The organism is Arthrobacter wenxiniae (assembly GCF_013376105.1).
GTDB lineage: Bacteria > Actinomycetota > Actinomycetes > Actinomycetales > Micrococcaceae > Specibacter > Specibacter wenxiniae.
Genome location: NZ_JAAMFM010000010.1, coordinates 56,762 through 112,649, shown reverse-complemented (window position 1 = coordinate 112,649; position 55,888 = coordinate 56,762). Strand labels below are relative to the sequence as shown.

Genomic DNA, 55,888 nt, shown 5'->3' with positions numbered 1-55,888 from the left:
CCCCCCACCGCGCGGCGGGCCCCACGCCGGGGCCCGCCGCGCGGCACCAACCCATCAACGCCACGTGCACAGCTTTAGGCAGGTCACGCATGACGCAGCTCATCTGGAACGGCCTCTTCGTGGGGTCCTTTTACGCACTCATCGCCCTGGGCTATTCCATGGTCTACGGCATCATCAAACTGTTGAACTTCGCCCACGGCGACATCTACATGCTTGGCGCATTCGTGGGCTTCGCGATGCTGAGCTCCGTCGGCGTCATCCCGGCCTCCATGTCCATCACGGCCCTGCTGATCGTGCTCCTGCTGTGCATGCTCGTGACCGGCGGCATCGGCGTCGGCATCGAATACCTCGCATACCGGCCGCTGCGGAATTCGCCGCGCCTCGCGGTGCTCATCACCGCCGTCGGCGCCTCCTTCACGCTGGAATACGGGGTCAGCGCGGTGGCCGGCCCCAACCCCAAGGTCTTCCCGGTCCGGCTCGAGGGTGACAGCTTCACCGTGCTGGGCGCCCGCATCTCCGTGCCGCAGATCGTGCTCATGGCGATCGCCGTGCTGCTGATGCTCGGCCTGAACTCCTACGTCCAGCGCACCTCGATGGGCCGGGCCATGCGCGCCATTGCCCTGGACACGAAGGGCGCGCTGCTGATGGGCATCAACGTCAACAGGGTCATCACCTGGACGTTCTTCATCGGCTCCGCCCTCGCCGGCGCGGCCGGGGTCATGGCCGGGGCGTATTACGGCAAGATCGACTTCCTCATGGGCTTCATCATCGGGCTGAAGGCGTTCACCGCGGCCGTCATTGGCGGCATCGGCAACATCAAGGGCGCCATGCTCGGCGGCCTGCTGCTGGGCCTGCTGGAGGCGTTCGGCTCACAGTGGCTTGGCGGCCAGTGGCGCGACGTCTTCACCTTCGGCGTGCTCATCGCCTTCCTGACCCTCAAACCCACCGGCCTGCTGGGCGAGCGCGTCACGGAGAGGGTGTAGCGATGAGCGAAAACTCCGAAAATGTTGACGCCAGCCGCGCCCCGCGCCGGATCGGCAAGCCCGCCAGCCGCGTCTCCCGCCTGTTTGAGAGCAGGCAGCTGGGCTGGGCCGCATTCGCGATCGCGGTCCTGTTCCCCTTTGTGCTGGCCAGCAACTATGCGATGAGCATCGGCACCACCGCCGTCATCTTCATCCTGCTCGCCTCCGGCCTGAACATCGTGGTGGGCTACTGCGGCCTGCTGGACCTGGGCTACATCGCGTTCATGGCCGTGGGCGCCTACACGTCCGGGATCATTTCCAAGGCCTGGGAGCTGCCCATCCTCTTCACCATCCCGGCGGTGCTGCTCATGTGCATCCTGGCCGGGCTGGTCATCGGCGGCCCCACGCTGCGGCTGCGCAGCGACTACCTGGCCATCGTCACGCTCGGCTTTGGCGAGATCATCCGCCTGACGGCGAACAACCTGGCCATCACGGGCGGCCCGTCGGGCATCTACGGGATCCCCGGCGTCTCCCTGTTCGGCCTGGACCTCTCCGGCCCCGTCCCGTATTACTACTTCTGCGTGGTGGTCGTCGCCCTCATGGTGCTCGGCTCGGCACGCCTGGGCAAGTCGCGGCTGGGCCGCGCCTGGCGGTTCGTGCGCGAGGACGAGGACGCCGCCGAGGCCATGGGCATCCACACCTACAAGGTGAAGCTGGCCGCCTACATCTTCGGTGCCATCTGGGGCGGGATCGGCGGCGTGCTGTTCGCCTCGCACCTCTCCGCCATCTCCCCGCAAAGCTTCGTGTTCCTGCAGTCCGCCCTGGTGCTGATGGCCGTGGTTCTCGGGGGCATGGGGAACACGCGGGGGGTGGTGGTGGGCGCCGTCGTCATTTCCCTGCTGCCGGAATTCCTGCGGGACATGGGAAACCTGCGCTACGTGATCTTCGGCGTCGTGCTGGTGGCCGTCATGGTGCTGCGGCCCCAGGGTTTCTGGCCCTCGCGCGCCTATGAGCCGGACCTGCCCCCTGCCGTGAAGGACGACGCCGGCGGGGGCCCGGATGCCCCCGTCACCACCGCGAAGGGAGGGACCCCGTGAGCCCGCTGCTGGAAGTGAACGAACTGCAGATCGCCTTTGGCGGCGTGAAGGCCGTCAACGGGCTTTCCTTCTCGGCCGACGCCGGCGAGATCGTCTCGGTGATCGGGCCCAACGGGGCCGGGAAGACCAGCGCCTTCAACTGCATCACCGGCTTCTACAAGCCGGTGAGCGGGACGGTGACGTTGGACGGCGCGGACATCACCGGCAAGCGCCCGGCGGTCATTGCCGCCACCGGCGTGACCCGCACGTTCCAGAACCTGCGCCTGTTTCCGGACCTGACGGTGCTGGACAACGTCCGCGGCGGCATGCACCTGTACGGCGGCCAGAACTTCGTCGACGCGCTGTTCCACACGCCGCGGTACCGCAGGAGCGAGCGGGCCTACACCGACGAGGCGCACCGCTGGCTGGACTTCGTGGGCTACAAGGGCGGGCGCGGCATCCCGGTGCGCAACCTCGCCTACGGCCAGCAGCGGCAGGTGGAAATGGCCCGCGCCATGGCCCGCAAGGCCAAGCTGGTGCTCCTGGACGAGCCCGGTGCCGGCCTGAACCACTCGGAAAAACGGGACCTGCTGGAGCTGTGCCGCAAGATCCGGGACCTGGGCGCCGCCGTGGTGCTGATTGAGCACGACATGGGCGTGGTCATGGAGGTCAGCGAACGCGTCGTGGTGATGAACTTCGGCAGGGAGATCGCGGACGGGACCCCTGATGAAGTGAAGAGGAACCCCGCCGTCATCGAGGCCTACCTCGGCAAGGAAGACGAGCCGGGGCCCGATGAGGCGGGGCCCGGCGGGCCGGAACGGGGCGAATCCTGATGTCCATGCTCGAATTTGAGAACGTGGAAGTGTTTTACGGCAAGATCCAGGCGCTGCGCGGCATCAACGTCCGGGTCGAGGAGGGCGAGATCGTCGCGCTGCTGGGCAACAACGGCGCCGGGAAGACCACCACCTTGTCCGCAGCGTCGGCCCTGGTGAAGGCCCACGCCGGGCGGATCAGCTTTGCCGGCAGGGACATCACCCGGGCCAAGCCGTGGGAGGTGGTCGGTGCCGGACTGATCCACGTGCCGGAGGGCCGGCGGATCTTTTCCACCCTCTCCGTGCAGGAAAACCTGCAGCTGGGCGGGTACATGGTCAAGGACCGCGCGGCCGTGCACAAGCGGCTGGACGACGTCTTTGAGCTGCTGCCCCTGCTCGCGGAGCGGCGTTCGCAGCAGGGCGGGACGCTCTCCGGCGGCGAGCAGCAGATGCTCGCGATCGGCCGGGCGCTCATTGCCGGGCCCCGGATGCTGATGCTGGACGAGCCCTCGATGGGCCTGGCGCCGTTGATCGTGGCGCAGGTCATGGACGTGATCAGGGAAGTGAACGCCAACGGCACCACCGTGCTGCTGGTGGAGCAAAACGCGCGCGCCGCGCTGAAAATCACCAGCCGCGGCTATGTCATTGAAAACGGGGTCACGACCATGACGGGCACGGGCGCGGAACTCATGGCGGATTCACGCATTGTCGAGGCCTACCTGGGATCGTAGGGTTCCAGCACGTTCGGGAGGACGGCATGAAAGCGGACACGTGGGAAATCGAGACGGTGGACTACCACACGGCGGGCGAGCCGTTCCGGATAGTGCCGGCGCCGCCCTTCCTGATCCCGGGCGGGACGGTGCTGGAACGCCGTGAAAACGCGATGGCGGGCGATGCCGACAAGCTGCGCCGCCTGCTGGTCAACGAACCCCGCGGGCACGCGGACATGTACGGCGGCTTCATTGTCCCGCCCAATGACGACGGCGCCCACTTCGGCGTGCTGTTCTGGCACAAGGACGGCTTCTCCACCGCCTGCGGGCACGGGACCATCGCCCTCGGCGCCTGGGCCGTGCGCAGCGGCCTGGTGCGCACCGCGGACGACGGCGACACGGACGTGGTCATTGACGTCCCCTCCGGACGCGTCACGGCCCGGGTGGGCGTGGCGGGCGGGCGCGTGCAGGGGGTCACCTTCCACAATGTCCCCTCCTACGTGGTGGCCCGGGACATTGAGGTCAAGACCCCCGACTTTGGCCGCCTCCGCGTGGACGTCCTGTGGGGCGGGGCCCTGTACGCCGCGCTGCCGGCGCGGGAAGCGGGACTGGACGTCACCCCGGCGAACCTGCACCGGCTCATCACCGCAGGGCGCCAGGTGAAGGCCGCGCTCGCCGACCACCCGGCCGCCCACCACCCGAGCGACACCCGGCTGGACGGGATCTACGGCACCATCTTCCACGAGCCCGTGGGACCGGACAGCGGGCTGGAACTGCACGGGGCGCTGGCCCAGCGCAACGTGACGATCTTTGCCGACGGGCAGGTGGACCGCTCGCCCTGCGGCTCGGGGACGGCGGCGCGGGTCGCGGCGCTGACCGATTCCGGCGAGCTGGCGTACGGGGACGTGCTGGACCACTTTTCCATCATCGACTCGCACTTCACCGCCGAGGTGGCGGGCCACTCGAAGGCGGGCGTCGTGGTGGAGGTCCACGGGCGGGCCTTCCCGGTGGGCGAGGGCAAGTTCACCCTGGACGCCGACGACGGGCTGGGCCTGGGCTTTGTCCTGCGGTAGTCCCCCGGCGCCTGGCATTCCGATCCTAGTATTATGTGACATTGTACTGATAGTGTGAGGGCAATCACTCCCCGACCCGGGGAGCCCGTCACATGCCCCGCGGCGCAAAGGAGCCACTCATGACAACCCGCACCCAGCCCTGGCACGGCATCCACGTGGCCACCGCCCTGCCGTTCAATGAAGATGGGAGCGTTGACTACGCCTCGTTTGGCGAGCATGTCGCCTGGCTTGCCGCCAACGGCTGCGACGGCGCCTGCCCCAACGGCTCCCTTGGGGAGTACCAGACATTGACGGCCGAGGAGCGGGCCAAGGTGGTGGAAACCGCCGTCGCCGCCTCCCCGGAGGGTTTCACGGTCATGCCCGGCGTGGCCGCGTACGGCGCCGACGAAGCGCGCCGCTGGGCGGAGCAGGCCCGCGACGCCGGAGCCGCCTCGGTGCTGGCGCTCCCGCCGAACACCTTCAAGGCCGACGACGACGCCGTGCTGGCGCACTACCGGGAAGTGGCAAAGGCCGGCCTGCCGGTGGTTGCCTACAACAATCCCTACGACACCAAGGTCGACCTGGTGCCGTCCCTGCTGGCGCGCCTGCACGGGGAGGGGCTCATTGTGGCCGTGAAGGAATTCACCGGGGACGTCCGGCGCGCATATGAGATCGCGGAGCTGGCGCCGGAGCTGGACCTGCTCGTTGGCTCGGACGACGTGCTGCTGGAGCTGGGCCTGGCCGGTGCCGTGGGCTGGATTGCCGGGTACCCCAACGCCCTCCCGCAAAGCACCGTGGAGCTCTACAACCTGGTCACCAGCGGCACCATGGATGACATTGCCACGGCCCTGCCCATCTACCGCGACCTGCACCCGCTGCTGCGCTGGGACTCCAAGCCCGAGTTTGTGCAGTCCATCAAGCTCTCGATGGACCTCGCCGGGCGCAAGGGCGGCGCCTGCCGGCAGCCGCGCCTGCCGCTGCCGGCGGCCCTGGCCGCCCGGATCGCCGCCGACACCGAGGCCGTGCTGGCCAAGGGCTACAAATAGGAGGTCGGCCGTGCGCTCCAAGCGGGTCTTTCATTCCGTGGAATCCCACACCGAGGGGATGCCCACGCGCGTCATCACCGGCGGCGTGGGCACCATCCCCGGGGCGACCATGGCGCAGCGGCGCCAGTGGTTCATGGACAACAGCGACGACGTGCGCACCCTGCTGATGTACGAGCCCCGCGGCCACGCGTCCATGAGCGGGGCCATCCTGCAGCCGCCCACCCGGCCCGACGCGGACTACGGGGTGCTGTTCATCGAGGTCTCCGGCCTGCTGCCGATGTGCGGCCACGGCACCATCGGCGTGGCCACGGTGCTGGTGGAAACCGGCATGGTCCCCGTCGTGGAGCCCGTGACCACCATCCGCCTGGACACTCCGGCCGGCCTGGTGGTGGCCGAGGTGGCCGTGGTGGACGGGGCGGCAAAATCCGTGACCATCCGCAACGTGCCGTCGTTCTCGCTGGCCTTGGACCAAAAGGTGGGCGTGGACGGCCTTGGCGAAGTCCGCTACGACATGGCCTTTGGCGGCAATTTTTACGCGATCGTGGAACTGGCCGATCTGGGACTGCCGTTCGACCGTGCGGAGAAGGGCCGGGTGCTGGAGGCCGGGCTGAAGATCATGGACGCCATCAACGCACACAACCCGCCGGTGCACCCGGAACGGTCGGACATCAGCGGCTGCCACCACGTCTACCTGACGGCGCCCGGTTCGACGGCGCAGCACTCGCGGCACGCCATGGCCATCCATCCCGGCTGGTTTGACCGCTCGCCCTGCGGGACCGGCACCAGCGCCCGCATGGCCCAGCTGCACGCGCGCGGGGAACTGGCGCTCAACACGGACTTCCTCAACGAATCCTTCATCGGCACGCGGTTCACCGGCAGGCTGGTGGAGGAAACCACGGTGGGCGGGCTTCCCGGCGTCGTCCCGACCATCACGGGGCGGGCCTGGGTGACGGGCACCGCCCAGTACCACCTTGACCCCGAGGACCCCTTCCCGGCGGGATTTTTGCTGTGACGGACCTGGCGCTGACCGGTGAGGAAAGGGCCATGCTCGACGGCGGCCGCGGCCCCGGGACGGCCATGGCCATGCGGATGGTGGTGGCCCTGGCCGGCGTGCTGGGCGCCGAACGGCTGATCCCCATCACCGGCGCGCACATCGACAGCTGCCTCTACCACGGGCAGGCCGGGCTCGACTTCGCACAACGGCTGGCCGGGCTGGGTGCCGCGGTGGCCGTGCCCACCACCCTCAACGTCAGTTCACTGGATTTGATGCACCCGGGCCTGGTGCGGCTGCCGCCCGCGGACGCAGTCCCGGCCCGGGCGCTCATGGACGCCTACCGGGCCCTCGGCGCCCGCGCCACCTGGACGTGCGCGCCATACCAGTTGGCGCAACGGCCCGCGTTGGGCGAGGACATCGCCTGGGCGGAATCCAACGCGATCGTGTTTGCCAACTCCGTGCTGGGCGCGCGCACCGAGCGGTACGGCGACTTCATTGACATCTGCGCGGCCATCACCGGCCGCGTCCCGCACGCGGGCCTTCACCTGCCCGAACACCGCGTGCCCACGCTGGAGCTTGACTGTTCGGCGCTCCCGGCCGCGCTGCTGGCCGAGGAGGCGGTCTGGGCGGCCCTCGGCGACGTGGTGGGGCGCCGCTCCGGCACCGGCATCCCCCTGCTGACCGGGATCGACCCGGCCGTGGCGGACGAGGACAGGCTCAAGGCCCTTGGCGCCACCGCGGCCTCCTCCGGCGGCGTGGCCCTGTTCCACGTGGCCGGTGTGACGCCCGAGGCCGCCGCCGCCGCGGGCGATCCCGTATGGTCGGCGCTGCCGGCCGCGGCCGTGACCACCGGCATGCTCCGGGCGGCCCGGGACGAGCTGAGCACTGCCGGCCCCTCCGCGCCGCTCGACGCCGTGGCCCTGGGCACGCCGCACTTTTCCGTGCGCGAGTTTGGGAAGCTGGCGGCCGCGCTGGAGGGCCGGCCCGCCTTCCACCCGGGCTGCACGGTGTGGATCAACACCTCCCGGGAGGTCCTGGCCCAGGCCCGGGAGGCCGGGCTGGTGCAGCCCGCCGAGGAGCGGGGCGCCCGCATTGTGGTGGACACCTGCACGTACATCACGCCCATCCTGGGCCCGGAGGAGCGCACCGTCATGACGCCGTCGGGCAAGTGGGCCTGGTATGCGCCGATGAACCTTGGCGTCGATGTCGTGTTTGGCACGCTTTCCGAATGCCTGGACTCGGCCTGCGCCGGAAAGGTGGTGCGCGATGACGGACAGTGGAACTGAGGGCGGCCCCGCCGACTTTGCGGGGCGGACCCTGTGCCCGGGCGGGGGCAGCGGCGCCCTCCTGGTGCTGTCCGAGCCGCTGTCGTTTTGGGGCGGCACGGACAGGAAGACCGGCCTGATCATTGACGCCCACCACCCGCAGCACGGCGGCTCCCTGGCCGGGCGGGTGCTGGTGATGGATGCTTCCCGCGGTTCCAGCTCCTCGTCGTCCGTGCTGGCCGAGCAGATCCGGGCCGGGGTGGGCCCGGCAGCCGTCCTCCTCACGGCGCGTGACGCCATCGTGGCGCTGGGGGCCCTGGCTGCCGCCGAACTATATGGCACACATGTGCCGGTCGTGCTGCTCGACGCCGGGGCATCCAGCCGGCTGGGGCGCCGCAACGGAGTCACCGCCACGGTGCGGGCCGGCGCGGACGGACGTGCCGGCGTCGTGCTTGACCAGGCCCCGGCGGCAGGGCTGCCGCCCCGCTCAAGGGAGCCGGCATGACACTGCCCTACATTGACGCGGCCACGCTCAGGGCGCTGGTTCCGCCGGCTGCCGCCGTCGCCGCGCTGGAGGGCGCCCTGCGCGGCGGGCAGGATCCGGAGCTGGATTCGCCGCGCCTGTTTGCCCCGCTGGACGCGGGTGAGTTCCTGCTCATGCCGGCGCAGTCCGCGCGCTATGCCGGGGTCAAGGTGGCCACGGTGGCGCCCGGCAATCCCGCGCGGGGGCACCCCAAGATCCAGGGCACCTACCTGCTGCTCGACGGAACATTTTTAACACCACTGTGCGCCATGGACGGGGCCGAGCTGACCCTGGTCCGCACGCCGGGGGTCACTGCCATGGCCGTCAAGCACCTGCTGGCGCTGCGCGGGGCGGAATCCGCAGGCTCCGTGGTGGTGTTCGGCGCCTCGCTGCAGGCTGACCGGCACATCGAGGCGCTGCACGCCGTCAGCGGGATTGCCTCGCTGGTGGTGGTGGGCCGCCGGCCGGCGGCGGCGGAGGAGCTGGCCGGCAAGTGGGCGGCGCGGGGTCTTTCCGCGCGGGCGGGGTCCGTGGCTGACGTGGCGGGGGCCGACGTCGTGGTGTGCGCCACGTCCTCGTCGGAGCCGCTGTTTGACGGCTCCCTGGTGCAGGATTCCGCCGTAGTGGCAGCGATCGGCTCGCATGGGCTTGCGGCCCGCGAAATTGACCCGGCGCTGGCCCGGCGGGCCGAGGTGGTGGTGGAGGGCCGGGCCTCGGCCCTGCGCGAGGCCGGGGACCTGATCCCGGCACGGTCCGCCGGGGAATGGGCCGAGCGGGGCCTGGCCACGCTGGCGGAGCTGGTCGACGGCCGCTGGGCGCCGGAGGCCGGCAGGCCGCTGCTGTACACGGGGGTGGGCATGTCCTGGGAAGACATTGTGGTGGCCGGGCGCGTCCACGAACTGTTCACCGGCGATGTCGGGGTCGACTAAAATGTCATATTGCGCCGGGACGCCCGTCCCACCTTCGTTGCGTGGCTGGGAAATGGAGGGGCCATGAGCTCCACGGGAATGACGCATCACCTCTCTGCCGTCAAAAAGAACGTCAGCCTGCGCGAAACGGTGGCCCAGGCGCTGCGTGCGGCCGTTATTTCCGGGGAGATGAAGCCCGGCGAGGTGTATTCCGCGCCCATGCTGGGAAAGCGTTTCGGCGTCTCGCCCACGCCCGTCCGCGAGGCGATGCTCGACCTGGTCAAGGAGGGCCTGGTGGTCTCGCTGCCCAACAAAGGCTTCCGCGTCACGGAGGTCTCCGACATCGACCTGGATGAAATCACCGCCCTGCGCCTGCTCATCGAACCGCCCACAGTGGCGGCCGTGACGCCGCTGATCGACGCGCACGGACTGGAACGGCTGCGGGGGATGGCCGCCGCCATCGTGGATTTTGCCGGTGCCGGGGACCTGATTGCCTACACGGAGGCCGACCGCGCCTTCCACATCGCCATCCTTGAATACAGCGGCAACAGGCGCCTGGTGTCTCTGATCTCCGAACTTCGCGCACATACGCGGCTGCTGGGACTGGCGCCGCTGGCCGCCACCGGCAAGCTCCGTGAGATGTCGGTGGAGCACCTGGACCTGGTGGAACTGATGGCCGCGGGCAAGGCCGCCGAGGCGCAGGCCCTGATGACCCGCCACATCGGGCACGTCCGCGGCGAATGGGCCCGGCCGTAGCGCCTCCGTTGGAGACGTGCACCTCCGTTTGCGCGGGGGATGTGGTGATCTCCACCTTCGAGGGGGAGGGGGCTGTTCGGCGACTGTGACATGTGACATACTACTGACATGTTGCTGCCCCGTTCGGCTGACGTTGTGGTCATCGGCGCCGGTGCCGTGGGCGCCGCATGCGCGTACTTCGCCGCGCGCGCGGGGCTCAGCGTGGCCGTGGTGGACCGCGGCGCCATTGCCGGCGGCACGTCCAGCGCCTGCGAGGGAAACATCCTGGTCTCGGACAAGGAAGCCGGCCCGGAACTTGAACTGGCCCAATACTCGCAGTCGCTGTGGCGCGGCGAGCTGGCCGACTACGGGCACCTGTGGGAATTTGAATCCAAGGGCGGGCTGGTCGTCTCTGCCACACCTTCCACCCAGGCAAACCTCGAGCGGCTGGCGGGACGGCAGCGCGAGGCGGGGATCGACGTCGAACTGGTGGGCGGGGCGGAGCTGGCCGGACACGAACCCCACCTCGCGCCGGGCCTGGCCGGCGGCGCCCACTACCCGCAGGACGCGCAGGTCCAGCCCATGCTGGCCGCGGCCCACCTGCTCCGGCTGGCCCGCGGGCTCGGCGCCACCGTCCACCCCGACACGCGCGTGGCCGGGCTGGGCCGGCGCGGCGACGCCGTCACAGGCGTCACGACCAGCCGCGGGGCCATCAGCGCCGGCTCCGTGGTCAACGCCGCCGGCACCTGGGGCGGGGCGGTCGCCGGACTGGCCGGCGTCAACGTCCCCGTGCTGCCGCGCAAGGGGTACGTCATGGTGACCGAGCCGCTCCCGGACATGGTCCGGCACAAGGTCTACGCGGCCGAATACGTGGACAACGTTGCCAGCTCCGACGCCGGGCTGCAGACCTCCCCGGTGGTCGAGGGGACCCGCGGCGGCACCATCCTGATCGGCTCCAGCCGCGAACGCGTGGGCTTCGACAAGTCCATCAACCCGCGCGTCCTGGCCGACATGGCGGGCAAGGCGATCGCCCTGTTCCCGTTCCTCGCCGGCGCCAAGGCACTGCGCAGCTACTCCGGGTTCCGCCCCTATTGCCCCGACCACCTGCCCGTCATCGGCCCCGATCCGCGCGCGCCCGGACTCTGGCATGCCTGCGGGCACGAGGGCGCGGGGATCGGCCTGTCGGTGGGGACCGGCGCCCTGATCGCCGCCTCCCTGGCCTCCGCGACACCCGCGATGGACATGGCGCCCTTTGCGCCCGAACGCTTTGACCAACTGTCGCTTGACTCCGGGACGGAGGCCGCCCGTGCCTGACCTGCAGCTGTTCCTCGACGGCGTCCCGCTGGCCGCCCGCCCCGGCCAGACGCTCGGTGCGGCGCTCACCGACGCCGGAATCGTGTCCTGGCGCACCACCCGGAACGCGAGGCGGCCGCGCGGCCTGTTCTGCGGCATCGGCGTGTGCTTCGACTGCCTGTTAATGGTCGACGGCGTGCCCAACCAGCGCGCCTGCCTCACCCCTGCGCGGGACGGCATGGCCCTGCGCACGGGTGCCGATGAAGCGCAGGAGGCTCGCGATGCTTGACGTTGCCGTGGTGGGCGCCGGGCCCGCCGGGCTTGCCGCGGCCGTCCATGCCGCGGATGCCGGCCTGTCCGTGCTGCTGGTGGACGCCGGCACGCAGCCGGGAGGGCAGTATTGGCGGCACGCGGAGGAGCGGGAGCCGGAGGGGGGCGCGATCCAGGCCCCCGCCGGCCAGCACGGCTGGAAGCGCTTCGTGGGCCTCCGCGCCAGGCTGTACGCGCACGAATCCTCCGGCCGGCTCACGTATTGGCGCGGCACGCAGGTGTGGCTGGTGGAAACTGGCGGAGCCGGCGTCGTGCTGCACCTGACATCCACTTTGGATGTCCCCGGCAGCGCGCCGGCCAAACTGCCCGGCACCGAAAGCGCCCGCCGCCTCATCCTGTGCCCCGGCGGCTGCGACCGCCAGCTGCCCGTCCCCGGCTGGGACCTGCCCGGCGTCCTCGCGGCAGGTGGCGCCCAGGCGCTGCTCAAGGCGAGCGGGACGGCGGCGGGGAGGGTCGCCGTCGTCGGCGGGACCGGCCCGTTCCTGCTCCCCGTGGCCGCGGGACTGGCCGGGGCGGGCGTCAAGGTGGCCGCAATTTGCGAGGCCAACAGCCCTGCCGGCTGGCTGAAGAACCTCCGCGGCGCGGTGCAGGCGCCGGAAAAGGCCGTTGAGGGCGCCGGATACGCGGCCGCGCTGGCCCGGCACCGCATCCCCTACCGGGTCCGCACGGCCGTCACCGAAATCCACGGCACGGACAGGGTGGAGGCCGTCACCATGTCGAAGCTGGGGCCGGGTGGCGCGGTGCTGCGCGGAACCGGCCGGCGCGTGCCGTGTGACGTCGTGGCGCTGGGCTGGGGCTTCACACCGCAGCTGGACCTGGTGCTCGCCGCGGGTGCCGGGACCGCCGTCGACGTGGACGGCTCGCTGGTGGCCGTGGCGGACGCGCGCCTGAGGACCACCGTCCAAGGCGTCAGCGTGGCCGGGGAGGCGACCGGCGTCGGGGGCGCCGCCATGGCCGTCGCCGAGGGCGAGCTGGCCGCGCTGTGCGTCGCGGCGGAATCCGGTGGGGCGTCCGCCGCGACGGCAGCGCTCGGCGCCCGGATCGCGACGTTGCAGCGCCAGCGCGCCAGGATGCGCGCCTTTGCCCTCGCCATGCACCGCGCCAACCCGGTCCCGGGCCGCTGGCACGGCTGGCTCGCGCCGGAGACGGTGGTGTGCCGCTGCGAAGAGGTCAGCTACGGCGAACTGTGCCGCGCCCACGACGAGCTCGGCGCCGCCGACGCGCGCAGCCTGAAATCCTTCGCCCGGCCGGGCATGGGCTGGTGCCAGGGCCGCGTGTGTGGCTATGCCACTGCGTCCATCGCGGCCGCCCTGGCCGGGCGCCCCTTTGCAGGGCCGACGGCGGCCGAGGACCTGCGCTCCATGGCGAAGCGCACGCTGGCCGCGCCGGTGCCGCTGGGGCAGCTGGCGGCCATGGTGCCGGACGGGGCGGCACCGCCGAGGCAACAGCCACTGACAAAGGAGACTGACCATGACCACCGCTGACACCACACCCGGGGACCTTCAACGCATCCTGGCAACCGCTGAAGGCGCTTCCACCGCCTGGGCCCTGGTGCCGGCCGCCGGCCGCGCCGCCGCGCTCACTTCAGTCGCGGACGCCCTCGACGGGGCCGCAACGGAAATGGTCCCGCTTGCCGGGGAGGAAACCTTCCTGGCCGCCGGCCGCCTCGCCGGGGAGCTGAAGCGGACCACCTTCCAGCTGCGCCTCTTTGCCGAACTCCTCGCCGACGGCGGCTACCTCGACGCGCGCATCGACCACGCCGACCCCGGCTGGCCCATGGGCCCACGCCCGGACATCCGCCGCGTGCTCGAGCCGCTGGGCCCCGTGCTGGTCTTTGCCGCCAGCAACTTCCCGTTTGCGTTCAGCGTCATGGGCGGCGACACGTGCTCGGCGCTCGCCGCCGGGTGTTCCGTGGTGCTCAAGGCGCACCCCGGGCACCCAAGGCTCTCGGCCGCCGTCGGGCGCGTCGCCGTCGAAGCGCTCCGGGCGGCGGGCGCGCCGGACGGGCTGCTGCAGCTGGTCTACGGGACCCGGGCCGGGCGCGACGCACTGGCGGACCCGCGGATCAAGGCGGGGGCGTTCACGGGCTCCATCGCCGGCGGGCGCGCCCTGTTCGACGTGGCCGCCTCCCGGCCCGATCCCATCCCCTTTTACGGGGAGCTGGGCAGCGTGAACCCCGTGTTCGTCACGGAGGCGGCCGCGGCGGCGCGCGGGTCGGACATTGTGGCCGAATTCGTGGCCTCGTACACCCTGGGGGCAGGGCAGTTCTGCACGAAGCCGGGCATCCTGCTGGTGCCGGCCGGCTCGGAGATGCTGGCCGGGCTGTCCGCTGCGGAGCGCCCGGCTGCGGCGCCGCTGCTCAACGAGCGGATCCATTCCGGGTACCTGGCGTCGCTGTCCGGGCTGTTGGAGCACGACGCCGTCGACTCGCTCGGTGCCGCGGAGGGTGCCTTTGGCGCCCCGCCGGCCCCCGCGCTGACGGTGACAACCGCGTCCGCACTGCTGGCCGATCCGGAAGGGCTGATCATCGAGTGCTTTGGGCCGTCCGCCCTGGTGGCCACGTACCGGACCGAGGATGAGCTGCTGGCCGTGGCCCGGGCCCTCGACGGCCAGCTCACGGCCACCATCCAGGGTGAGGAGTCCGACGCCGTGGCCCCCGAACTGGTGCGGCTGCTGGCAAAGAATGCCGGGCGCGTGCTGTGGAATCAGTGGCCTACGGGTGTTTCCGTGACGTACGCGCAGCAGCACGGTGGGCCATACCCCGCCACGACCGCGCCGACGTCAACGTCCGTGGGCACCGCCGGCATCACCCGGTTCCTGCGTCCGGTGGCGTACCAGGGCCTGCCCGCCCACCTGCTGCCGGAGGCGCTGCGCGATGACAATCCGCTGGGCGTGCCGCAACGGGTCAACGGCAGGCTCTGAAGCCGGTGATTGAGCCTGTCGAAATCCTGACAGCCCAGCCGCCGCCAAAATCCGACAAGCCCAATCGGGGCGTCTAGAACCCCATCATCTTGCGGTACCTCTGCATTTGCTGGTGGCGCCGCTGCAGGCTGTCGCGCCGGGGCGTCTGCTCGGCTTCAGGCTCCTCGGCCGTCAGTTCGATGTGGCGCTGCCCAAACTGCCACAGCAGGAGGTCGTCGAGGAGCCGGTCCGGACCGGGGGAGTAGCGGTGGTCCAGGGCCTTGCGGACGTTGGAAATGATTTCCGACTGCAGCAGGGCGGCCAGGTCAATGGTCTTGGTGAGCCCGTGCGCGGCGACCAGCTCGGCGGCCCAGCCCCAGTCGTCGTCGGCCTTGCGGTCAACGTGCGGGAGCAGGGTTTGCCAGACGGCCTTGATCCGGTTCGGCGTCAGCGACTCCCCGCCCTCGCCGTCGGCGTCCCAGAAGCTGGTGACCGTCTCGTAGCGTTCGTGCAGCTCGGAAAACGCCGATTCCACGGTCTCCAGCATGGCTGCCGTAGCGGTGAACTGCCGGTCAAAGTACGGGCTCCAGGCACGCGGGTCCTGGGCCTTGAAGCGGATGTCGTGCTCAATCTCGCTCCAGGCGTGGGCAAATACGGTGCGGATCTGGCACTCGAAAAAGTAGCTGCCGTTGGGCTTGCTGTCCGGATCCAGCGCTTCCTGGTAGGCCCGCACCACGTCGTTTTGGATGCTGCGCAGGATCAGGTGCCGGCTGGAATAACCGTAGGTGCCCGACTCGATCGAGCCGATGTCCTTCTCACGGTCGCCGCGGCAGTCAAAGATGTTCCGGCGCCGCTTGATCAGGTTCGCCACGTTCGCGTTTTCCCCCGGCAGCGTGGTGATGACGCGCACGCCCACCATGTCAGTGAGGTTGCGCAGGGGCTCCGGGAACAGCAGCGCCGGTGCGGCGTCCGGTACGGGCGCCACCATCCGTGAAGCCTTTTCCCGGAACGACTCCACCGTCTTCGTGCGGCTGGTGACAAACAGGGGAGCGTCGTCGGCATCTTCCGTGACCTTGCGCACCAGCGCCTCCATCTCGGCCGTTACGTCCAACAGCCGCGGGCGGGCGCGCTCAAAGGCGGCAACGGACGCGTTCACGGACGGGCGCAGTGCTGAGTCGAGGCGTTCCCAATGGCTGCTCATGCCCTTGAGCCTATGCGCCGCGGACCGGGGAGGTCGAGCGGGCCGCACGGCGATCCGCCGTGCCGGGAACTTTTTCGGCAAGCCCCAAGGCGCGCGTGCGGCCATGCCCGTAGGCTGGTCTCATGCTGACGGTAATCGGTGAAGCCCTGATCGACGAAGTGGTGCGCCCAGGACAGGCACCGGTTCCGCACGTGGGCGGCAGCCCCCTGAACGTGGCCGTGGGGCTGGCCCGCCTGGGCCACCCCGTGCAGTTCCTGGGCCGCTTCGGCCAGGACCCGTACGGCAGCATGGTCGCGGCCCACCTGAAGGACAACGGCGTCCTGGTTCCCGTGGCCCCGGACGCACTCCCCACCTCCGTTGCCCGCGCCGTCCTCGGCGCGGACGGCGCCGCCGACTACGAGTTCGCCCTGGACTGGGAACTGCCCGCAGCGGACGGCCGGGGCGCGCCGGACTTCATGCTGGCGGCCACCACGCTGCTCCACACGGGCTCCATTGCCACCATGCTCGCGCCGGGCGCCGGACAGGTTTTCAGCGCCGTGCTTGCCGCGCACCCGTCGGCCACCATCACCTACGACCCCAACGCCCGGCCCAGCATCATCAAGGACGCCGGCTACGCGCGGGGGCAGGCCGAGAAGTTCGTCCGCCTCGCCGACGTCGTGAAGGCCTCCGACGAGGACCTCGAGTGGCTCTACCCCGGCGTCGACCCCAAGACAACGGCCCGGCGGTGGCTGGCCATGGGCGGGACGGAGGGGCCCGCCGTCGTGGTTGTGACGCAGGGGGGCGCGGGCCCCTGGGCCGTGTGCGCCGCGGGCGAGGCCGCCTGCCCCGTCCCGCCCACCACGGTGGTGGACACGGTGGGCGCCGGGGACTCCTTCATGGCAGCGCTCCTGGCGGCCCTCGTGGACCTCGAGCTGGACGGCGCCCAGCGCCGCGACACCCTGCGCGCCATCACCCGCGAACAGCTCGGGGAACTCCTCCGCTACGCCGCCCGCGCCGCGGCCATCACGGTGTCCCGCGCCGGCGCGAACCCGCCCACCCGAAAAGAACTGCAGGAAGGCCATCCCCATGTATGACTACGACCCCTACGCATTCCTTGCCCCCGTCCCGGGCTTCACGCTGGCCAGCACCTCCTTTGCCGACGGGGACACCCTGCCGGTGAAGCTGGTCAACCCCGGCGGCCATCCGGACGGAAGGGACCTGTCCCCGCAGCTCTCCTGGTCCGGGTTCCCCGAGGGCACGCGCAGTTTCGCCGTCACCATGTACGATCCCGACGCCCCCACGGCCAGCGGCTTCTGGCACTGGGCCGTGGCCAACATCCCGGCCTCCGTGACCTCGCTGGCCGAAGGGGCCTCCGGCCACCTCCCCGCCGGTGCCCTCACCCTGAAGAACGACGGCGGGTTCCCCGGCTACATGGGCGCCGCACCGCCCGCCGGGCACGGCCCGCACCGCTACATGGTGGTGGTCCACGCCGTCGACGTGCCCGCCCTGGACGTGGACGCCGGCGCCACCCCGGCCGTGCTGGGCTTCAACCTGGCCTTCCACACGCTTGCCCGGGCCCGGATCACCGGAGTTTTCGAGGTCCCGTGAGCGCCTCAAGCGGCTTCACCTGGCCCCGTCGTCACGAAACGGCCTGCGGGAATGCCCCGCCCTCGGGTTCAATCACGGACCTTGGCCGGTCGTCCGGACGCCGGCGCTGGGCAGTGTCGTGCGCCGCTGCCGCCGCGCCGGCGGCGCATAACAGCTCCGCGAAAGTTGGATAGCCTTGGGTATGCGCCTAATTGCCAGTGACATTGACGGGACCATCCTCGGCCATGACGGACGGATCAGCGCCCGCACCGTGGCCGCCTTCCGGGATGCCGCCGACGCCGGGATCGACATCGTTTTTGTGACCGGCCGCCCGCCGCGCTGGCTGGACCCCATCCGGGACCAGATCGGCCACACCGGCACCGTGATCTGTTCCAACGGCGCCGTCACCTACAGCCTGGAGAGCGAGTCGGTCACAGCCTCGCACCTGATGGGCTGGGAGACCGTGGAGGAGGTCCGCGGCATCATCGCCGGGCTCGCCCGGGAACCCTATTTCGCCCTGGAAAGCCTGGACGGTTTCCACGTGGAACCGGGCTTCCTCCCCAGGGACCGCCCGCCCAGCCTCCAGGCCGTCATCCCGGAGGCCCTGACCCCGGCCATGGCGGACGGCGGCATCATCAAGATGCTCTCGGTCCTCCATTCCGGCTCGGCTGATGAATTCCTGGACCTGGTCCGCCCCCGAGTGGCCAAGCTGATTGCCGTGACCCACTCCGCACCCGAGATGGCCCTGCTGGAAATGGGACCGCTGGGCGTCAACAAAGCCGTCACGCTCGCCGAATACGCCGCGTCCAAGGACATAGACGCCGCGGACGTGGTGGCGTTTGGCGACATGCCCAACGACATTGAGATGCTTGGCTGGGCCGGCGCCGGCTACGCCATGGCCAGCGGCCACCCGGGCGCGCTCGCTGCGACCGCACTGCAGGCCCCGCGTTTCGAGGACGACGGCGTGGCCAGGGTCATCGAGGCGCGCCTGGCCGCCCTGCACCGGACGTAGGGGGCGGACGTGACAACCAGCAGGCCCTACCTGGACTCGCCCGTCCCGCTGGCCATCGCCCACCGCGGCTATTCCCCCGAGGGCCTGGAAAACACGATTCCCGCGTTCCGCGCCGCGCTGGGGCTCGGCTACCAGTACCTGGAAACCGACATCAACACCACCAGCGACGGCGTCACCCTGGTCTTCCACGACCCCACCCTGGAGCGCGTCACCGACGGGCGCGGGACCATCGCGGAACTGCCGTACGCCGTGGTCCGGCAGGCCCGCGTTGGCGGGCTGGAGCCCATCAGCACGCTCCGCGAACTCTTTGAGGCGCTGCCGGGCGCCAACTTCAACATTGACGTCAAGGACTCCCGGTCCGCGTCCAACCTCGCCGCGCTCATTGAGGAATTCGCCCTGCATGACCGCGTCTGCGTCGCGTCGTTCTCGGGCAGGCGGCGGCGCGACGTGCTGCGGCGGCTCGGCCGGCCGGTGGCCTCTTCCCCGGGCAAGAAGTTGCTGGCGGCCTACTTTGCGCTGCAGGGGTGGATGCCCGCACCCGTGCTGCGGGCCCTGGTGCGCAATGTGGACGTGCTGCAGGTCCCGCCCCGCTACAAGGCGAGGGAATTGGTGACGCGGCGGTCCGTGGCGAAGGCGCACCGGCTCGGGCTGAAGGTGCATGTTTGGACCATCAACGACCCCGCGCAGATGCACCGGCTCTTCGACCTGGGCGTGGACGGCATCATGACGGACCGGGGGGACGTCCTGGCAGGCGTCATGCGGGAGCGCGGCTACTGGCCCGCCGCGGGGAATCCGGCCCCGCCGCCGGCCGGGGCACCCGCCCCGACTGCGTAACATGCCCACGGGGCTGGCAGGATGGACCCATGCGAATCCTGATTGCACCTGACAAGTTCAAGGGCACCCTGACCGGCGTCGAAGCGGCCGCCGCCATGAGCGAAGGCGCTCTCCGTGTCTACCCCGAGGCCGTGGTGACGACGCTTCCCGTGGCGGACGGGGGCGAAGGCACCCTCGAAGCCGCCGTCGCGGCCGGGTTCGCCGAGCACATCAACCCCGTGGTGGGGCCCATCGTCAAGCCCGTCGGCGCTGCCTGGGCCATCCACCCGGACACCCACGTGGCCGTCATCGAAACCGCCCAGGCCAGCGGCTACCTGCTCTCGGAACCCACCGTGGAGAACGCCCTGCGCGCCCACTCGTACGGTTCCGGGCAGCTCATCGCAGCCGCCCTGGAGGCCGGCGCCACCGAAATCATCATCGGGCTGGGCGGCTCCGCCATGACCGACGCCGGGTCCGGCGCCCTGCGCGCGCTGGGCCTGAAGCTGCTGGACGCCCACGGCAACCTGGTTCCCCTGGGCGGGGGGTCGCTGCTGGACGTGGCCGCCGTCGACGCCTCCGGCCTGGACCCGCGCCTGGCCGCGGCCAGGATCCGCATGGCCGTGGACGTCGACAACCCCCTCTACGGCTACACCGGCGCCGCCCACGTCTTCGGCCCCCAAAAGGGTGCCGACGAGGATGCCGTGGAGAAGCTCGACGCCGGCCTGCGCCATCTTGCGTCGCTGGTCCGCGAAAGCACCGGCGTGGACATCGACATTCCCGGAGCGGGGGCGGCGGGCGGCTTCCCGTCGCTGTTTGTGGCCTACGCCAACGCGTCGATCGAACGCGGCTTTGACCTGGTCGCGGAGCTGGTGGGCCTCGACGCGGCCCTCGGGGACGCGGACCTGGTCATCACCGGCGAAGGCTCCATGGATGCGCAGTCGCTGTCGGGGAAGGCGCCCATCGGCGTGGCCGACGCCGCCCACGCGCGGGGGATCCCCGTCGTCGTGGTGGCCGGGCGGATCGAGGTGACGCCGCAGGAGCTGGCCGCGCACGGCGTGGTGGCGGCCGTCAGCGCCACCGACGTGGCGGGCTCGCCCGAGGCCGCGCTGGCCGACGCCGCGCGGCACACCGCCCGGGCAACGTCGGAAGCGCTCAACGGCATCTGAGAATCCCGTTGAGGTTGGAGATAACCACCAACCGTGGTCGGAGATTATCTCCAACCTCAACGAACGGTCAGTGCGCGGCGGGTTCCTTCTCGGGCTCCAGCGGGTCCGCCGCCGTGCCGCGCCACTTCGCCAGGGCATGCATGCCGTGGTAGACCACCAGGGCCGCGGCCGTGCCCAGCGCGATGCCGGCGAACTGCAGGGTGCCCGCGGCCCATGTGTAGTCCGCCACGCCCACTATGAGCGCCACGGCGGCCGTGGTCAGGTTGATCGTGTTGGAGAAATCCACCTTGTTCTGCACCCAGATGCGCACGCCCAGCACGCCGATCATGCCGTACAGGAGGGTCGCGGCGCCGCCCAGCACGCCTGCGGGCACGGTGGCGATCAGGGCGCCGAACTTCGGGAAGAAGCTCAGCAACAGGGCCGTGCAGGCCGCCACGTAGTAGGCGGCGGTGGAGTACACCTTCGTGGCCGCCATGACGCCGATGTTTTCCGCGTAGGTGGTGGTGCCCGAACCGCCGCCCAGGCCGGCGAGGGTGGTGGCGATGCCGTCGGCCACGATGGCGCGCCCTGCGTAGGGGTCAAGGTCCTCGCCGGTCATGAGCGCCACGGACTTCACGTGCCCGATGTTCTCCGCCACGAGCACCAGCACCACCGGCACGAACAGCCCGACCACGCCGACGTGGAAAGTGGGCGTCTGGAAGAACGGCAGCCCGATCCAACCGGCGTCGTGGATCCTGGAAAAGTCCACCTCGCCGCGCAGCACGGCCACGACGTAGCCGGCCACGACGCCCACCAGGATGGACAGCCGGCCCAGGATGCCGCGGAACAGCACGCTGACCAGGATGATGACCAGCAGCGTGACGAGCGCTGTGAGGGGGGCCTTGAGGAAGTTTTCCTTGGCGGAAGGGGCCAGGTTCAGCCCGATCAGCGCCACGATGGTGCCTGTCACGGGTGCGGGCATGAGCCGGTTGATCCACGCGGCGCCAAACCTTTGCACCAGCGTCCCGATGATTGCCAGCACGACGCCGGCCATCACCACCCCGCCCAGCGCGCCTCCCACGCCGAACTCCTTTTGCGACGCCATGATGGGGGCGATGAACGCAAAGCTGGAGCCCAGGTAGCTGGGGACGCGGCCGCGGGTGAGCAGCAGGAAGAGCAGCGTGCCGATGCCGGAAAAGAACAGCGTGGTGGCCGGCGGCATCCCGGTGAGGATGGGCACCAGGAACGTGGCGCCGAACATCGCCACCACGTGCTGGAGGCCGATCCCGATGGTGAGCGGCCACGCCAGCCGCTCCTGCGGCCCCACCACCTGGCCGGGCTTGATGGCTTTTCCGTCGCCGTGGATGGTCCATTTGGTGCCCAGCAGGCCCATGGCAGTGCCTTCCCAATGCGTGTGTGCAGCGTGTGATGTGGGCGCGGATGAGGTACGCGGCCACGAACAAGAATAACTGCCCGGGCGGCCGCGGCTGAACCGCACCCTGACTGGGCCGGAGGATTGGCGCCGGGATCAGGGGTGGGGCAGGTGTCCCTCGCTGGCCTCAAGCACGACGCCGAGGAGGTCGTTGAGTGCGTGGGCGAGCGCCGGGTGCGCGAGTTCGTAGCGGGACCGGCGGCCCTCCTGGACGGCCACGGCCAGGCCGCAGTCCCGCAGGCAGGAGAGGTGGTTGGAGATGCTTTGGCGCGAGACCTCCAGCTTGTCCGCCAGTGCCGCCGGGTAGGTGGGCGCATGGGCCAGCTCCATCAGGATCCGCGCCCTGGTGGGATCGGAAATGGCGTAGCCGAACCTGGCCAGGACCGCGGCGCTGCTAATGGGCTTCATTCTCAATATGGTACACCTTTGGATGGATTCATTAGTCGATGTACTATTGGGGCATGTCAGGACACGACCATTCGCACGGACACGGCCACGGGGGCGCCCCGGGGGAGACCCACCAGGGCCGGATCACCGCTGCCCTGTGCGTGACCCTGGCCGTCTTTGTCTTCCAGGTCATCGGCTCGCTTCTGACCGGCTCGCTGGCCCTGCTCTTCGACTCCGCCCACGTGCTCACCGACGCCGGCGGACTGGCCATGGCCCTGCTGGCAGCGCGCCTGATGGCCCGGCCGTCCACGAACCGGCGCACCTGGGGCTTTGCCCGCGCGGAGGTGCTGGCGGCAACAGCGCAGGCCGCCGTGCTCCTAGCCGTCGGCCTGGTGGTGCTGGTGGAAGGCATCCAGCGGCTGTTCCACCCGGCAGAGATCGCCTCGCGGGAGATGCTGGTGTTCGGCGCCATCGGCCTGGCCGGCAATGTGGCCTCGCTCTTCGTGCTGATGGGCGGGCGCAGCAGGAACTTCAACATGCGCGCCGCCTTCCTCGAGGTGGCCAACGACGCCCTCGGGTCCCTGGCGGTCATCGTTGCCGCGATCGTCATCTCCGCCACCGGCTGGATGCAGGCCGACGCCGTTGTCGCCATGCTCATCGGCGTGCTGATCCTGCCGCGCACCGTGAAGCTGCTGCTGGAAACCATCGGCGTCCTGCTCGAGTCGACCCCGGCCGGGCTGGACCTGGACAAGGTGCGCGAACATATCCTGGGCCTGGATCACGTCCGCGAGGTCCACGACCTGCATGCCAGCCAGATTGCCACGGGCCTGCCGGTGCTGTCGGCGCACGTGGTGGTGGACCAGGAATGCTTCCACGACGGCCACGCGGCCATGATGCTCGACGCCCTCCAGCACTGCGTCGCCGGCCATTTTGACGTCAGCATTGAGCACTCCACGTTCCAGCTGGAGTCCGTGGGGCACGCCGAACACGAGCCCGGCGCCCACCACTGACGCGGTTCCGTCGGGATGGCCGGACCGGATCTGTTCCGTCGCCGGCGGAATCCTTCGGCGGCAGGGTTACGAGATGACGCCGTCCACGAGGGCCTTGGCCTCGGCCTGGACCTGGGCCAGGTGCTCGGGGCCCTTGAAGGACTCGGCGTAGATCTTATAGACGTCCTCGGTGCCGGAGGGGCGGGCGGCGAACCAGGCGTTCTCCGTGGTCACCTTCAGCCCGCCGATGGCCGCGCCATTGCCGGGAGCCTCGGTCAGTTTGGCCGTGATGTCCTCGCCGCCCAAGGTGGTGGCGGTGACGTCGGCGGCGGACAGTTGGCCCAACGCGGCCTTTTGCTCCCGGGTGGCGGCCGCGTCGATGCGCGCGTACGACGGCGCCCCGAAGCGGGCAGTCAGCTCGCCGTAGTGCGCCGAGGGCGACTTGCCGGTGACAGCCGTGATTTCCGAGGCGAGCAGCGCCAGCAGGATGCCGTCCTTGTCGGTGGTCCAGACCGAGCCGTCCTTCTTGACGAAGGAGGCGCCCGCGGATTCCTCGCCGCCAAACACGCCCTCGCCGGAAAGCAGGCCGGGCACAAACCACTTGAAGCCGACGGGCACCTCCACGAGCTGGCGGCCGAGGTCGGCGGCCACCCGGTCGATGATGGAGGAGGAAACCAGGGTCTTGCCGACCCCTGCGGTGGCTGGCCACAGAGGGCGGTGCGTGTAGAGGTACTGGATGGCCACGGCCAGGTAGTGGTTCGGGTTCATGAGCCCCGCGTCCGGGGTGACGATGCCGTGCCGGTCGGCGTCGGCGTCGTTCCCGGTGGCCACGTCATACGGGGCGCCCGACTGAAGCTTGTTGATGAGCGACGCCATGACGAAGGGGGAGGAGCAGTCCATGCGGATCTTCTCGTCCCAGTCGAGCGTCATGAACGCCCACTGCGGGTCCACGGTGGGGTTGACCACCGTCAGGTCAAGGTGGTGGCGCTCGCCGATCTCGCCCCAGTAGTCCACGGACGCCCCGCCCATGGGGTCGGCGCCGATGCGCACCCCCGCGCTGCGGATCGCGTCGAGGTCGAGGACGGAGGGAAGGTCGTCAACATAGCCGGAGAGGAAGTCGAACTTGCCGGTGGTGGCGGCGCCGAGGGCGTCGGCCAGCGGCACGCGCCGGACGCCCCGCAGGCCGTCCTCCAGGAGCTGGTTCGCCCGGTTGGCGATCCAGCCTGTCGCGTCCGAGTCGGCCGGCCCGCCGTGCGGGGGGTTGTACTTGAACCCGCCGTCGCCGGGCGGGTTGTGGGAAGGCGTCACCACGATGCCGTCGCCGATCGCGTCGGTGCGGCCGGAGTTGTAGCTGAGGATGGCGTGGGACACGGCCGGCGTGGGCGTGAAGCCGTGGCGGGCGTCGATGAGGACCTGCACGCCGTTGCCGGCCAGGACCTCCAGGGCCGTGTTCTGCGCCGGTTCGCTGAGTGCGTGCGTGTCCTTGCCGATGAACAGCGGGCCCGTGATGCCCTGCCCGGCGCGGTATTCGACGATGGCCTGCGTGATGGCGGCTATGTGGCCCTCATTGAAGGAAGCCTTCAGCGAGGAACCGCGGTGCCCGGAGGTGCCGAAGGCCACGCGCTGCCCGGGATCGCCCAGGTCCGGGGAAATGTCATAGTAGGCGTCCAACAACGCCGTGAGGTCAACGAGGTCCTGGGGAAGGGCAACTGTGCCCGCGCGGCTAGCCATGGTCCCAGCATGACAGAGGGAACCACCTGCGCGCATCCGTTTGTCACAGTATGGACGCCGAAGGGGCACCTTCCCGCCCCTGCAGTGCGGCCGCGGTACGGCCCCACGGCGGCCGCGGACGGTGCTGGACTACGATGAAGGGCAGGAATGAATGAGTCAGGCCGCCCCTTCCCCGGAGGCCACCAGAGCGCAGGAGCCAGCCGTGTCGAACCAGCCGCATGCCGGGACGCCCCCGGACCCGGCCCCGCCGGGTTACCCGGGGCAGCCCGCGCCGCAGCCACAGTACGGGGCGCCCACCAACTACCTGGGCGGCCCCGGCTACGTCGACTCCACGAGCGGACCCCGCGGCCTGAGCCTCTCCAGCATGATCATCGGCCTGACATCGCTTTTCATCGCCGGCTGGTTCATCGTTCCCCAGATTGTGGGGATCGTCCTGGGGCACATCGGCCTGTCCAGGGAAAGCCCGCAGGGCCGGCCCTTCTCCATCACGGGCCTGGTCACCAACTACCTGGCGCTGCTGATCTACGTCGGCATTTATGCGTTCTTCATCTACCTTGCGGCGTCCCTGACCACCTACTCCACCGGCACCGGCGACACCTGGTCGTAGCTGTTCTCGAAGGCCCAACCCCCGCAGGCGTCGGTCCCCCAACGCACGGCGGCACCCACCCGACGCAAACGCGAACGGCGGGTGCCGCCGTCGTACGTCGGGGGCGCCTACAGGACCCCGGCCATGAGCCTCTTGACAGGCTTTTGCGCCAGGAGGAGCAGCACGCCAAAGCCGATCGCCACCAGGCCGATGGCCAGGAAGTACGGCGACTCGTTGGAGGGGTCGTACCACTGGGCGAGGACGCCGGACATGGCCGTGCCGAGCGAGACGGACAGGAAGAAGAGCGCCACCATCTGCGTCTGGAACGCCGCCGGGGCCAGCTTCGTGGCCAGCGACAGGCCCACGGGGGAGAGCAGGAGCTCCGCGACCGTGAAGAGCAGCAGGATGAACACCATCGCCAGCATCGGCACCGCCGCCATGCCGGCGAACGGGATGAAGGCCAGGTAGGCCGCGCCCATCACCATGAGTGAGACGGCGAACTTCACGGGCGTGCCGGGCTGCCGGGCGCCCCACCTGGTCCAGAGCGCGGCGAACACGCCGGCAAAGATGATGATGAACACCGGATTGATCGAGGTGACCCAGCTCGGCGGCATCTCCCAGCCCAACACTGTCCGGTCCAGCCGCTTGTCCGCGTACAGCGCCACCACCGTGAACTGCTGCTGGAACAGCGACCAGAACACCGCGCTGGCCAGGAAAAGCGGCATGAAGGAATACACGCGGCTGCGTTCGGTGCCGGTCAGGGTCTTGTTTGCCAGGATCACGGCGAAGTACGCCACGGCGGCCAGGACCACCACGGCCACGATCACCCACTTGAGGTTCTCAGCCGTGATCAGCTTCAGCGCCACGGCCGCAACGATGAGCGCGACGGCGGCGCCCGCCAGGGCGCCGACCTTGCGGTAGTCCCCCGTCGGCAGCGGGTTGGGAACCTTGTGCGCCGAGGCCGGCAGGTTCTTGCGGGTCACCCCGTACTGCAGCAGTCCCAGCCCCATGCCCACGGCCGCCGCGGCAAAGCCGAGGTGGAAGCCCCAGGAGACCTGCAGCCAGCCCGTGACCAGCGGGCCCAGCAGCCCGCCAATGTTGATGCCCATGTAGAAAATGGAGAAGCCGGCGTCGCGGCGGCCGTCGTCCCTGGCGTAGAGGGTTCCCACCAGCGACGTGGCGTTCGCCTTCAAGCCGCCGGAGCCCACGCCGATCAGGATCAGCCCCGTGGCCAGGCCCGCTGCCCCTGGAAGCAAGGCGAGCGACAGGTGCCCGGCCATGATCATCAGGGCGCTGGCGAAGAGAACCTTTTCGGAGCCGAGGAGGCGGTCGGCCACCCAGGCGCCGAGGATCGTGGAGAGGTAGACGCCCCCGCCGTAGGCGCCCACGATGCCCAGCGCCGTGCCCTCGTCAATGCCCAGCCCGCCCTTGGTGACGGAGTAGTACATGTAGTAGGCGAGGATGCCCTGCATGCCATAGAAGGAGAACCGTTCCCACAGCTCCACGCTGAAGAGGTTGAGCAGCATCCTGGGCTGCCCGAAGAATGATTTGTCGCGTTGGTCCAGTGCGGGCTCGGCCTCGCGGGCCGGGATTTGAGAAAAGCTCATTTGGCCAATTTTTGCATTTATGACATCGGACGTCACATTGGCGCTTGCTCCCGGGCATTAAGCTTAAGGGCATCGCACACCTATTTCCAGGAGCAAAGACCATGTCAGACATCATGAACGTCACGGTGGAGCAGCTGCCCGGGGACGCCGTGATTTTGGATGTCCGCGAAGACTACGAGTGGGAGGCCGGGCACATTGACGGCGCCCTGCACATCCCGCTGGACCAGCTGCCGGCACGCCTGGAAAGCCTTGACCCCGACGTGGACGTGAACGTCATCTGCCGCACGGGCGGCCGCTCCTTCCGCGCCACCACCTGGCTGACCGAAAACGGGTACACCGCCTTCAACGTGGTGGGCGGCATGGGCGCCTGGTTTGAGGCCGGCCGCCCCATGACCAGCGAAAACGGCGCAACGCCGCGCGTCCTCTGACACCCACCCGAAGCTGACAGGCACCCCATGAACACAGGCACCCCATGAACACGGCGACCGGCACCTCCGCCCTGCCCTATACCTTCCTGGGCCCGGAAGGCACCTTTACCGAATCCGCCCTCCTGATGGTGCCCGGCGCCGCATCCGCGGAGCGGGTCCCGTCCACCAATGCCGCCGATGCACTGGCCAGGGTGCGGGCCGGGAGGGCCCGCGCGGCCATGCTGCCCATTGAAAACTCCATCGAGGGCGGCGTGCCGGCCACCCTGGACGCCATCTCCAACGGCGTGGAGCTGCGGATCCTGCATGAGGTGGTGGTGCCCGTCAGCTTTGTCCTGGTGGCGCCGGCCGACGTCTCCCTGCAGGACGTCACGCACGTGGGAACCCACCCGCACGCCTGGGCGCAGACCCGGAACTGGTTCCAGGACCACCTGCCCGACGCCGTCCACGTCCCGGCCAACTCGACGGCGGCCGCCGCCCATCAGCTCCTTGGCGCAGGGGCCGCCTTCCAGGCGGCCGTCTGCGCGCCCCTCGTGGCGGAGCAGACCGGCCTGTCCGTCCTGGCGGCCGGGATTGAGGACAACATTGGCGCCGTGACCCGCTTTGTCCTGGTCGGGCCGCCGGGGGAGCTGCCCGAACCAACGGGTGCGGACAAGACCACCCTGGCCATTCCCCTGCCCGAGGACCGGCCCGGCGCGCTCATGGAAATCCTGGAGCAGTTTGCCAGCCGCGGCGTGAACCTGAACCGCATCGAGTCCCGGCCCACCGGCCAGTTCCTGGGACACTACATCTTCAGCGTCGACGTGGACGGCCACATCCGCGACGCCCGCGTGGCCGACGCCCTGCGCGGGCTGCACCGGGTCAGCCCGGAGATGCGCTTTTTGGGCTCGTACCCGCGGGCGGACCAGCAGCCGCCGCTCATCCGGGAGCACAATGCCGACGCAGCCTTTGACGAGGCGGCCGCCTGGGTCGGCACGCTGCTGGGCTGATCCGGCCGGTCCGGCTGGGGCCCGGCTGCCGCGCCCTTTCGGCAAACCCGGTGCGCGTCTATGATTTGGGTATCCGCACGGCGGCAGGTGGTGCGGCGCCAGCGTTCTCAGGCAGCACGGAAGGGGCGACCAGCAATGGATTCGAACAGAACCAAGGACAGCAGCCAGGAAGGCACCATCGTCAACCCGGGCAAGGATGAAGGCCGCGATACGTCGGTGGGGGACGAGGGCGACAACGCCAACGAGCTGCGCTTTGACGAGGAACAACGCCTGATCCGGGAGCAGTCGTTGCGCCAGGAAAAGGACGACCGGCTGATCGGGGGGCCGCCGCTGCGTCCGGAAAGCGACTAGCGGGCGCCGGCCGGGCGGTGCCCGTCCTACGCCGGAGTGTCCGGCGCAGCCACGCGCACCAGCACGGCCTTGTGCTCAACGCTGACCCTGACCACCGTCGCGGTCCCCGAGGGGTCCCCGTCCACCTGCGTCTCCACCGGCAGGACGGTGCGGATGACCAGCTTTTTTGAGCGGTAGAAATCAATGACCGGCAGGCGGTTCCTGTGCTGCAACACGATCTTGCCGATCATCGCCAGCCACCCGATGGCACTGCGCGGGCTGATGACCACCACGTCCAGCACGCCGTCGTCAATGAGCGCCGTCGGCACGAAGTCGATGCCGCCGGGCAGCAGCCCGCAGTTGGCGAACAGCACCGAACGGACCTTGCGCTGCTGGGCCGGCTGGTCGTCCAGGGCAATGCTGACCTTTTTCCGCCGCCCGGCCATGTGCCGCAGCCCCGCCTCGCTGTACGCGAGCCAGCCCACCGATTCCTTGAGCTTTGAGTTGGTGTCGTTCATGACCTCGGCGTCCATGCCCAGCCCGGCTATCACCATGAAGGACTGCCGGGACACGGATCCGGCAACCTCGTCCTCGATCTCCATGAGGCCGGCGTCGATGTGCCGCTGGTGCCCGAACAAGGCAATCTGCACGTTCGCGGCAATGTCGTTGACGTCGAGGTCCAGGTTGCGGGCGAGCAGGTTTCCGGTTCCCAGCGGGATCACCGCAAGGGGAACCTCCGTGTGCCGCAGCTCCTGGCCCACGGCGCGCACGGTGCCGTCCCCGCCGCCCACAATGACGACGTCGGACTTGGCCGCCAGCGCCCGGCGCGCCATGGCGTGGCCAGGATCCGCGGCAGTGGTTTCCAGGAACAGGGGCTCCGGCCAGCCGGCCAGGGTGGTGGAGCGCAGGAGCAGGGTCTTGGCGGCGGCCGCCCCGTTCTTGGTCGGGTTGTAGATGAACGCAACCTTCTGCGCGGCGGCATGGATCTTGTGGGGGGACTCGGCAGCGGCGCTCCGGGTGTGGTTTTGCGCAAGCTTGCGGACCCCCAGCCAGCTGAAACCCGCGGCGAGCAGGACGGCGGCCACGATGACGGTGATGAGGACTTCAGTTGGCATGATTCTCTAACCTTAGCCGTTCGAGTTGTATTGATTGGATAGGCTTAGGCCGTGATCGATGTTAGAGACCTCTGCGAAAATCCCGCCAAATACCGCGCCAGCCAAAGTGCCCGCGGAGCCGAGCCGTCCGTGGTGGATTCCATCGTCGCCGCCGACGCGGCCCGCAAGTCCGCAATCAGCTCCTATGAAGCGCTCCGGGCCGAGCAAAACCTGTACGGCAAAAAAGTTGCCCAGGCCAAGGGCGGGGAGAAGCAGGCACTGCTGGCCGAGGTCAAGGACCTGGCTGCCCGGGTCAAGGCCGCCTCCGCCGCTTCCGATGCCGCCGCCGCCGAGGCGGACGCCCTGGTGCGGGCCCTGCCCAACCTCATTTCCGACGGCGTCCCGGAGGGCGGCGAGGACGACTTCATCACGGTCAAGACGGTGGGCACGCCGCGTGAATTCACCGATTTTCAGCCCCGGGACCACCTGGAAATCGGCGAACTGATCGGCGCGATCGACATGGAGCGCGGCGCCAAGGTCTCCGGATCGCGCTTTTACTTCCTGAAGGGTGTTGGCGCACGCCTGGAAATGGCGCTGCTGCAGATGGCCATGGACCAGGCCATCGCCGCCGGCTTCGTGCCGATGATCACGCCCACCCTGGTGCTGCCCGAAACCATGGCCGGCACGGGCTTCGACGTGGCCCACGACGCCGAGATCTACCGCCTGGCCGAGGACGACCTCTACCTGGTGGGCACCTCCGAGGTGGCCCTGGCCGGCTACCACGGCAATGAGATCATCGACGTCAGCGAGCCCGTCCGCTACGCCGGCTGGTCCTCCTGCTACCGCCGCGAGGCCGGCTCGCATGGCAAGGACACGCGCGGGATCATCCGCGTCCACCAGTTCAACAAGGTGGAAATGTTCGTCTACACCACGGTGGAAAGGGCGGCGGAGGAACACCAGCGCCTGCTCGCCTGGGAAGAGGAAATGCTCGCCAAGGTGGAGCTGCCCTACCGCGTCATCGACACGGCCGCCGGCGACCTCGGCATGTCCGCCGCCCGCAAGTTCGACTGCGAGGCCTGGGTGCCCACGCAGAACAACTACCGCGAGCTGACATCCACCTCCAACTGCACCACCTTCCAGGCCCGCCGCCTGAACATCCGCGAGCGTGTGGTGAACGACGACGGCACCAGGGGCGGAACCCGGGCGGTGGCGACGCTGAACGGGACCTTGGCGACGACGCGCTGGATTGTTGCCATCCTGGAGCACCACCAGAATGCGGACGGCTCCGTCACGGTTCCGGCGGCGCTGCGCCCGTACCTGGGCGGCATGGAGGTCTTTCCTGTCCTGTAGGCCGGGGCGCGAAGGCCGGGAATGACCGCTCAATGTTCGCCCGGCGTTCACCGCCAATCCGGGCCCGTTCCTAGGTGCCTGACAGGACCGTCTGGTTCACTGGAAGCATGACCATGACAGCAAATACAGCCGCACCTGGCATCGATGACCAGGAAATCGCAGTCTCGGCACCTGCAGCAAACCCCAACCGCCACCTGATTGCCCTTGACGTCGACGGGACCCTGGTGGACCACGACGGCAACATGACCGGCACCGTCCGGGACGCGGCCGCGGCCGTGGTGGACGCCGGCCACGAAATCGTGATCGCCACGGGCCGCTCGCTCGGCGCCATGCTTCCCGTGGTGGAGCAGATCGGCATGGTCCGCGGCTACGGGGTGTGCTCCAACGGCGGCGTGACCGTCCGGCTGGACCCCGCACTCGACCGCGGCTACGAGGTGGTGGAACGGGTCACCTTCAATCCCCGCGCCGCCCTGACCACGCTCCGCGACATCATTCCAGGTGCCCGGTTCGCCCTGGAGGATGCCGACGGCAACTTCCTCTCCACCTCCCGCTTCCAGGACGCCAGCTTCGGGATCCAGGCCCGCGGCGTGGACTTCCACCACCTGCTGGACGCCCGCGCGGTGCGCGTGGTGGTCAACAGCGCGGAGGCCAGCACGGAGGAATTTTCCGCCGCCATCGCCGCGGCCGGGCTGCACGGCGTCGCCTACGCCGTCGGCTGGAGCGCCTGGCTGGACATTGCCGCCGCCGGAGTCACCAAGGCCACCGCCCTGGAAAAGCTGCGCGCCGGCATGGGGATCGACACGGCCCGGACCGTGGCCGTGGGCGACGGTTCCAACGACATCGAGATGCTCCGCTGGGCCGGCCTCGGCGTGGCCATGGGACAGGCCGACGCCGCCGTCCGGGCCGCCGCCAACGAGGTCACGGCCTCGGTGTACGACGACGGCGCCGCCGCCGTCCTGCGCCGCCTGCTGTAGCGCGCCCGCCCGGCGGTCGGGCAGCGGGCCCTGCGGGCGCATCGAGACCCGGGGTTGGATTTCGACAGGCTCAGTCGCCGGGTGCCGCCGTCGAGCTTCCTAGTGGCCGGTGGCCTCGTACCGCTTGATGGAGGCTTCCAGCTCCGCCTCCGCAGCGGCGCGGTCGGCCCAGCCCTCGGCCTTGACCCACTTGCCGGGCTCCAGGTCCTTATAGCGGGTGAAGAAGTGCTCGATCTCCCTGACCAGGAACTCGTCCACGTCGGAGATTTCCTGGATGTGGTCGTAGCGCTTGTCGTCCACCACGCACAGGACCTTGGCGTCGCCGCCGGACTCGTCCGTCATGTTGAACACGGCGATGGGGCGGGCATCCACCACCACGCCGGGGTGGAGGTCGTAATCCTGGAGCAGGACCAGGGCATCCAGGGGGTCGCCGTCCTCGCCCAGGGTGTTGTCAAAGAAGCCGTAGTGCGTGGGGTACTGCATGGACGTGAACAGGACACGGTCCAGGCGGACGCGCCCGGTCTCGTGGTCAACCTCGTACTTGACGCGCGAGCCGCGCGGGATCTCGATGGTGACGTCATGCTTCATGGGGTGCTCCTCATCGGGTGGGCGGTGCGGCCGGACGCGGCCGAAGCGCGTAAAATTTCCTCTAGTATGAGGATATAGGCGCTTTTTGCCCTGCCGAAATTTTGCCCGGTCGAAATGATGCCGGTCGAAACCCTGCCTCCTCCCACCCGCGTCATCCAGTGCGGGGAAGACCTGCCTGCGCGCCGTGAATGCCGGGCCACTCAGCCATGAAGGAACCGCCAGCATATGGGACGCACGTCACAAGTTCTGACTGGCGGCCTGCTCCTGGTGGCGCTTGCCGCCGTGACGGTTCCCGCCGGCATGCACCTGGCCCCCGCCCTGCTCCGGGCCAACACCGCGCCGGCGGCCGTCCCGGCCGCCCAGCTGGCACCCACTTCGCTGGCCACCCTCTCGGGGATTGCCCCGCTGTCCCCCTCGGCACCCCTGCCCGCACCCGCCACGCTTGGCGCCGCCCTCGATTCCGCCCTGGCGCTCGGCTCCGCCGGCCAGTTCAGTGCCTACGTCACGGACGTTGCGAGCGGCAAGGTGCTGTACTCCAACGACGGCGACAGCCCCCGCACGCCCGCCTCCAACCTCAAGCTGCTCACCGCCACGGCCGCCCTGACGGTGCTGGGGGCCGGGACGCGCCTGGAAACGTCGGTGGTCGCCGGGGACGCGCCGAACATCTTGGTGCTCAAGGCCGGAGGTGACGCCATGCTGTCCGAAGGCACCAGCGATCCCGCGGCCGTCATGGGCCACGCCGGGCTGGCAACCCTTGCCACCAAGACCGCGGCGGCACTGGCCGCCGGCGGCGTCAAGGGACCCGTCGCGCTGCGCATCGACGACCACCTGTTCACCGGGCCCGCCCTGAATCCGCACTGGGACGAAGGGGACGTCAACGCCGGGGAGATCGCGCCGATCTACCCCATGGCCCTGTATGCCGGGCGCACCTCCCCCGGCACTGCCGACGCCGCCGGCCCGCGTCCGCAGGATTCCGCCCTGGCCGTGGCCATCTCCTTTGCCGCCGCGCTGAAGGCCGCCGGCGTCGAGGTTGACGGCGCCATCACCAGGACCGCCGCGCCGGTGGCGCCAACGCACGTGTTCGCCACGGTCGGCTCCGCCACGGTTGCCCAGCAGGTCCAGTACCTCCTGGCGGAATCTGACAACTACCTTGCCGAGGTCATGGGCCGGCTGGTGGCGGTGAAGGAGGGCAGGGCGGCGAGCAACACCGGGTCAGTGGCAGCCGTGCGCGCCGTCCTGGCAGGCCTGGGCCTGCCGCTGGACGGCGCCGTCACCGTGGACAACTGCGGGCTTTCCGGGGCCGACCTCATCAGCGCCCACCAGCTCGTCCAGGTGGTCTCCCACCTCCTGCGCCACGCGGGCTCGGACGCGGGCCAGGTGCTGGAGGGGCTGCCCATTGCCGGGCTGACGGGCACCCTGGCCGGCCGCTTTGGCGACCCCGACACGGTGGACGCCGCGGGCCTGGTGCGCGCCAAGACGGGGACGCTTAACAGGGTGTCCACCCTGTCCGGCTACGTGGTGGACGCCCATGGCCGGCTGCTGGCATTCTCCATCATGGGCAACAAGCTCGCCGGCGGCCCGGCCTCCGCGATGCCCGCCATCGACGCGGCCGCGGCGGCGCTCGCCGGCAGCTGACCGCAAGTCCCCGACTGGCGGGAAGTGTGATCTCATGGTGGACATGAGCCCGCACAGCAGCGCACAGCCAAGCCCTCCCGCCCCGGACACCCCGAATTCGCCGCCCGCCCCCACCGCCCCGGCAAGCCTGGTCAACTGGGAACTGGCCGCCAGGACGGCGGCGAACCTGGCCCCGGCCGGCCCCTCGCTCAACGGCGCCGAAATTGGCCGCACCGTGGAAAACCTGCGCTTCATGGCGGAAAAGTCGGTCCCGCACGTCCACGAGATCAGCCGGCTGGAAGCCGCCCGCGACCTGCGTGACTCCGAGGTCCTGGTCGTGGACCGGGCCTCCTGGGCCAAGGCCAACACGCAGAGCTTTGCCGTCATGATGGACCCCATCATGTCGGCGCTCGCCGCCAAGCAGGCAGCCGCCGGCAAGAACGCCGTCGCCGCGGGCGCCACCGTTACCGGCGCGCAGCTGGGCGCGGTCCTGGCCTTCCTCTCCAGCAAGGTCCTGGGCCAGTACGACCCCTTCGCCGCCCTGGCCGTGCCCCAGGAACCCGCCGTGCCCCAGGAGGCGTCCGAGGGCGCGGCGCGGCCGGCTGCCAGCGGCGGGCGCCTCCTGCTGGTGGCGCCGAACATCCTCACCGTGGAGCGCGAGCTCAAGGTGGACCCGGACGACTTCCGGCTCTGGGTCTGCCTGCACGAGCAAACCCACCGCGTCCAGTTCGCCGCGGCCCCATGGCTGCGCCACCACATGCTCGCCGAAATTGAAAAGCTGGGCGGGCTGCTGGTGGGCGACACCGACAAGCTCGGCGAACGGCTCCTGCAGGCCGTCAGGTCGCTGGGCGGCAGGAAGGGGGACGCGCCGGGCACACCCAGCCGCGGCGCCGTCCTGGACCTGCTCCAAAGCCCGGAGCAAAAGGCCGCGCTGTCCCATGTCACGGCGGTCATGAGCCTGCTGGAGGGGCACGCCAACGTGGTCATGGACGGCGTGGACCAGTCGATTGTCCCGACGGTGCGCACCATCCGCCAGCGCTTCAACAGCCGCGGCCGGGACCGCGGCGTCATTGAAAAGTTCATCCGCAACCTCATGGGCCTCGACGCCAAGATGCGCCAGTATAGCGACGGCGCCAGGTTTGTGCGCCAGGTGGTGGCCATCGCCGGCATGGACGGTTTCAACAAGGTCTGGACGCAGGCGGAGAACCTGCCCACGGAGCCGGAAATCCACGAGGCCCGCCTCTGGGTTGAGCGGATGGGCTTGTAGGTGGCGGGCGGCAACACCCGCCCGCGGCGGCGCCTGGACCCCACCGTGGGCAAGGCCCGCACCATGGTCGGCGGCCTGCTGGGCTTGTCCACCACCGGCAAGCACCGCCCCGTGGAGAACCCGCCGCTGGTGCTGGTGGGCTGCAGCGGCGGCCCCGACTCGCTGGCCCTGGCCGCGGTGGCCGCCTTCTTCGCCACCCGGGGGGAGGTCCGGGTGGGCGCCGTGGTGGTGGACCACCAGATGCTGCCGGGAAGCGCGGGCGTTGCCGCCCGGACGGCGGAGCAACTGCGCGGCTTGGGGCTCGACCCAGTCCAGGTGCGCACCGTGGACGTGGAGCACGACGGCGGCGGCCCCGAGGCTGCAGCCCGCGCCGCCCGCTTCGCCGCGCTCGACGCTGCGGCCCGGGAGCTGGGCGCGGAAACGGTGCTGCTGGGCCACACCATGGACGACCAGGCCGAATCGGTGCTGCTGGGCCTGGCCCGCGGCTCCGGCACCCGCTCGCTGGCCGGCATGCGCGAACGCCGCGGCCTGTATGCCCGGCCGTTCCTGAAGCTGCGCCGCGCCGAAACGCTGGCCGTCTGCCAGGCCCTTGAACTTCAGCCCTGGCACGATCCGGCCAACTCCGACGAGGCATACCTGCGCGTGCGGGTGCGGCACAACGTGCTGCCGTTCCTGGCCGCCGAGCTGGGCCCGGGCGTCACCGAGTCGCTGGCCCGCACGGCAGGCATCCTCGGCCACGACGCCGACTTCCTGGACGGGCTTGCCGGGCAGGAATTCGCGCGCATTGCGCAGCTCGGGCCGGACGCCGGGGACGGGCCGGCGGAGGTCACCCTGCCCGAGGACGAGCTCAGGGGACTGCCCCCGGCCCTGAGGACGCGGGTGTTGGCGAGGGCCGTCGTCGTGCTGGGGGGCTGCCAGCCCAGCCAGGAGCGTCTCGGTGCCGCGGAGACACTGCTGGAGCGCAGGGGCTCCGCGGGGCCGGTCCAGCTGGCCGGGAAGGTCAGCGCCTGGCGCACCTCCCGCAGCGTTGCCGTTCCCCACGAGGGCCGCGGCTATGGGAAGCTAGTCTTTAGACGCACGGCATGAGCGTTGCCGCAGCACGTACCAGTCACACAGCCCTTCACAATCAGGAGCCATTGGTGGATTCACACGACGTCCAAGCCGATCTCAAACACGTTCTTTACACCAAGGAACAAATCCAAAGCCGCGTTGCCGAACTGGCCGCACAGATCGATGCGGACTACGAGGGCCGGGACGTCCTGCTGGTGGGGGTGCTCAAGGGAGCCGTCATGGTCATGGCCGACCTCTCCCGCGCCCTCCACAGCCACGTGACCATGGACTGGATGGCGGTGTCCTCCTACGGCTCCGGCACGCAGTCCTCCGGCGTGGTCCGCATCCTCAAGGACCTGGAAACGGACCTCATGGGCAAGCACGTGCTGATCGTGGAGGACATCATCGACTCCGGCCTGACGCTGTCCTGGCTCAAGGCCAACCTGATCTCCCGCGGCCCGGCCACGGTGGAAATCTGCACGCTGCTGCGCAAGCCCGAGGCCGCCAAGGTGGAGATCGACGTCAAGTACGTCGGCTACGAGATCCCCAGCGAATTTGTGGTGGGCTACGGCCTGGACTTCGCCGAGAAGTACCGCAACCTGGACTTCATCGGCACCCTGGCCCCGCACATTTACGAGTAATTCCCCTTTCCGTGCCCCCGCCGCACTTCTTTATGCCCAGAGGGAACTATTAAGCGCTCCCGTGCGTGTTGACATACGAACGGTGTAAAGCTTGTAGCGCGGGAATGCGGCTGTGCTTGAAAGTCTTTACACACATTGGTTGAGCGGGAGGGACGGGGCGCAGCCTCAGAACACATGAACGTCAAGAAACTCTTCAAGGGTCCATTCATCTGGATCATTGTGGTGGTGGTGCTCATCGGCGCCGCCCTGGCCACGTTGACCGGGGGCGGACAGAGCAAGATCGACACCTCCGAGGCGCTGACCCTGCTCAAGAACGATCAGGTGGTCTCCGCCAAGGTCTTTGGCTCCGAGGGCCGTGTGGACATGGTGCTCAAGAACGACTACACCACCGCGGACGGCACCAAGGCCGGCAAGGACGTGCAGTTCTACTTCGGCGCCTACCGGGCCCCGACGCTGGTGGCCGCCATCGACAACGCGGGGCTGAAGTCCTTTGACGACCAGCCGGCGTCGAACAACTTCTGGTCCAGCATCCTCTCGCTGCTCATCCCGATGGTCCTCATCGGGCTGATCTTCTGGTTCCTGTTCGCCCGCATGCAGGGCGGCGGCTCCAAGGTCATGCAGTTCGGCAAGTCCAAGGCCAAGCTCATCACCAAGGACCACCCGCAGGTCACGTTCAACGACGTGGCCGGTGCCGACGAGGCCGTGGAGGAACTTCACGAAATCAAGGAATTCCTGCAGGATCCGGGCAAGTTTGCCGCAGTGGGCGCCAAGATCCCCAAGGGCGTGCTGCTGTACGGCCCTCCCGGGACGGGCAAGACCCTGCTGGCGCGCGCCGTGGCCGGTGAGTCCGGGGTGCCGTTTTATTCGATCTCGGGCTCGGACTTTGTTGAAATGTTCGTCGGCGTGGGCGCCTCCCGTGTCCGCGACCTCTTTGAGCAGGCGAAGACCAACTCCCCGGCCATCATCTTTGTTGACGAGATCGACGCCGTTGGCCGCCACCGCGGGGCCGGCATTGGCGGCGGCAACGACGAACGTGAGCAGACCCTCAACCAGCTGCTCGTGGAAATGGACGGCTTTGACGTGAAGACCAACGTCATCCTCATCGCCGCCACGAACCGCCCCGATGTCCTGGACCCTGCCCTGCTGCGCCCGGGACGCTTCGACCGGCAGATCTCCGTCGACGCCCCGGACCGCCTGGGCCGTGAGCAGATCCTGAAGGTCCACGCCAAGGGCAAGCCCATGGCGCCCGGCGTCGACCTTAACGCTGTGGCAAAAAAGACGCCAGGTTACACCGGCGCGGACCTGGCCAACGTCCTGAACGAGGCGGCCCTCCTGACGGCCCGCTCCAACGCCCAGCTCATCGACGACCGGGCCCTGGACGAGTCGATCGACCGCGTCATGGCCGGGCCGCAGAAGCGCACGCGCGTCATGAAGGAGCTGGAGCGCAAGATCACCGCCTACCACGAAGGCGGGCACGCCCTGGTGGCGGCGGCCATGCACAACACGGCCCCTGTAACCAAAATCACCATCCTGCCCCGCGGCCGCGCCCTGGGCTACACCATGGTGGTCCCGGAGGACGACAAGTATTCGGTTACCCGCAACGAGCTGCTGGACAACATGGCCTACGCCATGGGCGGGCGCGTGGCGGAGGAAATCGTCTTCCACGACCCCTCCACCGGCGCCTCCAACGACATCGAGAAGGCCACCGGCACCGCCCGTGCCATGGTCACCCAGTACGGCATGAGCGAGCGTGTTGGCGCGGTAAAGCTGGGCACCGGCGGGGGCGAGCCTTTCCTGGGCGCCAGCGCCGGCCACGACCGCGACTACTCCGAGTCGGTCGCCGCGATCGTTGATGCCGAGGTCCGCAAGCTCATCGACCAGGCCCACGACGACGCCTATGCGGTCCTTATTGAAAACCGCGACGTCCTGGACCGCCTGGCCCTGGAACTGCTGGAACGCGAGACGCTGAACCAGGCGGAAATCGCCGCGATCTTCTCCGACCTCCGCCGCCCCGCCCAGCGCGAGGTGTGGCTGTCCAAGGCCACCCGCCCGGTCTCCGACGTGCCCCCCGTGATCACGGACAAGGAGCGCCGGGACGCCTTGGCCGCGGGGGAGCCGCTGCCTGACTCCCTGTCCCCGCAGGAACAGCTGGCCGGCGCCCACTTGCAGGGTGACGTGGACGCTCCGGGCCGCTCCCCGGGCATCGACCTGGGCCAGGGCGGCGGCGAACAGCTCCCCGGCCGCCGCTGATTGCGGATAAGATCTCACCCGTGACCACTTTCGACGACGAACCCGACTACGTAGCGCCCGGCACCCTGGGCGCCGCGGCGGGAGCACCTTCCGACGGCCACGGAGGGCACATGGACCTGCCGCGCATTGAGGCGGCGGTCCGGGAAATCCTGCTGGCCGTGGGCGAGGACCCGGACCGCAGCGGCCTGGCAGAAACGCCCAGGCGGGTGGCCAAGGCCTACGCCGAAGTGTTTGCCGGCCTCCACCAAAACCCGGGCGACGTCCTGGGCACCACCTTCGACATCTCCCACGAGGAAATGGTCCTGGTGAAGGACATCCCCTTCTACTCGACCTGCGAGCACCACCTGGTGCCGTTCCACGGCAGCGCCCACGTCGGCTACATCCCGTCGTCGGACGGGCGCGTGACCGGGCTGAGCAAGCTGGCCCGGCTGGTGGACATCTATGCCAAGCGCCCCCAGGTCCAGGAGCGCCTCACCAGCCAGATCGCAGACTCGCTGGTGGAGCACCTCAAGCCGCGCGGCGCCATCGTCGTCATCGAATGTGAACACATGTGCATGTCCATGAGGGGCGTGCGCAAGCCAGGGGCCAAGACCGTCACCAGCGCGGTCCGCGGCCTGCTCCACGAGCCCGCAACCCGGGCCGAGGCCATGAGCCTGATTCTCGGAAGGTAACACCCTATGGATTCCCTCGCAGCCGCCCCCGGGACGGGCCCGGCCACCTCGCCGCTGCCCGTCCTGCGCGCGCGCACCTCCGTGGCGACGTTTGACCGCCTGCCCTCCGACCGCACCGTGGTCATGGGCATCCTCAACTGCACCCCGGATTCCTTCAGCGACGGCGGGGACTACAACTCCCTCGACACTGCCATCTCGCACGGCCTGCGCATGTTCTACGGCGGCGCGGACATCATCGACGTCGGGGGCGAGTCCACGCGCCCCGGCGCGGAGGACGTGGATGAGGCCGAGGAACAGCGGCGCATCATGCCTGTCATCGAGGCCCTCGCCAAGGCCGGCGCCCTGGTCAGTGTCGACACCCGCCACGCCTCCACCGCGGCCCTTGCCATCGACGCCGGTGCCGGGCTGATCAACGACGTCTCCGGCACCCACGTCCACCCGGACATGATCGCCCTGATCGCCGAACGCCAGGTCCCCTACGTGCTCATGCACAGCCGCGGCGACTCCCGCCACATGGACGCGCTGACCCAGTACGACGACGTCGTCGAGGACGTGGTGCGCGAGCTCGCCGAGGTCCGCGAACGGTTCTACGCAGCCGGCGTCAAGGCCGACAAGCTCATCGTGGACCCCGGGATCGGCTTCTCCAAGAACGCCGAGCAGAACTGGGAGCTGCTGGCCAACCTGCACCGCGTGGCCGAACTGGGCAACAGGGTCCTGGTGGGCACCTCCCGCAAGCGCTTCCTCGGTTCCCTGCTGACCACGGCCGGCAAGGCGGCCGCGCCCAAGGAGCGCGACGACGCGACGTCCGCCACCACCGCCCTGGCCGCCGCCCAGGGCATCTGGGGCGTCCGCGTGCACGACGTCGGCGCAAGCGTTGACGCCGCGAAGGTCGCCGCCCGGATGCTGGTGGGCAGGCGGAACCGCGAGGCCCGCCGTGCCGAGCTGGAGAAGGCCGGCGCCGCACGGGCCGAACCCGCACGGGCCGCGCTTTGAACCGGCCGGACACCATCACCCTGACGGGCATCACCGCCATTGGCTACCATGGCGTGTTTGGGCATGAAAAGCGTGACGGTCAGCCGTTTGTGGTGGACGCCGTCCTGCACACCGACGTCAGCGCCGCCGCGGCCACGGACGACCTCGCCAAGACCGCGGACTACGGCGCCGTGGCGGAGACCATCGCCGGACTGATCCGCGGCAAGTCGTTCGACCTGATCGAGACGCTGGCCGTGCGCACCGCCGAGGCGATCCTGGCGGGCTTCCCGGTCATCAGCGCCGTGGAAGTAAGGGTCCACAAGCCCAAGGCGCCCATCCAGGTCCCTTTCGGCGACGTGGAAATCAACGTCTTCCGGAGCCGGACGTGACGCCCGCCCGGGCCCTGACCCGGGCCATCCTGGCCCTGGGAAGCAACCTGGGCGAGCGCCGCGGCACACTCTCGGCCGCCGTCGGCGACCTGGTTGACCGCCCCGAGGTGCGCCTGGTCGACGTGTCCCCCGTGGTGTCCACCAAGCCCGTGGGGGGCCCCGAGGGGCAGCCGGACTTCCTGAACATGGTCATCGCCGTGGACACCACCCTCGACCCGCTCGAACTGCTGGCGCACTGCCAGGCAGTGGAACGGGCGCACCACCGGGAACGGAAGGTGCGCTGGGGGGCGCGCACGCTGGACATCGACATCATCAGCTACGGGGACATGCGCAGCCAGGACCCGGCCCTGACGCTGCCCCACCCGCGCGCCGCGGAACGGGCCTTCGTGCTCTACCCCTGGGCACTCATGGACCCGAACGCAACGCTGGACGGGCGTCCCGTGGCGGAACTGGCCGTCGCGGCCGCGGACATGCCCGGCATCGGGCACGCCGAACTGGAGCCACTGGGCGGCGACGGCCTCCCGGCCTAAACCGGCAGGGCCCCGGCCTGCCCCGCCGTGGCAATTAAACTGTACGGTTGAGGTAGCACACGGAACGCAAGGATCGGGTGAGGGAAAATGAGGAGCACGATGCGGACCATCCGGCCTGCATGGCTTGTTGTGGCAACAGTCGTCCTGGGCGTGGCGGGGTGGACCGCCGCGGAGCTCACCTCGCGGGCCAGCCTGCCACTTCCCGTGCTGCCCTTCAGCTCACTGGCCACCATGGGCCTGATCGTGGTGGTCTGCCTGATCCTGGGGTTCAAGGTCCGCCACTGGCGCGACGGGCATCGCGACCGCGTCCTGGACCCCCTGGTGGCCGCCCGCACCCTGGTCCTGGCCCAGGCCTGCGCCTACGCCGGGGCCGTGCTGCTGGGCTGGCACCTGGGCATCCTGGTGGACCAGCTGGACACGATCCCCCTGCGCGGGGACCTGGGCCCCATCTGGAACATCGCCGCCCTGGGCGGCGGGGGCATCGTCATGATGGTGGTCGGCCTGGTGGTGGAACGCTTCTGCAAGCTGCCGCCCGAAGACACCGACGCCGGCAGCACGCCGCGGCCAAAGCGCGAAGGCCGCGGGGAGGAAGAATTTGCCTAGCCAATCCAGCCCGGCCACACCCGTCCCGCCCGGCGCCCCGCCGGTCCCGGTCCCGCCCGCCCACGCCAGCGCCATCGACCCCGAGGGCGTGCCGTTCCGGCGTGTCTCGGACAGGCTCACCACCCTCCGCCTCATTGAGCGCGGCCTGGGCGGGCTCGTCTTTCTGGCCGCCGCCTCGCTGCCGCTGGTGCTCAGGCTTGCCGGCGTCTGGGGCGGCTATCCGGCCTGGCTGGCCTGGGCGCTGCCGTCCGCCGTCCTCGCGACCGTGCTGTGGGTGCTGGCCCTGGTGCCCCGCCAGGTGCGTGCCATCGGCTATGCCGAACGCAACGACGACCTGCTGGTCCGCCACGGCATCATGTTCCACCGGGTCATGGTGGTTCCGTACGGGCGCATGCAGTACGTCGACGTCACCATGGGGCCGCTGGAGCGGATGCTGGGGCTGAGCAGCGTCCACCTTCACACGGCGTCCCCCGGAACCAACGCCGTCCTTTGTGGCGTGCCGGCGGCCGAGGCCGCCCGGCTCCGCGAGCAGCTCTCCGCCCGCGGCGAGGCGAAACTGGCCGGGCTGTGAGCGCGGCCTTTACCGGCGGCGCCTTCCACACCGACAGTGCCGATTCCTGGCACCGCGTCCACCCCGTCTCACCCCTGGTGCGCGGCTGGGTGGCCGTGGCCGCCGTGCTGTTCATCTTTGGCCGCAACGCCCTCGACTCGCTGTTCACGGGCCGGCCGGACGGGCGGGGCATTTCCGCCGGCGCACCCCCGGCGGTCATCGCGGCGGTGGTGGGCGCGGCCATCGTCGTTTTCGGGACCGGCTTCTTCCTGTCCTGGCGCTTCACCCGCTACCAGGTGACGGACGAGCACGTCCACATCAACTCCGGCATCATCTTCCGCCAGCAGCGCCGCGCCCGGATCGACAGGGTCCAGTCCATCGACGTGGTCCAGCCGCTGGTGGCCCGCGCGTTTGGGCTGGCGGAGCTGAAATTTGACGTGGCAGACGGCGGGAAGTCGGCGTTCAGGCTCTCCTTCCTCAAGCTGGACGAGGCCAAGCGCCTGCGCGCCGCCATCCTGGCCCGGGCCGCCGGCGTGGCGGTGGATCCGGACGCGCCGGACCAGGTCACCGAGGCGCCCGAACAGCACGTGCTGGCGCTGTCCCCCGGGCGCATCATCGGCGCCACGGTGTTCAGCAGCCTGAGCATCGTTGCCCTGCTGGTCCTGTCCGGCGCCGTCGCCCTGACGGCCTGGAGCGGGGAAATCGGCGTGTTCATAGGCTTCGTCCCCGTCTTCATCGGCGTGGGCGCGTCCTACTGGAAGGCCATCACAGGCGACTACAACTTCCGCGTGGCGCTCTCGCCCGACGGCGTCCGCCTCCACTACGGCATGCTCGAGACCCGTGCGCAAACCATCCCGCCGGGCCGCGTCCAGGCCGTGGGCATCAGCCAGGGCCCCGTCTGGCGGCCCTTCGGCTGGTACCGGGTCCACGTCAACGTGGCCGGCTACGGGGACGACCGCTCCGACCACGGCAACCGGACGGTGCTGCTGCCGGCGGGCACGCTTGAGGAGGTCATGGCGGTGCTGGCGCTCGTGTTCCCCGACCCCGGCGTGGACAACCCCGTGGACGTGTTCACGGCCGGCCTGCGCGGGCCAGGCAACCGGCACGGATTTGTCCATTCGCCGCGGTCCGCGCGGTGGATCGACCCCCTCGCCTGGCGCTACAACGCCTACCGGGCCACGTCCACGGCCCTGCTGTGCCGCCACGGGGTCATCTTCCGGCGCCTGGAGGTGGTGCCCCACGAGCGCACGCAGTCGCTGAGCCTGCGCCAGGGGCCGCTCATGGCCGCGCTCGGCCTGGTCGACTTTGAGCTGCACTCCACCGCGGGACCCATCAAGCCTGTGGTGCACCACGTGGCGCTGGACGCCGGCCGCCGCCTTTTCGACGACCAGGCCGCCCGCGCCGCCACCGCCCGCCGCATCCACAGTGCCGAGCACTGGCTGGCGACGGCACCGTCCGCCACCCCCGACCCCCAGGAGCAGCAACATGCCAATTAAGCCCGGCCGCCTTGGCATTGGAATCATCGGCGCCGGCAAGGTCGGGGCCGTGCTGGGGGCCGCCCTGCGCGCGGCGGGGCACGCCGTCGTCGGGGTGTCCGCGGTGTCGCAGGCCTCCCTGGAACGGGCCGAACTGTTGCTGCCCGGGGTGCCGGTGCTGGAGATCGCGGACATTGTGGAGCGCTCCGAACTGGTGCTGCTCGCGGTGCCGGACGACGCCCTGCCCGGGCTGGTCTCCGGCCTGGCCAAGACCAGTGCCTGGCAGTCCGGGCAGCTGGTGGCGCACACCTCCGGGCGGTATGGCACGGGCGTGCTGGCGCCGGCCAAGGCCGCCGGCGCCATCGCCCTGGCGCTGCATCCGGCCATGACGTTCACGGGCATGAGCCTGGACCTTTCCCGCCTGGCCGACTGCTGCTTCGGCATCACCGCGGAGCCGGCCATGCTGCCGATCGCCCAGGCGCTGGTGGTGGAGATGGGCGCCGAACCCGTGGTCATTGCCGAGGCCGACCGCGTCCTGTACCACGCGGCCCTGGCCCATTCCGCGAACCATCTGGTCACCATCGTGGCGCAGGCGGCGCAGGTCCTGGGCGACATTGGCGTGGAGGCACCCAACCAGGTCCTCGGCCCGCTGCTGCGCGCCGCGCTGGAGAACGCGCTGTCCTCGGGCGAATCCGCACTGACGGGGCCCGTGGCCAGGGGCGACTCCGGCACCGTCGCGTCCCACACCCAGGCCCTGCGCGAGCACGCCCTGGACACCGGGTCCGCGGACATCCTCGACGCCTACGTGGCACTCTCTTCCGCCACGGCGGCCCGGGCCGCCCGTCGCGGCCTGCTGTCCGCCGAGTCCTTCCTGGGCGTCCAGGCCGCCCTCACCGCGGACGACGCCGGACCCTCCACCGGGCCGGGCGGCTGACGCTTCCCCGCCGTCCCCGGCCCGGACAGCCGGGCAGGTCCACACAGCCCGCCGCACACAACTGAGGAACACGATTGACATGGGCATCACCACGGTTTCGACCATCGCCGAATTGAAGGCACTCAGCGCGCAGCTGCTGGCCGCGGCCCCGGGGCCGGCCGGCCACGGCGGCGGGACGCTGGGGCTGGTCCCCACCATGGGCGCGCTCCACCGGGGCCACGCGGAACTGGCCAGGGCCGCCGTGGCGGAGAACGCCGTCGTGGTGGCCAGCGTGTTTGTCAATCCGCTGCAGTTCGGCGACCCGGTGGACCTGGAGCGGTACCCCCGGACCACGGAGGCGGACCTCGCCGTGCTTGACGCCGCGGGCGTGGACATCATGTTCGCCCCGCCGGTCGAGGAAATGTACCCGGGCGGCGAGCCGGCCGTGCGCGTCACCGCGGGAAGGCTGGGGGAGCTGTACGAGGGCGCGTCGCGGCCCGGCCACTTTGACGGCGCCCTGACCGTGGTGGCCAAGCTCCTCCACGCGGGCCGCCCCGACACCGGACTTGCGCCGGCCGATCCCGCCGGGCGGCAGTCCTACCGGGCCTATTTTGGCCAAAAGGACGCCCAGCAGCTCGCCCTGGTGCGGCGCATGGTGGCGGACCTGAACTTCCCCGTGGACATTGTGCCCGTGCCCATTGTGCGCGACAGCGACGGGCTGGCGCTCTCCAGCCGGAACCGCTTCCTGTCCGACGGGGAGCGCGATGCCGCCCTGGTCCTCTCCCGCGCCCTGCGGCTGCTGCGCCGCCGTGCCGACGCGCACGAGCCCCTGGACATCCCCTCCGCCGAGGAACTGGTCCACATGACGCCCGGCGTGGAACTCGACTACCTCGAGGTGGTGGACCCTGGGACCCTGGCGGCCCGGGCTGAAAACTGCCAGGACACGCCCTTCACCGGCCAGGCGCTGGCGCTCATCGCCGCGCGGGTGGGCCCGGTCCGCCTCATCGACAACGTCACGCTCGGGTAGCGGGGCGCGATGGGCCCACGCAGGATGACGAAACGGACATTTGAGGTCGATATCGGCCTCAAATGTCCGTTTCGTCATCCGGGGTCGCGGTGGCCACTTCCGCGGCTGACGGGTAGGCGGCCTGCGTGCCCTTCCGGGTGGCGGCCAGCGCGGCCGCCACCGAGGCGTAGCGGGCCGCCGCCGCCAGGGAGTCGCCGGCCGCGAGGCGGGCCGCGACGGCCCCGGTGAAGGCGTCGCCGGCACCGGTGGTGTCCACGGCGACCACCTTTGTCGGGGCAATGCGCACCACCGGCTCGGCCGTGTTGGCCGCATCCAGCACCACGGAACCGGCCGCGCCCAGTGTCACCAGGACCCTGGCCAGGCCGCGGCCGGCAAAGGCCCCGGCGGCGGCGAGCCAGTCCGCGACCGGGGCGTCCGCCGGCGGCATGTCCAGCCCGCCCAGAAACTGGGAGGCCTCGTGCGCATTGACCAGCAGGACGTCCGTGAGGTGCGCCAGCGCGGCCCCAACCGGGGCGTAGGGCGAGAGGTTCAGGAGAACGGTTGCCCCGGCGTCGTGGCCGGCCTGGGCGGCGGCCCGGACGGTCCCCAGCGGGACCTCCAGGCACAGGCAGACGACGCCGGCGCCGTCGAACAGGGCAGGGTCCATCGCGTCGGGGGACAGCGTGCCGTTGGCGCCGGCGGAGATGATGATGCTGTTCTCGCCGCTGTCCTCCACGGAAATGACTGCCACCCCCGTGGGCTCCGCGACCCTGCGGACATGGCTGACGTCCACGCCGGCGCCCGCGGTGGAAGCCACCAGCATCTCTCCGTTGGCGTCCCGGCCCACGGCGCCGACCAGCGTGACGCGCCCGCCCAGCCGGCTGGCGGCCACGGCCTGGTTGGCGCCCTTGCCGCCGGGGTTCACGGCGAAGCCGCTGCCGTGCAGGGTCTCGCCGGGCAGGGGCAGGCGTTCGCAGTAGATGGTGAGGTCGGCGTTGAGCGATCCCGCCACCACGATCCTGGAGTCGGTCACTCGGCGACCTCCGCGTCGACGGGCTGGGGCACCAGCAGGGAGGCGGCGAAGGCGGCCATGGTGATCGCGAGGGCCACCACGACGACGGTCAGGTAGGAGCCATGTCCGCCCAGCGGCGCCGTGGCGACCAGGATGGCCGGCAGGACCAGGAAGCTCAGGCCGGCGCCAAGGTTGAAGGCGCCGGCGTTCATGCCGGGCAGGAAGCCGGGGTTTCCTGCGGGGGAGAGCACCACGCCAAGTCCGTTGAGCATGATGTTCACCGTACCGGCGTACATGATGCCCAGCAAGACCGTGCCGGCGATCATGAGCGGCAGGCTGTGCAGGCCCAGGAAGCCGATGACGGCCAGGGCCGCCGCGCTGCCCGCCAGGCCGATCCGCAGCATCTTTGTGTAGCCGAGCACGGGTGCCAGGCGGCCGGTGATGGGCCCGAACACCCAGCCGAGCAGGGCGTACGGGGTCAGGATGATCAGGCTCATCTCGGTGGCGCCGATGTTGAAGCCGGGATCGGCCGCCTGGACGTAGGCGGGCACAATGCCGTTGATGACGGCGAAGATGCCGGTCATGGTCAACGTGGTGGTCAGCAGGGGAGCCCAGGTGGAGCGCTGGCGCAGGTGCGCGATTTCCACCATGGGCTGCCGCGACCGCTTTTCCACGGCCCAAAACGCCATGAACGCGGCCACCGCCACGGCGGCCAGGGCAAGTGAGGCCAGGAGCGGGCCGGCGGTGACGCCGCCCACCAGTTTCGTGGCCTCGTTGAGGGCGGTGAGCAGCGCGCCGACGGCGATGACGATGCAGGACACGCCCAGCCAGTCCATTTTGGTGCCCTCGCCGGGCTTGCTTTCCCCGGCCAGCACGAACAGCAGGAGCGTGGCGACGGTGGCGATGGCCACCATGAGCCAGAAGATGCTGCGGAAGCCGAAATGCTCGGCGAAGTAACCGCCCACAAACGAGTCGATGCCGGCGATGCCGCCGTTGACCGCGGTGATCAGGCCCATGAGGGCGCCGTATTTCTTCGGCTCCTTGACGGCGGAGCGCAGCATGATCAGGCACAGCGGAACCGTGGGCCCGGACACGCCCTGGATGATGCGGCCGACAAACAGCCAGGTGATGTCCGGGGCCATGGCCGAGACCACTGAGCCGATCCCCATCAGGGCCATCATGCCGATGAGCACCTTCCTGCGGCCGATGATGTCGCTGAGGCGCGGCAGAAACAGGGAGAACACGGCGGCGGCGGTGAAGAACCAGGTCTGGGACAGGCCGATGGCCGCCTGGTTGGTGTGCAGTTCCTCGCCCATGGTGACCAGGGCGGGGCTGAGCATGGATGCGTTGAGCTGAAAGGCGACGCAGGCGGTCAGCAGCGCCGCCATCAGTGCAGTGACGTTGCCGGAGCCCTTGCGGATGCCGGCCATGGCGGTTGCCGGGCTCATGCGTCCACCTCGCCAATGCGCACCAGGGCTTCGGTGACCAGGTTCCAGAATTTGCCGTGGTCCAGGTCCACGGCCACGGAGGTCTTGCAGTCCGCCGGGGCCGGGGCACGGAAGTCGGCCACGGTCATGCCGAGCGTCAGGGTGCCTGTCAGCTCAATGTCCACGGGCACCTTGCGGGTGGTCATGACGGTGGGGTCGATCACGTAGGCGACGGCGCAGGGGTCATGGACCGGCGGGTGGTCAAAGCCCTGGGCGTCCTTGTACGTCTTGGTGAAGAACTCCATCAGCTCCATGACAAACTTTGCGGGCTTGGTGCCCACGGCCTCGATCCGGGCCACAACTTCGGGGGTGGCGAGCGCCTGGTGCGTGAGGTCCAGGCCCACCATGACCACGGGCCAGCCGGCGTTGAAGACAATGTGCGCGGCCTCGGGGTCGATGATGATGTTGAATTCGGCCACGGCGCTCCAGTTGCCCACGTGGCAGCCGCCGCCCATGAGGACAACTTCCTGCACGCGCTCCACGATGCGCGGCTCCTTGCGCGCCGCCATGGCAATGTTGGTCAGTCCGGCCGTGGGCACCAGGGTCACGGTGCCCGGCTCGTGGGCCATGATGGTTTCAATGATGAGGTCGACGGCGTGGCGCGGGTCGAGCTCGATCGTGGACTCGGGCTGCTCCGGGCCGTCCATGCCGCTGTCGCCGTGGATGCCGGGGGCTGTTTCAATGTTCCGCACCAGGGGGCGGTCGCAGCCGGCGGCGAACGGGACGCCCGTGATGCCGGCGATGGTGCCCACGGTCAGGGCGTTGCGGGTGACCTTTTCCAGGGTCTGGTTGCCCACCACGGTGGTCACCGCCAGCAGGTCGATGCCGGGGTTGCCGTGGGCCAGCAGCAGCGCCACGGCATCGTCGTGGCCGGGGTCGCAGTCCAGGATGATCTTGCGGGCCGGGGCGCCTGTGGTCGTTGGGGGCAGCTTCGCGTTCAATTTCTCTCCACGTCTTTGGGGCGGCAGGTCTTGGTGTGTTCCACGGGGATCCCGGGCCGTCCGGGTCTTCCAAAAATCCAGTGTGACACCCCGCGCCGAATCACGTCAAGCGCTTAACGTACTGCCCGCCCAGCGCTTGACGCAGCGCCGGGCCCGGTTATGCGGCCTTGCCCGGCTACCATCGATTCATGCACCCCGCCACAAATCCCCCCTCCGACGGCGCGCGGCCCGCCCGCGTCACGGCGGCCATGGTTGCCGCACGGGCCGGGGTCTCCACGGCCACGGTCTCCCTGGTGACGAGCGGCAAGACCGCCGGGCGGGTCTCCGCAGGCAACATTGCCAAGGTGGACAGGGCCGTCAGTGAACTGGGCTACATCGTGGACGGCCTCGGCAGCTCGCTGGCCCGGGGGCGCAGCAACATTGTGATCCTGGTGGCCCCCGATGTCTCCAACCCCTTCTTCGCCAAGGTGATCGACGGCGTCCGGGGGGAGATCGGCGACACGTTCCAGCTGCTGCTCTCCGTCACGGAGGCCGGGCGGATGCCCACGCCGGCCGTGGTCCGCAACCTGCTGTCGCTGCGTCCCGCCGGGCTGCTGGTGGACGCCCCGAGCGCCGAATTCCTGGCCGCGCTGCCGGCCGCCGGCCCAATGGTGCTGCTTGACACGGCAGGAGTGGAAAGCGCGGCGCCCGCGGTCAACTTTGACGTTGCCGCCGGCGCCGTCATGCTGGCCGACCACCTGGCCGGGTTGGGCCACACAACCGTGGCCTACTTGGACAGCACCACGGGCACCGAGACGTTCCGCGTGCGCCGGGAGGCCTTTTGCCGCCATGCCCGCATCCACGGCATGGACGTGGCGGCGCAGGCCGGCACCACCATTGACGTGGCCGCGGCCGCGCAGGCGTTTGCCGGAGCATGGCCGGAGTGGGAGCGCAAGGGCGTGACCGCCGTGGTGTGCGGGACCGACACCCACGCCTACGGCGTCCTCCAGGAGGCCCGGATCGCCAGGCTCGAGGTGCCCGGGCGGCTGGCCGTGACCGGGTTTGACGACCTGCCCTACTCGGAAACGTCAAGCCCGGGACTGACCACCGTCCGGCTGCCCGCGACCGAGCTGGGGCGTGCAGCGGGGCGGCAGCTGCTGCGCCTGCTGGCCGGGGAGGACCTGGGCGGGGCGGACGCGACCGGCCACACCCTGACCCTTGGCAGCGAACTGGTGGTCCGCGGCTCCACCGCGGGCCCGGGAACGGGGCCGGGGCAGCGGCGGTAGGCGGACCCGTCCGGCTTCCACCCTCTTCACCCCGGGCGCGGAGGGTTCATCCAGATTCAGCAACTAAACTAATGAATTGTGAGCGTAGAAAATACCGTGACCCTCGAGCCCAGCGACGTTTCCGAGCAAATGCACGTGCGCATGGAAAAGCGCGCCAAATTGCTGGAGCGGGGCGACCAGGCCTACCCCGTCGGCGTCGGGCGCACCCACACCCTCGAGGACATCCGCGCGAAGTTCCCCGCGCTGGAGGCGGACACCAGCACCGGCGAAATTGTCGGGGTGGCCGGCCGCGTGGTGTTTGTCCGCAACACCGGCAAGCTGTGCTTCGCCACCCTGCAGTCCGGCTCCGGAACGCGCCTGCAGGCCATGCTCTCACTGGCCAACGTCGGCGAGGAAGCGCTGGCCGACTGGAAGGCCCTCGTGGACCTGGGCGACCACGTGTTTGTGCACGGGGAGATCATCAGTTCCAAGCGCGGCGAGCTCTCCGTCATGGCCGATTCCTGGCAGATGGCCTCCAAGGCCCTGCGCCCGCTCCCCGTGCTGCACGCGGAGCTGTCCGAGGAAATGCGCGTGCGCCGGCGCTATGTGGACCTGATTGTCCGCGACACCGCGCGCGAGCAGGTCCGGAAGCGTTCGGCCATTGTCAAGGCCCTCCGCGACACCCTGCACGGCGAGGATTACATTGAGCTGGAAACCCCCATCCTCCAGCTCATCCACGGCGGCGCCGCGGCCCGCCCGTTCCACACCCACCTCAATGCCTTTGACCAGCCGATGACGCTGCGCATTGCCCTTGAACTTTACCTAAAGCGGGCCGTGGTGGGCGGCATGGATAAAGTGTTTGAACTGGGGCGCATTTTCCGCAATGAAGGCGTCGATTCGACCCACAGCCCGGAATTCACCATGCTGGAACTGTATGAGGCCTATGGTGACCAATTCAGCATGGCGAGGGTCATGCAGCGAATGATCCTCGCCGCCGCCGACGCCGTCGGATCACGCACCATTGCGACCGAGCGGGGCGAAATCAATCTCGACGGCGAATGGGCCTGGCTGCCCGTTTACCAAGGTCTGGGTGACGCGGTGGGACAGGAGATCACGCCCGAAACCACAGCCGTGGAATTGCGGTCCATCGCCGCCGCCCGCGGCGTAAAGGTGGAAGCCGGCTGGGATGCTGAAAAGCTGGTTATTGAATTGTTTGGCGAAATCGTGGAACCGACGCTCATCCAGCCGACGTTTGTCTGCGATTACCCGCCCTCCGCGCAGCCTTTGGCCCGCCCGCACCGCGACAAACCCCGGCTCATCGAGGCCTGGGACCTGGTTATTGACGGCAAGGAAACAGGCACGGCCTTTTCCGAGCTCATCGACCCGGTCATCCAGCGCGAACGCCTGACCCAGCAGTCACTGGCCGCCGCCGCCGGCGACCCCGAGGCCATGCAGCTGGACGAGGACTTCCTGCGGGCCCTGGAATACGGCGCACCGCCCATGGGCGGGATCGGCCTGGGCGTCGACCGCCTCGTCATGCTCTTTACCGGCGTGGGAATCCGCGAGGCCATCCTTTTTCCCCTGATGAAACCAGAGTAGAAGCGACAAGGTTATGGAATACGTTGCAGTTATCGTTCCTTCATTGGGCGTCGGCGTCCTTTTCTACTTCGCCATGAAGGCCATATTCAATGCAGACCGCTCCGAACGCGAAGCATTGGCGCAGGCTGAGCGCGAGGCCGAGCACAAGGGCGAGTTGCCAACAAAAAATCCGTGAGCAGCATTCTTTGACGTGGGATGATTAACCAAGCATAATTTTGAATGACGGTAGTTCAATTTAATGTGAGGCGAGAATTAATCATGGCACAGAAGATTCACGTAACGCTTGTCGACGATCTGGACCAAAGCCCCGCCGATGAAAACATCACGTTCGGACTCGACGGCATTAGCTATGAGATAGACCTCTCGGCGCACAATGCGGACGAATTGCGGAAAGCCCTCGCAAAGTACATTGCCGCAGGCCGGCGCGCCGGCGGCCGTGCGGTTCGCGGACGAGGACCGGCAACGGCGCCCAAGTCGAAGAGCGACGTCGCCGAAATCCGCAGCTGGGCCAAGGAAAACGGCTACGAAGTGCACGAGCGCGGCCGCATCCAGGCCGAGGTGCGCAACGCCTACTACGCGTCCCAGGGCGCCTGAGGCAGGCATGCGCGGGGCCCTTGGGGGCCCGAACGGCGGCGGGGCACCCAACGGGAGGCCCCGCCGCCGCACTTTAATCGCGCCCCATTGGCGGGCGGCGCCGAGCCTTCTTATTTCCCCTGTGGCGAACAAGCCCCCACGGCCGGCCGGCACTGCGTAGCATCAAGGTACGCAGTAGCTAGGAGTGTGGCGAAATGTTTGAGCGATTTACTGATCGAGCCCGACGCGTTGTCGTGCTGGCCCAAGAAGAGGCCCGCATGCTCAACCACAATTACATCGGCACGGAGCACATCCTGCTCGGCCTCATCCACGAGGGTGAGGGTGTTGCCGCCAAGGCCCTGGAGTCCTTGAACATTTCCCTGGACGGCGTCCGGGAGCAGGTTCAGGAAATCATCGGGCAGGGGCAGCAAGCCCCCAGCGGGCACATCCCGTTCACTCCGCGCGCCAAGAAGGTGCTGGAGCTCTCGCTGCGTGAAGCCCTGCAGCTGGGCCACAACTACATCGGCACCGAGCACATCCTGCTCGGCCTGATCCGTGAAGGCGAAGGCGTGGCCGCCCAGGTGCTGGTCAAGCTCGGCGCAGACCTCGGCCGCGTACGCCAGCAGGTCATCCAGCTGCTCTCCGGCTACCAGGGCAAGGAGCCTGTCGCCAGCGGCGGCCAGCAGCAGGAAGGCACCCCGGCAGGATCGGTGGTGCTGGACCAGTTTGGCCGGAACCTGACCCAGGCGGCGCGCGAAAACAAGCTCGACCCCGTCATTGGGCGCGAGCACGAGATGGAACGCGTCATGCAGGTCCTCTCCCGGCGCACCAAGAACAACCCGGTCCTCATTGGCGAGCCCGGCGTCGGCAAGACGGCCGTCGTCGAGGGCCTGGCCCAGGCCATTGTGCGCGGCGACGTGCCGGAGACCATCAAGGACAAGCAGCTGTACACGCTTGACCTGGGTTCGCTGGTGGCCGGCTCCCGCTACCGCGGCGACTTCGAGGAACGCCTGAAGAAGGTCCTGAAGGAAATCCGCACGCGCGGCGACATCATCCTGTTCATCGACGAGATCCACACGCTGGTCGGCGCCGGCGCGGCGGAGGGCGCCATTGACGCGGCCTCCATCCTCAAGCCCATGCTGGCCCGCGGCGAGCTGCAGACCATTGGCGCCACCACGCTGGACGAGTACCGCAAGCACATTGAGAAGGACGCCGCGCTTGAGCGGCGCTTCCAGCCCATCCAGGTGCAGGAACCGTCCGTGCCGCTGACCATTGAAATCCTCAAGGGCCTGCGGGACCGCTACGAGGCGCACCACCGCGTCTCCATCACCGACGACGCCCTCACGGCCGCGGCCACCCTGGCGGACCGGTACATCAGTGACCGCTTCCTGCCGGACAAGGCCATCGACCTGATCGACGAGGCCGGCGCCCGCCTGCGCATCCGCCGGATGACGGCCCCGCCGGAGCTGAAGGCCATGGACGTGGAGATTGCGGCCGTGAAGAAGCGCAAGGAAGACGCCATCGACGCCCAGGACTTCGAGGGTGCCGCGGCGTTGCGCGACGACGAGCAGAAGCTGATCTCCGCCCGCGCCGAGAAGGAGCGCCAGTGGAAGTCCGGCGGCCTGGATGACATTTCCGAGGTCGATGAGGAGCTCATCGCCGAGGTGCTTGCCAACTCCACCGGCATCCCCGTATTCAAGCTGACCGAGGCCGAGTCCACACGCCTGCTGAAGATGGAAGACGAGATCCACAAGCGCGTGATCGGCCAGGACGAGGCCATCAAGTCGATCTCCCAGGCCATCCGCCGCACGCGGTCCGGCCTGAAGGACCCGAAGCGCCCGGGCGGCTCGTTCATCTTCGCCGGCCCCACGGGCGTCGGCAAGACCGAGCTGGCCAAGGCCCTTGCCGAGTTCCTGTTTGGCGACGAAGACGCCCTGATCACGCTGGACATGTCCGAGTACTCGGAGAAGCACACGGTGTCCCGCCTGTTTGGTGCCCCTCCCGGCTACGTGGGCTATGAGGAAGGCGGCCAGCTGACCGAAAAGGTGCGCCGCCGCCCGTTCTCCGTGGTCCTGTTCGACGAGGTGGAGAAGGCCCACGCGGACCTCTTCAACTCGCTGCTGCAGATCCTCGAGGACGGCCGCCTGACGGACAGCCAGGGCCGGGTGGTGGACTTCAAGAACACCATCATCATCATGACCACCAACCTCGGCACGCGTGACATCTCCAAGTCCGTGGCCACCGGCTTCCAGTCGGGTTCGGACACCCAGACCGG

General features: G+C 69.6%; 56 protein-coding genes (1 of these 56 only partly in view). 46 read left to right on the top strand and 10 right to left on the bottom strand.

Annotation, left to right across the window (positions count from 1 at the left end; all coding sequences use genetic code 11):
* Positions 1–89: 89 nt before the first annotated feature.
* From G6034_RS09075 to G6034_RS09005, 15 genes are all read left to right on the top strand, one after another.
* Positions 90–983, top strand: coding sequence for a branched-chain amino acid ABC transporter permease (locus tag G6034_RS09075; RefSeq protein WP_176634778.1), 894 nt, complete (start codon positions 90–92; stop codon positions 981–983).
* A gap of 2 nt (positions 984–985) precedes the next feature.
* A complete protein-coding gene (locus G6034_RS09070) occupies positions 986–2,059 on the top strand; it encodes a branched-chain amino acid ABC transporter permease (RefSeq protein ID WP_176634777.1) in 1,074 nt (357 codons plus the stop codon).
* Entirely contained in the window at positions 2,056–2,871 is an 816-nt protein-coding gene (locus G6034_RS09065) for an ATP-binding cassette domain-containing protein (RefSeq protein ID WP_176634776.1), read from the top strand. Before G6034_RS09070 ends, G6034_RS09065 begins: the two co-directional genes overlap by 4 nt.
* On the top strand, positions 2,871–3,581 hold the full coding sequence (locus tag G6034_RS09060) for an ABC transporter ATP-binding protein (RefSeq protein ID WP_218063744.1): 711 nt from the start codon (positions 2,871–2,873) through the stop codon (positions 3,579–3,581). Before G6034_RS09065 ends, G6034_RS09060 begins: the two co-directional genes overlap by 1 nt.
* Positions 3,582–3,607: 26 nt before the next feature.
* Complete coding sequence (locus tag G6034_RS09055; protein WP_176634774.1) at positions 3,608–4,633, top strand: proline racemase family protein; 1,026 nt, start codon at positions 3,608–3,610, stop codon at positions 4,631–4,633.
* A 119-nt stretch (positions 4,634–4,752) separates the two neighbouring features.
* Positions 4,753–5,658 carry a dihydrodipicolinate synthase family protein gene (locus G6034_RS09050; protein WP_176634773.1) on the top strand — a complete coding sequence of 302 codons (906 nt, stop codon included), beginning with the start codon at positions 4,753–4,755 and terminating at the stop codon, positions 5,656–5,658.
* Between the two features lie 10 nt (positions 5,659–5,668).
* Positions 5,669–6,670 (top strand): proline racemase family protein, encoded by a 1,002-nt coding sequence (locus G6034_RS09045; RefSeq protein WP_176634772.1) that lies wholly within the window; start codon positions 5,669–5,671, stop codon positions 6,668–6,670.
* Positions 6,667–7,938 (top strand): aconitase X, encoded by a 1,272-nt coding sequence (locus tag G6034_RS09040; RefSeq protein ID WP_343038000.1) that lies wholly within the window; start codon positions 6,667–6,669, stop codon positions 7,936–7,938. The genes G6034_RS09045 and G6034_RS09040 overlap by 4 nt, the downstream gene beginning before the upstream one ends.
* On the top strand, positions 7,919–8,422 hold the full coding sequence (locus tag G6034_RS09035) for an aconitase X swivel domain-containing protein (protein ID WP_176634771.1): 504 nt from the start codon (positions 7,919–7,921) through the stop codon (positions 8,420–8,422). Before G6034_RS09040 ends, G6034_RS09035 begins: the two co-directional genes overlap by 20 nt.
* Entirely contained in the window at positions 8,419–9,369 is a 951-nt protein-coding gene (locus tag G6034_RS09030) for an ornithine cyclodeaminase family protein (RefSeq protein ID WP_176634770.1), read from the top strand. The genes G6034_RS09035 and G6034_RS09030 overlap by 4 nt, the downstream gene beginning before the upstream one ends.
* Before the next feature lie 63 nt (positions 9,370–9,432).
* A complete protein-coding gene (locus G6034_RS09025) occupies positions 9,433–10,104 on the top strand; it encodes a GntR family transcriptional regulator (protein WP_246295514.1) in 672 nt (223 codons plus the stop codon).
* A 108-nt stretch (positions 10,105–10,212) separates the two neighbouring features.
* Positions 10,213–11,397 carry an NAD(P)/FAD-dependent oxidoreductase gene (locus tag G6034_RS09020; RefSeq protein WP_176634769.1) on the top strand — a complete coding sequence of 395 codons (1,185 nt, stop codon included), beginning with the start codon at positions 10,213–10,215 and terminating at the stop codon, positions 11,395–11,397.
* On the top strand, positions 11,390–11,665 hold the full coding sequence (locus tag G6034_RS09015; RefSeq protein ID WP_176634768.1) for a 2Fe-2S iron-sulfur cluster-binding protein: 276 nt from the start codon (positions 11,390–11,392) through the stop codon (positions 11,663–11,665). The genes G6034_RS09020 and G6034_RS09015 overlap by 8 nt, the downstream gene beginning before the upstream one ends.
* On the top strand, positions 11,658–13,190 hold the full coding sequence (locus G6034_RS09010) for an FAD/NAD(P)-dependent oxidoreductase (protein WP_246295512.1): 1,533 nt from the start codon (positions 11,658–11,660) through the stop codon (positions 13,188–13,190). The genes G6034_RS09015 and G6034_RS09010 overlap by 8 nt, the downstream gene beginning before the upstream one ends.
* Positions 13,177–14,628, top strand: a complete 1,452-nt coding sequence (locus G6034_RS09005; RefSeq protein WP_176634766.1) for an aldehyde dehydrogenase (NADP(+)) — start codon at positions 13,177–13,179, stop codon at positions 14,626–14,628. The genes G6034_RS09010 and G6034_RS09005 overlap by 14 nt, the downstream gene beginning before the upstream one ends.
* Before the next feature lie 73 nt (positions 14,629–14,701).
* Here the strand turns inward: G6034_RS09005 and G6034_RS09000 are convergent, their stop codons facing one another.
* Positions 14,702–15,808 (bottom strand): GTP pyrophosphokinase, encoded by a 1,107-nt coding sequence (locus G6034_RS09000; RefSeq protein ID WP_176634765.1) that lies wholly within the window; start codon positions 15,806–15,808, stop codon positions 14,702–14,704.
* Between the two features lie 122 nt (positions 15,809–15,930).
* On the opposite strand from G6034_RS09000, the gene G6034_RS08995 reads away from it, so the two are divergent.
* From G6034_RS08995 to G6034_RS08975, 5 genes are all read left to right on the top strand, one after another.
* Positions 15,931–16,881 carry a carbohydrate kinase family protein gene (locus tag G6034_RS08995; RefSeq protein ID WP_176634764.1) on the top strand — a complete coding sequence of 317 codons (951 nt, stop codon included), beginning with the start codon at positions 15,931–15,933 and terminating at the stop codon, positions 16,879–16,881.
* Positions 16,874–17,395 carry a YbhB/YbcL family Raf kinase inhibitor-like protein gene (locus G6034_RS08990; RefSeq protein WP_176634763.1) on the top strand — a complete coding sequence of 174 codons (522 nt, stop codon included), beginning with the start codon at positions 16,874–16,876 and terminating at the stop codon, positions 17,393–17,395. Before G6034_RS08995 ends, G6034_RS08990 begins: the two co-directional genes overlap by 8 nt.
* Before the next feature lie 181 nt (positions 17,396–17,576).
* On the top strand, positions 17,577–18,386 hold the full coding sequence (locus G6034_RS08985; RefSeq protein WP_176634762.1) for an HAD family hydrolase: 810 nt from the start codon (positions 17,577–17,579) through the stop codon (positions 18,384–18,386).
* A gap of 9 nt (positions 18,387–18,395) precedes the next feature.
* Positions 18,396–19,220: a glycerophosphodiester phosphodiesterase family protein gene (locus G6034_RS08980; protein ID WP_343037999.1), complete on the top strand. Its 825-nt coding sequence runs from the start codon at positions 18,396–18,398 to the stop codon at positions 19,218–19,220.
* Between the two features lie 29 nt (positions 19,221–19,249).
* Positions 19,250–20,365 (top strand): glycerate kinase, encoded by a 1,116-nt coding sequence (locus G6034_RS08975; protein ID WP_176634761.1) that lies wholly within the window; start codon positions 19,250–19,252, stop codon positions 20,363–20,365.
* A gap of 67 nt (positions 20,366–20,432) precedes the next feature.
* Here G6034_RS08975 and G6034_RS08970 read toward each other — a convergent pair whose 3' ends face one another.
* Complete coding sequence (locus tag G6034_RS08970) at positions 20,433–21,737, bottom strand: uracil-xanthine permease family protein (protein ID WP_176634760.1); 1,305 nt, start codon at positions 21,735–21,737, stop codon at positions 20,433–20,435.
* A 135-nt stretch (positions 21,738–21,872) separates the two neighbouring features.
* Positions 21,873–22,184: an ArsR/SmtB family transcription factor gene (locus G6034_RS08965; RefSeq protein ID WP_176634759.1), complete on the bottom strand. Its 312-nt coding sequence runs from the start codon at positions 22,182–22,184 to the stop codon at positions 21,873–21,875.
* Between the two features lie 53 nt (positions 22,185–22,237).
* On the opposite strand from G6034_RS08965, the gene G6034_RS08960 reads away from it, so the two are divergent.
* Positions 22,238–23,173, top strand: coding sequence for a cation diffusion facilitator family transporter (locus G6034_RS08960; RefSeq protein WP_176634758.1), 936 nt, complete (start codon positions 22,238–22,240; stop codon positions 23,171–23,173).
* A 66-nt stretch (positions 23,174–23,239) separates the two neighbouring features.
* Here G6034_RS08960 and pgm read toward each other — a convergent pair whose 3' ends face one another.
* Positions 23,240–24,883, bottom strand: coding sequence for a phosphoglucomutase (alpha-D-glucose-1,6-bisphosphate-dependent) (gene pgm / locus G6034_RS08955; RefSeq protein ID WP_176634757.1), 1,644 nt, complete (start codon positions 24,881–24,883; stop codon positions 23,240–23,242).
* A gap of 202 nt (positions 24,884–25,085) precedes the next feature.
* Between pgm and G6034_RS08950 the strand changes: the two genes are divergently transcribed.
* Positions 25,086–25,490: a DUF4190 domain-containing protein gene (locus G6034_RS08950; RefSeq protein WP_176634756.1), complete on the top strand. Its 405-nt coding sequence runs from the start codon at positions 25,086–25,088 to the stop codon at positions 25,488–25,490.
* Between the two features lie 107 nt (positions 25,491–25,597).
* On the opposite strand, the gene G6034_RS08945 is transcribed toward G6034_RS08950, so the two are convergent.
* Positions 25,598–27,076: a peptide MFS transporter gene (locus G6034_RS08945; RefSeq protein WP_176634755.1), complete on the bottom strand. Its 1,479-nt coding sequence runs from the start codon at positions 27,074–27,076 to the stop codon at positions 25,598–25,600.
* A gap of 101 nt (positions 27,077–27,177) precedes the next feature.
* Between G6034_RS08945 and G6034_RS08940 the strand changes: the two genes are divergently transcribed.
* The 3 genes from G6034_RS08940 (at position 27,178) to G6034_RS08930 (ending at position 28,841) form a co-directional block, all read left to right on the top strand.
* On the top strand, positions 27,178–27,504 hold the full coding sequence (locus G6034_RS08940) for a rhodanese-like domain-containing protein (protein ID WP_176634754.1): 327 nt from the start codon (positions 27,178–27,180) through the stop codon (positions 27,502–27,504).
* Positions 27,505–27,548: 44 nt separating this feature from the next.
* Positions 27,549–28,490 carry a prephenate dehydratase gene (gene pheA, locus G6034_RS08935; RefSeq protein ID WP_176634753.1) on the top strand — a complete coding sequence of 314 codons (942 nt, stop codon included), beginning with the start codon at positions 27,549–27,551 and terminating at the stop codon, positions 28,488–28,490.
* 135 nt (positions 28,491–28,625) lie between these two features.
* Positions 28,626–28,841 carry a hypothetical protein gene (locus G6034_RS08930; protein ID WP_176634752.1) on the top strand — a complete coding sequence of 72 codons (216 nt, stop codon included), beginning with the start codon at positions 28,626–28,628 and terminating at the stop codon, positions 28,839–28,841.
* Positions 28,842–28,867: 26 nt separating this feature from the next.
* Here G6034_RS08930 and G6034_RS08925 read toward each other — a convergent pair whose 3' ends face one another.
* On the bottom strand, positions 28,868–29,935 hold the full coding sequence (locus G6034_RS08925; RefSeq protein ID WP_176634751.1) for a diacylglycerol/lipid kinase family protein: 1,068 nt from the start codon (positions 29,933–29,935) through the stop codon (positions 28,868–28,870).
* Between the two features lie 51 nt (positions 29,936–29,986).
* Between G6034_RS08925 and serS the strand changes: the two genes are divergently transcribed.
* Together serS and G6034_RS08915 are read left to right on the top strand one after the other, a co-directional pair.
* Positions 29,987–31,264, top strand: a complete 1,278-nt coding sequence (gene serS / locus G6034_RS08920) for a serine--tRNA ligase (protein ID WP_176634750.1) — start codon at positions 29,987–29,989, stop codon at positions 31,262–31,264.
* Between the two features lie 107 nt (positions 31,265–31,371).
* On the top strand, positions 31,372–32,238 hold the full coding sequence (locus tag G6034_RS08915) for an HAD family hydrolase (RefSeq protein WP_176634749.1): 867 nt from the start codon (positions 31,372–31,374) through the stop codon (positions 32,236–32,238).
* Between the two features lie 99 nt (positions 32,239–32,337).
* Here G6034_RS08915 and G6034_RS08910 read toward each other — a convergent pair whose 3' ends face one another.
* The gene (locus G6034_RS08910) at positions 32,338–32,826 is read right to left on the bottom strand and encodes an inorganic diphosphatase (RefSeq protein ID WP_176634748.1); all 489 of its coding nucleotides are present in this window, start codon (positions 32,824–32,826) and stop codon (positions 32,338–32,340) included.
* 225 nt (positions 32,827–33,051) lie between these two features.
* On the opposite strand from G6034_RS08910, the gene dacB reads away from it, so the two are divergent.
* The 14 genes from dacB to panC all read left to right on the top strand — a co-directional run bounded on the left by dacB (position 33,052) and on the right by panC (position 46,778).
* Complete coding sequence (gene dacB / locus G6034_RS08905) at positions 33,052–34,461, top strand: D-alanyl-D-alanine carboxypeptidase/D-alanyl-D-alanine endopeptidase (RefSeq protein ID WP_176634747.1); 1,410 nt, start codon at positions 33,052–33,054, stop codon at positions 34,459–34,461.
* 43 nt (positions 34,462–34,504) lie between these two features.
* Positions 34,505–35,707, top strand: a complete 1,203-nt coding sequence (locus tag G6034_RS08900) for a zinc-dependent metalloprotease (protein WP_176634746.1) — start codon at positions 34,505–34,507, stop codon at positions 35,705–35,707.
* 63 nt (positions 35,708–35,770) lie between these two features.
* Entirely contained in the window at positions 35,771–36,793 is a 1,023-nt protein-coding gene (gene tilS / locus G6034_RS08895) for a tRNA lysidine(34) synthetase TilS (protein WP_176634794.1), read from the top strand.
* Positions 36,794–36,846: 53 nt separating this feature from the next.
* The gene (hpt, locus tag G6034_RS08890; RefSeq protein WP_176634745.1) at positions 36,847–37,398 is read left to right on the top strand and encodes a hypoxanthine phosphoribosyltransferase; all 552 of its coding nucleotides are present in this window, start codon (positions 36,847–36,849) and stop codon (positions 37,396–37,398) included.
* 174 nt (positions 37,399–37,572) lie between these two features.
* Positions 37,573–39,648, top strand: coding sequence for an ATP-dependent zinc metalloprotease FtsH (ftsH, locus tag G6034_RS08885; protein WP_176634744.1), 2,076 nt, complete (start codon positions 37,573–37,575; stop codon positions 39,646–39,648).
* Positions 39,649–39,758: 110 nt separating this feature from the next.
* The gene (folE, locus tag G6034_RS08880; protein WP_176634793.1) at positions 39,759–40,319 is read left to right on the top strand and encodes a GTP cyclohydrolase I FolE; all 561 of its coding nucleotides are present in this window, start codon (positions 39,759–39,761) and stop codon (positions 40,317–40,319) included.
* A 6-nt stretch (positions 40,320–40,325) separates the two neighbouring features.
* Complete coding sequence (gene folP / locus G6034_RS08875) at positions 40,326–41,312, top strand: dihydropteroate synthase (protein ID WP_176634743.1); 987 nt, start codon at positions 40,326–40,328, stop codon at positions 41,310–41,312.
* Positions 41,309–41,680: a dihydroneopterin aldolase gene (folB, locus tag G6034_RS08870; RefSeq protein ID WP_176634742.1), complete on the top strand. Its 372-nt coding sequence runs from the start codon at positions 41,309–41,311 to the stop codon at positions 41,678–41,680. Before folP ends, folB begins: the two co-directional genes overlap by 4 nt.
* A complete protein-coding gene (folK, locus tag G6034_RS08865) occupies positions 41,677–42,210 on the top strand; it encodes a 2-amino-4-hydroxy-6-hydroxymethyldihydropteridine diphosphokinase (RefSeq protein ID WP_176634741.1) in 534 nt (177 codons plus the stop codon). Before folB ends, folK begins: the two co-directional genes overlap by 4 nt.
* Positions 42,211–42,309: 99 nt before the next feature.
* Positions 42,310–42,813, top strand: coding sequence for a DUF3180 domain-containing protein (locus tag G6034_RS08860; RefSeq protein WP_176634792.1), 504 nt, complete (start codon positions 42,310–42,312; stop codon positions 42,811–42,813).
* A 73-nt stretch (positions 42,814–42,886) separates the two neighbouring features.
* A complete protein-coding gene (locus tag G6034_RS08855; RefSeq protein WP_343038001.1) occupies positions 42,887–43,384 on the top strand; it encodes a PH domain-containing protein in 498 nt (165 codons plus the stop codon).
* The gene (locus G6034_RS08850) at positions 43,381–44,859 is read left to right on the top strand and encodes a PH domain-containing protein (RefSeq protein WP_176634739.1); all 1,479 of its coding nucleotides are present in this window, start codon (positions 43,381–43,383) and stop codon (positions 44,857–44,859) included. Before G6034_RS08855 ends, G6034_RS08850 begins: the two co-directional genes overlap by 4 nt.
* Positions 44,849–45,772 carry a Rossmann-like and DUF2520 domain-containing protein gene (locus G6034_RS08845; RefSeq protein WP_176634738.1) on the top strand — a complete coding sequence of 308 codons (924 nt, stop codon included), beginning with the start codon at positions 44,849–44,851 and terminating at the stop codon, positions 45,770–45,772. The genes G6034_RS08850 and G6034_RS08845 overlap by 11 nt, the downstream gene beginning before the upstream one ends.
* A 79-nt stretch (positions 45,773–45,851) precedes the next feature.
* Entirely contained in the window at positions 45,852–46,778 is a 927-nt protein-coding gene (gene panC / locus G6034_RS08840) for a pantoate--beta-alanine ligase (RefSeq protein ID WP_176634737.1), read from the top strand.
* A 58-nt stretch (positions 46,779–46,836) separates the two neighbouring features.
* Here panC and G6034_RS08835 read toward each other — a convergent pair whose 3' ends face one another.
* Genes G6034_RS08835 through uriH form a run of 3 tightly spaced genes read right to left on the bottom strand, consistent with a single transcriptional unit; the run spans position 46,837 to position 50,197 of the window.
* On the bottom strand, positions 46,837–47,790 hold the full coding sequence (locus G6034_RS08835) for a PfkB family carbohydrate kinase (protein WP_176634736.1): 954 nt from the start codon (positions 47,788–47,790) through the stop codon (positions 46,837–46,839).
* Complete coding sequence (gene uriT, locus G6034_RS08830) at positions 47,787–49,217, bottom strand: uridine transporter UriT (protein WP_246295508.1); 1,431 nt, start codon at positions 49,215–49,217, stop codon at positions 47,787–47,789. Before uriT ends, G6034_RS08835 begins: the two co-directional genes overlap by 4 nt.
* Positions 49,214–50,197: a uridine-preferring nucleoside hydrolase UriH gene (gene uriH / locus G6034_RS08825; RefSeq protein ID WP_246295506.1), complete on the bottom strand. Its 984-nt coding sequence runs from the start codon at positions 50,195–50,197 to the stop codon at positions 49,214–49,216. The genes uriT and uriH overlap by 4 nt, the downstream gene beginning before the upstream one ends.
* Before the next feature lie 188 nt (positions 50,198–50,385).
* Between uriH and G6034_RS08820 the strand changes: the two genes are divergently transcribed.
* The 5 genes from G6034_RS08820 to G6034_RS08800 form a co-directional block, all read left to right on the top strand.
* Positions 50,386–51,462, top strand: a complete 1,077-nt coding sequence (locus G6034_RS08820; RefSeq protein WP_246295502.1) for a LacI family DNA-binding transcriptional regulator — start codon at positions 50,386–50,388, stop codon at positions 51,460–51,462.
* Between the two features lie 129 nt (positions 51,463–51,591).
* Positions 51,592–53,040: a lysine--tRNA ligase gene (gene lysS, locus G6034_RS08815; RefSeq protein ID WP_176634788.1), complete on the top strand. Its 1,449-nt coding sequence runs from the start codon at positions 51,592–51,594 to the stop codon at positions 53,038–53,040.
* Between the two features lie 13 nt (positions 53,041–53,053).
* Entirely contained in the window at positions 53,054–53,215 is a 162-nt protein-coding gene (locus G6034_RS08810; protein WP_176634735.1) for a hypothetical protein, read from the top strand.
* Between the two features lie 83 nt (positions 53,216–53,298).
* Positions 53,299–53,634, top strand: coding sequence for a histone-like nucleoid-structuring protein Lsr2 (locus G6034_RS08805; RefSeq protein WP_176634734.1), 336 nt, complete (start codon positions 53,299–53,301; stop codon positions 53,632–53,634).
* Between the two features lie 194 nt (positions 53,635–53,828).
* Positions 53,829–55,888, top strand: the 5' portion of a protein-coding gene (locus G6034_RS08800) for an ATP-dependent Clp protease ATP-binding subunit (protein ID WP_176634733.1). It continues 430 nt past the right edge of the window; the window shows 2,060 of its 2,490 coding nt (coding positions 1–2,060); it begins with the start codon at positions 53,829–53,831; the stop codon falls past the right edge of the window.

What these genes read in the sequence shown, in the direction of transcription:
- uriT (WP_246295508.1), bottom strand. Translation starts at nt 49,217, where the DNA reads ATGAGCCCGGCAACCGCCATGGCCGGCATCCGCAAGGGCTCCGGCAAC.
- tilS (WP_176634794.1), top strand. Translation starts at nt 35,771, where the DNA reads ATGGTCGGCGGCCTGCTGGGCTTGTCCACCACCGGCAAGCACCGCCCC.
- G6034_RS08940 (WP_176634754.1), top strand. Translation starts at nt 27,178, where the DNA reads ATGTCAGACATCATGAACGTCACGGTGGAGCAGCTGCCCGGGGACGCC.
- G6034_RS09050 (WP_176634773.1), top strand. Translation starts at nt 4,753, where the DNA reads ATGACAACCCGCACCCAGCCCTGGCACGGCATCCACGTGGCCACCGCC.
- pheA (WP_176634753.1), top strand. Translation starts at nt 27,549, where the DNA reads ATGAACACGGCGACCGGCACCTCCGCCCTGCCCTATACCTTCCTGGGC.
- G6034_RS08820 (WP_246295502.1), top strand. Translation starts at nt 50,386, where the DNA reads ATGCACCCCGCCACAAATCCCCCCTCCGACGGCGCGCGGCCCGCCCGC.
- pgm (WP_176634757.1), bottom strand. Translation starts at nt 24,883, where the DNA reads ATGGCTAGCCGCGCGGGCACAGTTGCCCTTCCCCAGGACCTCGTTGAC.
- G6034_RS08845 (WP_176634738.1), top strand. Translation starts at nt 44,849, where the DNA reads ATGCCAATTAAGCCCGGCCGCCTTGGCATTGGAATCATCGGCGCCGGC.
- G6034_RS09075 (WP_176634778.1), top strand. Translation starts at nt 90, where the DNA reads ATGACGCAGCTCATCTGGAACGGCCTCTTCGTGGGGTCCTTTTACGCA.
- G6034_RS09000 (WP_176634765.1), bottom strand. Translation starts at nt 15,808, where the DNA reads ATGAGCAGCCATTGGGAACGCCTCGACTCAGCACTGCGCCCGTCCGTG.
- G6034_RS09055 (WP_176634774.1), top strand. Translation starts at nt 3,608, where the DNA reads ATGAAAGCGGACACGTGGGAAATCGAGACGGTGGACTACCACACGGCG.
- G6034_RS08925 (WP_176634751.1), bottom strand. Translation starts at nt 29,935, where the DNA reads ATGCCAACTGAAGTCCTCATCACCGTCATCGTGGCCGCCGTCCTGCTC.
- G6034_RS08975 (WP_176634761.1), top strand. Translation starts at nt 19,250, where the DNA reads ATGCGAATCCTGATTGCACCTGACAAGTTCAAGGGCACCCTGACCGGC.
- ftsH (WP_176634744.1), top strand. Translation starts at nt 37,573, where the DNA reads ATGAACGTCAAGAAACTCTTCAAGGGTCCATTCATCTGGATCATTGTG.
- G6034_RS08915 (WP_176634749.1), top strand. Translation starts at nt 31,372, where the DNA reads ATGACCATGACAGCAAATACAGCCGCACCTGGCATCGATGACCAGGAA.
- G6034_RS08910 (WP_176634748.1), bottom strand. Translation starts at nt 32,826, where the DNA reads ATGAAGCATGACGTCACCATCGAGATCCCGCGCGGCTCGCGCGTCAAG.
- G6034_RS09005 (WP_176634766.1), top strand. Translation starts at nt 13,177, where the DNA reads ATGACCACCGCTGACACCACACCCGGGGACCTTCAACGCATCCTGGCA.
- G6034_RS08945 (WP_176634755.1), bottom strand. Translation starts at nt 27,076, where the DNA reads ATGAGCTTTTCTCAAATCCCGGCCCGCGAGGCCGAGCCCGCACTGGAC.
- G6034_RS08970 (WP_176634760.1), bottom strand. Translation starts at nt 21,737, where the DNA reads ATGGGCCTGCTGGGCACCAAATGGACCATCCACGGCGACGGAAAAGCC.
- G6034_RS09070 (WP_176634777.1), top strand. Translation starts at nt 986, where the DNA reads ATGAGCGAAAACTCCGAAAATGTTGACGCCAGCCGCGCCCCGCGCCGG.
- G6034_RS08965 (WP_176634759.1), bottom strand. Translation starts at nt 22,184, where the DNA reads ATGAAGCCCATTAGCAGCGCCGCGGTCCTGGCCAGGTTCGGCTACGCC.
- dacB (WP_176634747.1), top strand. Translation starts at nt 33,052, where the DNA reads ATGGGACGCACGTCACAAGTTCTGACTGGCGGCCTGCTCCTGGTGGCG.
- G6034_RS09060 (WP_218063744.1), top strand. Translation starts at nt 2,871, where the DNA reads ATGTCCATGCTCGAATTTGAGAACGTGGAAGTGTTTTACGGCAAGATC.
- G6034_RS08985 (WP_176634762.1), top strand. Translation starts at nt 17,577, where the DNA reads ATGCGCCTAATTGCCAGTGACATTGACGGGACCATCCTCGGCCATGAC.
- G6034_RS09020 (WP_176634769.1), top strand. Translation starts at nt 10,213, where the DNA reads ATGTTGCTGCCCCGTTCGGCTGACGTTGTGGTCATCGGCGCCGGTGCC.
- folP (WP_176634743.1), top strand. Translation starts at nt 40,326, where the DNA reads ATGGATTCCCTCGCAGCCGCCCCCGGGACGGGCCCGGCCACCTCGCCG.
- G6034_RS09030 (WP_176634770.1), top strand. Translation starts at nt 8,419, where the DNA reads ATGACACTGCCCTACATTGACGCGGCCACGCTCAGGGCGCTGGTTCCG.
- folE (WP_176634793.1), top strand. Translation starts at nt 39,759, where the DNA reads ATGGACCTGCCGCGCATTGAGGCGGCGGTCCGGGAAATCCTGCTGGCC.
- G6034_RS08995 (WP_176634764.1), top strand. Translation starts at nt 15,931, where the DNA reads ATGCTGACGGTAATCGGTGAAGCCCTGATCGACGAAGTGGTGCGCCCA.
- lysS (WP_176634788.1), top strand. Translation starts at nt 51,592, where the DNA reads ATGCACGTGCGCATGGAAAAGCGCGCCAAATTGCTGGAGCGGGGCGAC.
- G6034_RS09025 (WP_246295514.1), top strand. Translation starts at nt 9,433, where the DNA reads ATGAGCTCCACGGGAATGACGCATCACCTCTCTGCCGTCAAAAAGAAC.
- G6034_RS08990 (WP_176634763.1), top strand. Translation starts at nt 16,874, where the DNA reads ATGTATGACTACGACCCCTACGCATTCCTTGCCCCCGTCCCGGGCTTC.
- G6034_RS09010 (WP_246295512.1), top strand. Translation starts at nt 11,658, where the DNA reads ATGCTTGACGTTGCCGTGGTGGGCGCCGGGCCCGCCGGGCTTGCCGCG.
- G6034_RS08960 (WP_176634758.1), top strand. Translation starts at nt 22,238, where the DNA reads ATGTCAGGACACGACCATTCGCACGGACACGGCCACGGGGGCGCCCCG.
- G6034_RS08805 (WP_176634734.1), top strand. Translation starts at nt 53,299, where the DNA reads ATGGCACAGAAGATTCACGTAACGCTTGTCGACGATCTGGACCAAAGC.
- G6034_RS08930 (WP_176634752.1), top strand. Translation starts at nt 28,626, where the DNA reads ATGGATTCGAACAGAACCAAGGACAGCAGCCAGGAAGGCACCATCGTC.
- G6034_RS09035 (WP_176634771.1), top strand. Translation starts at nt 7,919, where the DNA reads ATGACGGACAGTGGAACTGAGGGCGGCCCCGCCGACTTTGCGGGGCGG.
- panC (WP_176634737.1), top strand. Translation starts at nt 45,852, where the DNA reads ATGGGCATCACCACGGTTTCGACCATCGCCGAATTGAAGGCACTCAGC.
- G6034_RS08900 (WP_176634746.1), top strand. Translation starts at nt 34,505, where the DNA reads ATGAGCCCGCACAGCAGCGCACAGCCAAGCCCTCCCGCCCCGGACACC.
- G6034_RS08810 (WP_176634735.1), top strand. Translation starts at nt 53,054, where the DNA reads ATGGAATACGTTGCAGTTATCGTTCCTTCATTGGGCGTCGGCGTCCTT.
- G6034_RS08860 (WP_176634792.1), top strand. Translation starts at nt 42,310, where the DNA reads ATGCGGACCATCCGGCCTGCATGGCTTGTTGTGGCAACAGTCGTCCTG.